The following is a 57671-nucleotide window of genomic DNA, read 5'->3' as shown; positions in this document are numbered from 1 at the left end:
AACATGAAGAGCGCGCTCGACCCCGCCTTCATCCGCAGGCTCCGCTGTGTGGTCGACTTCCCGTCGCCGGGGCCCCGGGAGCGCACGCAGATCTGGCGCAGGGCCTTCCCGGCCGAGGCCGAAACCGATGGCATCGACGCCGAACGGCTCGGACGGCTCAACTTCACCGGCGGCAACATCGTCACGATCGCCGTGAACGCCGCGTTCCTCGCCGCCGCGCAGGGCGTCCCGATCGGGATGCCGCACGTGCTCGACGCGGCCCGCACCGAGGCGCACAAGCTGGAGCGGCCGTTCAGCGAGCGGGACTTCGAGCTGCTCGCGGTGGGCGGATGAACCTGCACATCGAGCGGATCGTCGTTTACGGCGCCCGATTGGGGCCCGAGGACGAGCGCGCGCTCGGCGCGGCCGTCGCCGCCGAACTCACCCGGCTCCTCACGGTGGGCGGGCCGCCGCCCGCCCGCCCCGCCTCCGTACTCGCCGCGCCGCCGGTGAGCACGGCGACCAGCGGCGCGGCCTTGGGCGTCGGCATCGCCGGCGCGGTGTATCGAGGGCTGGGCGGAGATGGGTAAGGCCGCCGCCGTTGAAGCCGCACCGGCCCGCTCGGCCCCGGTGCGGCGCTCTCGCGGGTGCGCGCACGGCGCGAGGGAGTGCTCGTGCCACGCCGAGCCGCCCGCCCCCGGCGCCGTGCTGCGGACGCTGGACGTCGGCCGTGTCGGGGCGGACACCACCGTGCGCATCTTCCCGCAGCTGGAGGTCTCCACCCCCGGCGATCCGGCGGAGATTGAAGCCGACCGGGCGGCCGACGAGGTCCTGCACATGCCGGACCCCCGTCGTCGCCGACGGACCGGCCGCCCCCCGCTCTCCGCGACCAAATCCGGCGGGCCGAACCGGCCGCCGACCCCGCATCCGACCCCATCTCCGACCCCACCTCCTCGGGCCGCCGATCCGGCGGCATCGAGCACCGGCTCGACCTCGCCCGTGGCGGTGGCGTGCCCGCTCGCCCCTTCGGAGCGCGCGTACTTCGAGCCGCGCTTCGGCGCGGACCTGGCGAACGTTCGTGTGCACACGGATCCGGCAGCGGGCACGCTGGCCCACGACCTGGGCGCCGCGGCGTTCGCCCGCGGTCCGGACGTGTTCTTCGCCCCCGGCCGCTACGCCCCGCAATCCGCCGGGGGCCGACGGCTCCTGGCCCACGAGCTCGCCCGCGACCCCGAGGAGCACCCATGACCGTTGCGGAGCCGGGTGAGCCACGCGCCGGCGCGCGCAAGATGGTGGCTACGCCAGGCCGACCGCTCGAAGAGTCGGTCCGGCGCGTGGCCGAAGCGCATTTCGGAGCCGACTTCGACGCCGTCCGGGTCCACACCGACGCTCTCGCGGCGAAGTCCGCCGACGCACTGGGCGCCGACGCCTACACGGTCGGCCACCACATCGCGTTCGGCGACGGCAAGTACACGCCCGTGTCGCCGGGCGGTCGGCGGCTGCTCATGCACGAGCTGGCGCACGTCGCGCAGCAGCCCGCGGTCGACCCGACCGCCGTCGAGCGGATGCCGGTGGCCATGCCGCACGCCGCTGCCGAGCGGGCGGCCGACCACGCCGTCGCCGTTCCCGGTGCCCCGACGGTCGTCTCCCCGCCTGCCATCCATCGCCAACCCAAGGAGCGTCCGAAGCTGACGTTCGAGCTGAACGTCTTCGGCATCGAGGGCACTCCGCAGACCAACGCCAATCTGGTGGCGTTCGCCCGCTTCGTCGCCGGGACCCTTGAGTCGGACCTGGACGACGTCGAATCCGTCGAGCTGCGGGCTCGAGCGCGCAACTGGCTGGACACGACCGCCAAGGCTCTCCCGTACTTCGAGCAGCACGCGGCGGAGCCCATCGACGACGCCATGGTGCCGCTGATCAATCATCAGGCCGAGCAGCTCGTCGCGATCCGGGAGGCGATTCGCGAGGAGCAGGTCGAGCGTCTGCGGGCCGCACTGGTAGCGGAGCAGCGCGCTGCGGAGAAGGCGGCCGCGGCGGCCGAGGCGCTGCAACCGAGGCTGGACGACGCGCTCCGGGTGGCGTACCGCATGGGCGACTCGAGCGCAGTCAAGACCGCCGTCAGTACGGTGAAGACCGGGTTGAGCGCCGCGCGCAACCTCAACACGCTCGCCCGGGACATCACGACCGACATCTTTAAGCTGCCGTTGCCGAAGGGCACCACGATGTCCATCGACAGGTGGTCGTCGCAGATTGGTCGGGTCAAAGTCACGATCGTCAACGTCGGCAAGTACACCGACATGCTCACCAAGCTGAACCGCGGCCTGGCTGTGATCAACATCGCACTCACGATCGCCGACCGGCGCAAGCGCGCAACCGACGTCGAGCAGGGCATGAAAGACCTGGAAGACGTCGTGGGCATTGCGACCGACCTGGCGACGCTGTCGCCCGTTTCGCTGCCGCCGCACATGTCGCTGATGTCCACGCTGTGGATCAAGCCGGCATTGAAGGTGATCTCCAAGCAGATCGGTGTGCTGGTCGAGCAGCTCGGCGAGGTCAACCGGATCAGCGTCGAGGTCACCGGCAACCTGATGTACCCCGGCGCCGAGCCGGGCGGGCAGGAGATGTTTGATGTGATGGTCGCGGTCATGCGTGCGAGCACGGCGTCTGAGGTGCCCCCTATTCGGGACCGGGTGGCGGAATACCTCTACGACCACCGAGACAAGCTCGAGGCCGGAGCCGAGGAGGCCGTGCCCACCAGCGGTTGGTGGTTCTGGGAGGCGCTGGACAGCGACCGCAGCCGAGCCTGGCTCTTCACCCACCGGAGACGGATCTGGGCGATGTTCTACGGCTCGATGGCCGTCCCGGAGCGCCGCAGCCGGTGACGGGATCTCGCGCGTGACGACGTGGTGACGGGCTCCCCGCACGCTCTAACGGTCACCGATCCGTAGTGGCCAGAGGAGGTCCGGCGCGATGAGCACCCCCTTCTCACCGCGCGTGGTCAAGGGTGCGCTCGTCGGGCTGGATCTGTTCAGCCCCCTCACCTCGGTGATCGTCTTCCAGTACAACCCGGAGACGGTCACCCGGACGCTGCAGGGGCAGGCGTCGGGTGATGGCGGGGCTCGGTCGGAGGCCACGCGGCTCAAAGGGCCGCCGATCGAGACGATCAAAATCGACGTCGAGATCGACCGGCTGGCCGAGGAGTCGGGGGTGGGCGATCCCGACCTGGGCATCTACCCGCAGCTCGCCGCCCTGGAGATGCTTCTCTACCCGGCCAGCGCGCTGGCGGTGGCGAACACCAAAGCGCTGGCCACGGGCACGATCGAGGTGATGCCGCCGGTCGGGCCGTTCACGCTGCTGGTGTGGGGGCCCAAGCGGGTGCTGCCGGTGCGGCTCACCGAGTTCAGCATCACCGAGGAGTTGCACGACGCGGACCTGAATCCATTGCGCGCCAAGGTGTCGCTCGGCCTGCGGGTGCTCAGCTACACCGACCTGTCGATCACCCACCCCGGTTACTACGTCTTCCTTTCCCACCAGATCGTCAAAGAGGCGCTGGCCAAGGTCGGCAGCGGGATCAACCTGGCCGCCGTCATCGGCGCCGACGTCAAGGTCATCTGAGGAGCCCGGGTGTTCGACTTCACCAGCCGCTACGCGAGCCTGCCGACGACCGTCTTCGTCGGCGCCGACGGACGCGAGCTCGCTTACGTGCGCCGCCGCTTCGTCCCCGACGGGTCGACGCTGCCGGTGCTCGCCGAGGTGCGGGTGAACCAGGGGGACCGGATCGACCTCATCGCCGCGCGGACGCTGGGGGTGCCGGAGGTGTTCTGGCGCATCGCCGACGCCAACGACGCCCTCGATCCCGCCGCGCTCGCCGCCGAGCCGGGCAGGCGCCTGCGGGTGCCCGCCCCGCAGCCGTAGCGGGCCCGCCATGCTGCTCGGGATCAAGCTGCGACTGCTGATCGGCCAGGTGAAGCCCGTACCGGTGCCGGGGACGCTCGCCGAGGCGCTGGTCGGTGTTGAGGTGACGCTCGCCGACACCGGACGCAGCGGCTTCCAACTATCGTTCCAGACGGGCCGCAGCGGCGCCGCCGACCTCACGGACTACACGCTGTTGGCCAACCCGCTGTTGCGCCCGTTCAACCGGGTCATCCTCGTGGTCACGTTCAACGGGGCCGAGAGCGTGCTCATGGACGGCTTCATCACCACCACGCAGCTCGCGCCGAGCGAGCAGCCGGGCGCCTCGACGTTCACCGTCACCGGTGAGGACGTCAGTGTGATCATGGACCTGGAGGAGCGGAACGCGACGTACCAAGGCTCCGAGGACAAGATCGCCGAGGCCATCCTCACCCCCACGTACCAGCGCTACCTGGCGTCCAAACCGGACGTCAAGCCGCCGCGCAACCCGCGAAGCCCGTCGCTGAACGACCCGACCCCCGCCCAGGGATCACAGACCGACCTAGCCTACCTCAACGAGCTGGCCCAGCAGGTCGGGCACGTCTTCTACGTGACGCCCGGACCCGAGATCGGGCAGAACAGAGCGTACTGGGGTCCTCCGGAGCGCACCAGCGGCCAGTCCGCCCTGACCGTCAACATGGGACCTGAGAGCAACGTCGACTCCATCAACTTCACGTTCAACGCGCTGGCCGCCACTGTGGTGACGGGCACGATCCGCGACGCCGACTCGGACAAGACCCAGACGATCACGGCGGAGCGCACCTCCCGCACGCCTGCGCTAGCCGTGCAGCAGGCACCCACCGCGCTGGCCCGCCGCCGCACCGCCCTCCTCTACCAGAGGCCCGACGCCTCCGACCACGGTCCTGCACGCCGTGGCAGCATGACCGTCCCGGAGGCTCAGCAGTTCGCCCAGGCCAAGGTGGACGCCGCGGCAGAGCAGACGGTGTCGGTGTCCGGCGAGCTGGACGCGTTGCGCTACGGCGGTCTGCTGCGCCCCCACGCACTGGTCGGACTGCGCGGCGCGGGTTTCACCTTCGACGGCAAGTACCTCGTCAACAGCGTCACCCACACGATCCGCGCGGGCTCCTACAAGCAGCGGTTCACCCTCAGCCGGGAGGGCGTCGGCTCGACCGTCGCCCGCGTGGGGGTGTTCGGATGACGTGCTACTTCGGCAAGTACCGCGCGACGGTGGTCGACAACAAGGATCCCGACAAGATCGGACGCGTCCGGGTCACCCTCGACAACCCGCTGTTCGACAAGCCGCAATGGGCGATGCCGTCGGTGCCGTTCACCGGCCCGCAGGCGGGCGTGTACGTGGTGCCACCGGAGAAGGCGCGGGTCTGGGTCGAGTTCGAGGAAGGCGATCGGGCCAAGCCGATCTGGTGCGGCGGCTTCTGGGAGAAGAAGACCGTGCCGTCCGAGGCGTTGGACCCGGCGCCTCCGACCCCGCACATCCTCCTGACCACCGGAAAGAACAGCATCCACCTCTGTGACGGCGCGGCCAAGCCGCTCACCGGTTCGGGCGGGATCGTGCTCAAGAGCGGGTCGTCAACGGTCGTCATCCGCCCGGACGGAATCACGATCAGTGCCGAGAAGATCAACATCAAGGGTCTGACGACCATCAACGACGGCGCGCTGACGGTGCAGAAGTAGGAGCGTGACATGCCCGGCTCGGTGGTCCCGCTGAACGCGGGTGTGCTGTGCTTTCACGCCGCGACGGCCGCGATCGGCGCGGGCCAGACCAAGGTGCTGCTCGGTGGGCAGCCCGCGGCGACGACGGAAAACGCGATCAACGTGACCGGCCCCTGCCCGTTCACTGTCCCCGCGACCCCAGCCAAGCCGCAGCCGTGCGTGACGATCACCTGGGGCTCGACGAGCACGAAGGTCACCGCGGGCGGCAAGGCCCTCTTGCTCGGAGCGCCGGGGACGGTGCCGGGCGTCTGCCAGAGCGCCGAGAAAATCCCGCAGGGCGCACCGAGTCTGACCGCCGTGCAGAACAAGGTGAGTGCGCTGTGAACATCGATTTCCCCTTCACGGTCGACGTCCGCGGCCGGACTGCCACGGTTGCGGACGACGGCCACGTCCGGGACATGATTGAGCAGGTGCTGTTCACCGCGCCGGGTGAGCGGGTGAACCGCCCCGACTTCGGCTGCGGGCTGATCCAGCTCGTCCATGCCCCGAACAGCCCCGAGCTCGCCACGGCGCTCCAGTTCACCATCCAGGCCGCACTGCAGCGCTGGCTCGGCGACGTGATCGAGCTGCAGGACGTCGACGTCGAGAGCGACGAGTCGATCATCCAGATCACGGTGCGTCATGTCGTAAAGGCCACCGGGGCGCCGCGCGAAGACACGTTCGTCGGGACGGTGTGATGTCCGAGCTGATCTGTCGAGACAACCGCCGCCGTGCCGCGCTCCGGGCGTCCGGCCACAACGGGCTCGACTACCTCGAGGTCGGCGACGACCAGCGCACCCTCACCGCGTTCTTCCTGGTCAAGGGGCCCGCGCGGATCACGGCAGCGGACGTGGCCGTCGTCGGCGGCAGGCGGGTGCGCGACATCTGCGTCGTCGACGTCCGGATGGGCCGCGCCGAGGACCCCGATCGCGACGACTGCATGGTCGTCACCCTCGATAAGGCGGGCGACTTCTCGACCTACGAGCTGCGCGTGAACTCGGCCGACCTCGACCCCCGCTACTCGGTGCTGCCCTTCTCCTTCAAGGTCAACTGCCCGGCCGAGCTGGATTGCGTGGCGGAGCCGCCCCCGCCGCCGCCCCCGACGTACGGCCCGGAGATCAGCTACCTGGCCAAGGACTACGCGAGCTTCCGACAGATGCTGCTCGACCGGCTGGCGGTGGTGATGCCGCAGTGGCACGAGGACCACGTCCCCGATCTCGGGATCACGCTCGTCGAGCTGCTGGCCTTCGTCGGCGACCAGCTCAGCTACCACCAGGACGCCGTCGCCACCGAGGCCTACCTCGGCACCGCCCGGCAGCGGATCTCGGTGCGCCGACACGCCCGCCTGGTCGACTACCGGATGCACGAGGGCGCCAACGCCCGCGCGTTCGTCTGCCTCGCCACCGACACCGACGTCACCCTGCCCGAGGACGCCTTCTTCGCCACACGCGGCGACCGCGAGGTGTTCGAGCCGATGTGGCCGCGCGCTCGGACGATCCGTGCGGCGCACAGTCGCATCTGCTTCTACACCTGGGGCGACGGCGAGTGCGTGCTCCCAAAGGGCGCTACGAGCGCCACCCTGCTCGACGAGCACGACGCGTTGCACCTGCGCGCAGGCCAAGTGTTGATCTTCGAAGAGGTGCTGAGCCCGAAGACGGGCGCGGCGGCCGATCGGGATCCGCGGCGGCGGCACGCGGTGATGCTCATCGCGGTCGACCGGGCTCGCGATCCGCTCAACGGCGCTCTGCTCGTCGAGATCTGCTGGGCGCCCGAGGACGCGTTGCCGTTCCCGCTGTACCTGTCGGCGGTCGGGCCGCCGCCCGCGTGCGCCGAGCTCACCGACGTCAGCGTCGCGCGCGGCAACGTCGTGCTGGTCGACCACGGCCGCCTGGTGAGCGACGAGGACCTCGGTGCGGTGCCGCAGCTGTCGGCCGTGATGCCGTGCGCCGAGGCCGCCTGCGGGCGGTCGGCCACGTTCACGCCGGGCCGGTTCGCGCCGGTGCTCGCCCAGTCGCCCGTCACGTTCCGAGCGCCGCCGCCCGCGACCACGTCCGCCGCCGCGCTCATGGCGCCGCCGGACCCGCGGGCGGCGTTGCCCGCGCTGGACCTGACCAGCCTGCCGTCCGCACCGGGCCAGGTCGACGACCTGTTCGACCGGGCCGACCTGCTGGACGTCGTCGCCGTGGCCGCCCGATTGCAAGATCCGGCCACGCCCGCCGACCACGCGCTCTTCGCGATGGTGTCCGCGGCCGCGCGGGACGAGGCCGAGGCGCTGCGCTCGGAGTTGCGGGCGCTGCTGCAGCGGTGGGCGCCGGTGTACGACCTGCTCACCAGCGCGCCGACCGACCGGCACGTCGTCGTCGAGGTCGACAACAACGGCCGCGCCCACCTGCGCCTCGGGGACGGGCGCTTGGGCCGCCGTCCCGAAGCCCACGAGCGGTTCTCCGCCGACTACCGCGTGGGCGGCGGCAGCGCGGGCAACGTCGGGGCGGACACGATCGTGTGCGTCGGCCGCCGCACACCGGGCTCGGACATGGCGGTGCTGACCGCGCGCAACCCACTGCCCGCCTGGGGCGGCACCGACCGCGAGCCGGTCCAGAGCGTCAAGCTGCGCGCTCCCTCGGCGTTCCGGCGCGAGATGGTGCGCGCCGTCGTGGCCGAGGACTACGCGCGCCTCGCCGAGCGCGACCCGCACGTCCAGCGGGCCGCGGGCGTGCGGCGGTTCACCGGAAGCCGCATCGAGGTGCACGTCGCGATCGACGCCTATGGCGGAGTGGCGGACCCGGCGCTGGTCGCTCGGGTGGCGGCGGCGCTGGAGCCGTTCCGCCGCATCGGCCACGAGATCGTGGTCTTGCCCGCGACCACCGTGCCGCTGGACGTCGCGATCACCGTCTGCGTGCGGCCGGACCGGATCGCCGGACACGTGCGCGCCGCGGTGCTCGACGTCCTCGCCGCCTTCTTCGACCCCGACCGGCTCACGTTCGGCGACGACGTGCGAGTCAGCAGGCTCGTCGTGGCCGTGCTCGCGGTGGCCGGGGTGGATAACGCCCAGGTCACCTGCCTGCGGCGGCTTGAAGGCGGGGACAACGTCGTCGACGACGGCGTGCTGCGGATCGGGCCGCTCGAGGTGGCCCGCCTCGACCGCGACCCGGACGCCCCGGAGAACGGTCGGCTCACGGTGAAGGTGGAGGGGGGCCGATGAGCTGCGACTGCGGATGCACTAGCGGAGCCACGCCCGCGGCGGTGCAGAATCGGCCGGGCCTCGACGCGATCGCGTACCGCGTCGGCACACACCGGCAGTTCCTGGACGCGATGACGGCTCGGCTCTCGGCGACCGATGGCCTGCCCGCGCTCACCACGCGGCAGCCCGACGACCCCGCGCTCGCGCTGCTGGACGCGGCCGCGAGCCTCGCCGACGTCCTCACGTTCTACCAGGAGCGTATCGCCAACGAGGGCTACCTGCGCACAGCCACGGAGGACGGCTCGATCCGGGAGCTGGGCAGGCTGGTGGGCTACGCGCCCCGCCCCGGCGTCGCCGCGACGACGTTTCTTTCCTACACCCTGGATGACGACGTTCGGGCTCTGTTGCCCCGTGGCAGCCGGGTGCAGAGCGTGCCCGGTCCGGGGGAACAGGCGCAGACGTTCGAGACGGTGGAGGAGCTGGACGCGCGCGGTGAGTGGAACACGCTGCCCGTCCGCACGACGCGCGACCGCAACGCCGCGATCCTCGACGACGCGGCGAAGCTCTCGACCCCGACTGGGCCGCCGCCGTCGATCGCGCTGGCGGGCACCTCGACCGGGCTGAACCCAGGCGACCCGCTGCTGGCCGACTTCGGTGAGACCCAGGTGCTCTTCCGCGTGATCGAGGTCGAGTCGGACGCGGCCGCCGACCGCACCCGGGTCGCGGTGCTGCCCTGGACACCCCCCGGGCCGAACGGCCTGAGCCCGGCCATCGTGCTGGCGGCGGTCGAACGGTTCAGCGACCTCGTCGCGGCCGGTGTGGACCCCACCCGGATCACCGCGAAGAACGTGCTCGCCGTGTTGGCGACACTGCGGGGGACGGCAACGGGCGGAGCGACACCGGAAGCGCTCACCACGGTGATCGCCGACGAGGTGCTGCCGTCGCTGCGGGCCGAGCTCGCGGCGCTGCGCGCGCCGACCGGACCGCTGCGGGCGTGGCTCACCACGATGATCGCCCGGATGCGGGAGCTGACCGACCCGGTGGTGGCGGCACGCGAAGCCACCAGCCTGCTCCAGCAGGGCGGCGAATCGCCCGGCACCACGACGATCGGGGCGGCCCTCGGCGGCTTGGCCAAGCCCGCCTCGGTGCCGCCCAGCAGCGCCCAGAACCGGCCGCCGGATCTAGCCACCGACCTCGCTCCCACCTCCGACGCGCTGCCCGACCTGCTCCTGTCCCTCCGCCCCGACCTGGCGTCGACGCTCTACTCGGCGTGGCAGGGCGTTCCCGCCACGCCGGCCGGGACGCTGCGCTGCTACGCGCTGCGCAAGCGAGCCTCGGCGTTCGGGCACGCCGCGCGCCCCGAGGTGATCACGGACGACGAGAACGGCAAGATCGTCGAGGAGCGCGAGTGGGCGCTGTTCCGCGCATCGGGTGGGCCGCCGGAACTGTTCACCGTGACCGTCGCCCTCCCGCTCACCGGGACGCTGGTGGGCGGCGGCGGCATACCCGAAGGCGAAGTCCCGCCTCAGGACCCCGCACAGATCGAGATCACGATCGGGGAGGTCACGGCCGATCCGCGTTCGGTCACCCCGGCGGAGCTGCTCGCGGGCGTGCCGGTCGCCGTGCCGGCCGCGAAGGAGACGGTGCTCGTCCAGCTGTTGCGGCCACCGGACGGGCCCACCGCCCGGCTCACCATCGAGTTCGCCAATCGTCGGATCACCGTCGAGACCACACTGGACTTCGGCGTCGATCCACCGGAGGTGGCGGTCACCGCGTCGAGCCTCGGCAGCGACCCGGTCGACCTCACCTATGCGCTGGGGTTCGGCGAAGGTGGCTTGGAATTCTTCGGCAGTCGGGCCTCCGAGCTGCGGTTCACCGTCGCAGGCAGGCACACCGGGGCGGGGCGGACCGCCTCCGAGGAGCCCTCTGTCGTGTCGCTCGACACCACCTACCCGACCCTCACCCCCGGCGGCTGGATCGTGCTCGACCGGCCCGACGCCGTACTTCTCCGGCGCATCAGGGCCGTCCGGGAGGCGAGCCGGTCCGACTACGGCATCACCGGCAAGAGCACCTTCGTCGGCATCGACGCGCCCTGGCTGGACCTGGAGGACGACACGTTCGCGGTGATCCGCGGCACGGCCGTGTACGCCGACAGTGAGCTGCTGACGTTGGCCGAGACGCCGCTCGACCCGGTGACCGAGGCCGTCTGCGGCGCTGAGATCGAGCTGGACGACCTCTACGACGGCCTTCGCCCCGGCCGCTGGCTCGTGGTGAGCGGCGAGCGCACCGACATTACCGGTGACGCAGGCGTTGCCGTTCCCGGCGTGCCCGCCACGGAGCTGGTGATGCTCGGCGGGGTCCGACAGGAGTTCCACCAGGAAGAGCCGGGTGCGCGCACCCGCACGACGCTGCTGCTCGCTGAAGAGTTGGCCTACTGCTACCGCCGCGACACGATCACGCTGCTCGGCAACGTCGTCAAGGCGACACAGGGGGAGAGCACCACGGAGATGCTGGGCAGCGGCGACGGCACCGCGTCCCACCAGGTCTTCACGTTGGTGCACCACCCGCTGACGTTCGTCTCGGCGCCCACCGACAGCGGCGTGGAGAGCACGCTTTCGGTGCGGGTCGACGGCGTGCGGTGGCGTGAGCTCCCCGACTTCATCGACGCAGGGCCGACCGCGCGCGCCTTCGTCACGGCGACCGGCGAGCAGACCGACGTCGTCTTCGGGGACGGCCGCGAGGGTGCCCGGCTGCCGACGGGGAGCGAGAACGTCGCGGCCGACTACCGCTTCGGCATGGGCGCAGCGGGCAACGTGGCCGCAGGCACGATCACGGTGGCGAGCACCCGTCCGCAGGGGGTGCTGGAGGTGGTCAATCCGCTGCGGGCCACCGGCGGCGCCGATCCCGAGCCCGGTGCGGAGACTCGCAGGCGGATCCCCCTCGGGGTGACCGCGCTCGACCGCGTGGTGTCGGTGGACGACTACCGCGACTTCGCCGTCACGTTCGCGGGGATCGGGAAGGCCGCCGTCGCGGAGCTTGCGCAAGGCCGCAGCCGGATCGTGCACCTCACCGTGGCGGGGGTGGACGACGCGCCCCTGGAGGGCTCCGACGTCGTGGCCAATCTGCGGGCCGCGCTGATCCGCTTCGGCGACCCCGACCAGCCGTTCCTGATCGAGGTGCGGCAGCTGCTCGCGCTGGTCGTCGCGGCGAAGGTCGCGGTACTCCCGGACCGGCGCTGGGACGACGTGCAGCCCGCGATCCGCACCGCGCTAATAGATTGCTTCGGCTTCGCCCGCCGCGACCTCGCCCAGGACGTGACTGCGGGTGAGGTGACCGCGGCGATCCAGGCGGTACCCGGCGTCGACTTCGTCGACCTCGACAAGCTGGACACGATCAGCGAGGCGACGGTGGCCGCGTTGTTGACCGATCCGAAGGCCGGGGGACTCGATCCCGGACTGCGGAAGCGGGTGTTCGTCCGCCCCGCGCGGCGCGTGGGCGCCGAGATCGTCCCGGCCGAGCTCGCGTTGCTGCGGCCCGGCGTGCCCGCCCTCCTCTCGCTCACGGAGATGCCCCCATGACCACGGACCGGCTCTACGACCTGCTGCCCGCCGTGCACCGGCGCCGCGACGCCGACGTCAAGCAGCCACTGCGAGCGTTGTTGGCCATCGTGGCCGAGCAGTTGGACGTCGTCGAACAGGACATCGAGCGCCTCTACGACGACTGGTTCGTCGAGACCTGCAGCGAATGGGTGCTGCCCTACATCGGTGAGCTGGTCGGGTTCACGCCCGATTCCGACGTACCCGTCGCCACCTCGGGGGAGCTGGCCCGCGTGCTGTTCCCGCGCGCGCAGGTCGCGAACACGATCGGGGACCGCCGCCGTCGCGGCACGCTGGCGGTGCTGGAGAAGCTCGCCCGCAACGCGGGCGGCTGGCCCGCCACAGCGGTGGAGTTCTCCCGGCTGACCGCGGGCCTGCAGTCGCTCGTGCACCCGAACGTCGAGCGTGGGCGGATCGTCGACCTGCGCGACGCCGACGCGCTCGACCGCCTCGACGGGCCGTTCGAGTCGACGGCGCCCGTGGTCGACACGCGGCAGCTCAGCGCCCGCAGCGCGTTGGGTAGGCACGCGCCCAGCGCGGTGGGCCTGTTCGCGTGGCGGCTCGCGGCCGTGCCGGTGACCCTGCGCCAGCCCTACGCCCAGGAGTCCGTCGGGCCGCAGGCGTACACCTTCAGTGTGCTGGGGGTGGACACGACGCTTTTCGGCCGGGGTGGTGGCGCGGGCGAGCTGGCCGTCCCGGCTCCGCTGCGGAGGCACACGTTCGTCCGCAGGCTCGACGAGCTTTACGGCGCCGATCGCGACGTCCAGATCTGGTGGGTGCCGCCCGGCGGCACCCCGGCCGACCCGCCGCCGCGGGAGCTGATCTCGCGCGAGCGGATCGTCGTCGCCGACCTCACCGACTGGACCTATCGCACGCCGCGCGGCAAGGTCGCCGTCGACCCCGTGCTCGGCCGGATCGCGTTCCCCAGCGCGACCACCGAGCAGCCCCGACGCGGCATCTGGGTGAGCTACCGGTACGGGTTCCCGGCCCAGCTCGGTGGCGGCGAGTACGAGCGGGCGCTCCCAACGCCTGCCGCGCACAGCCGCCTGTACAGGGTCGGTGCGGGTGCCCCGTTTGCACGGCTGGGTCAAGCGCTGCGGCACTGGTACCTCGATCGGCCCGACGCGGCGGTGATCGAAGTGGTGGACTCCAGCACGTACACGGAACCGATCTCGGTGGAGCTGGGGGAGGGCCAGTCGCTGGAGCTGCGCGCCGCATCCGGCACAGCGCCCGTGCTGCGGCTGTTGGACTGGCAGACCGACCAGCCTGACGCGCTCACGGTCACCGGCGAGGAAGGCAGCTGCTTCACCATCGACGGGTTCCTGGTCACCGGCCGCGGCATGCGTGTCGCGGGGGAGCTGGCCCACCTGGAGATCGGTCACTGCACGCTGGTGCCCGGATGGGGGCTCCGGCCGGACTGCAGGCCGCGACGGCCGGGTGAGGCCAGCCTCGAGCTGGACGACGTCGACGCCGTCGTCACCATCGCGCACAGCATCCTCGGACCGATCCGGGTCGTGCACGACGAGGTGCGGAGCGAGCCGGAGCGCCTCACCGTCACTGACAGCGTGCTCGACGCCTCCGACCCCCACGCGCTGGCCGTCTCCGCCGCCAACGGCGACACCGCCCACGCCGAGCTGCTGCTGCGCCGGGTCACCGTGTTCGGGTCGATCCGCACGCACGCGGTGGAGCTGGCCGAGAACTGCATCTTCACCGGTCCGCTGCGGGTGGCGCGCCGCCAGCTCGGTTGCGTCCGGTTCTCGTCGGTGCCCGAGGGATCGCGCACGCCGCGGCGCTTCCGCTGCCAACCGGACACGGCTCTAGCGACCGCGGCGGCCGATCTCGCGCGCAGCGAACGCCTGCGGCTGTCCCCGGATTTCGTGAGCACCCGCTACGGCACGCCGAACTACGCCCAGCTCGACCTGACGTGTGCCGACGAGATCCGCACCGGTGCCGAAGACGGCGCCGAGATGGGTGTCTACCACGACCTCTTCCAGCCGCAACGGCTGGCGAACGTCCGCAACCGACTGCGGGACCAGACTCCGGCCGGGGTCTATTCCGCGGTCATCCTGGTGAACTAGGGAGAGCCATGAAGGCCGACATCGGGCGCCTGACCTTCGACCCGGCGAAGCGGTTCGCCCAGGTGGTGCTGCAGCAGGGCCGGGTGCAGGTCGAGTCCGACTGGAACGAGCAGGTCGCGATCCTGCTGCACGCGGTGCGCACGCTTGCGGCCGACCTGATCGGCCCCTGGGGTGGCACCCAGGGCGCGTTCGCGCTCGCCGTCAGCACCGACGCGTCCGCTGACCTCGAGCTCGGCGCAGGCGTCTACTACGTCGACGGCATCCGCGTGGAGAACGACCCCGGGGTGCGCTACCTGAACCAGCCCTACTATCGGGTGCCCGATCGCGACAAGCTGACCGCCCCCACGAGCGGCACCGACAACCACCTGCTCTACCTCGACGTGTTCGAGAGGCTGGTCACGGCGGACGAGGACGCGTCCCTGCTCGACGTCGCGCTCGGCGGACTCGACACCGCCGCCCGCACCCAGCCGGTGTGGCAGGTGCGCACCGCCCGCCTCACCGAGACGGCGCTCTCCGGGGCGACCTGCGAGAAGATGCCGGACCTGTGGGCGACCACGCTGCAGGACCTCATCGCGAAGCCGCAGCGCGGCGAGCTGCGAGCCCGCGCACGGGTGCGGGACGAGTACATCGACCAACCGTGCGCCATCGACCCGCGAGCGTCGTACCGATTCGACGAGAACGCGCTCATCCGCGTCGAGGTGCACCAGGGCGGACCCGCCGGGACGGCGACGTTCAAGTGGTCGCTGGACAACGGCTCCGTCGCCCTAGCGGTCACCGAGTTCCGCGGCGAGACCCTGCACCTGGCCACGCTGGGTCGAGACCCGCGCCTCACCCTCGACGTCGGCGACTTCGTCGAGTTGGAGTCCGACGACTACGTCCTGCAGCACGAGCCCGCCGAGTGCCTGTACAGGGTCACCGAGGTCGACCGTCCGGCGCTGACCGTGAAGGTGACGCCCGCGCCCCCGGTGATCCCACCCGACCAGCACCCGCGGCTGCGGCGCTGGGACCAGAAGAACAGCACCTTGACCCCGCTCACCGACAAGGGCACGGTCGCCATCGCCGAGTCCGCCAACGCCGACGGCCCCTACATCGACCTGGCCCATGGCGTCCAGGTGCAGTTCCAGCAGGTCGCGGGCACCGAGTACCGCAGCGGGGACTTCTGGTTGATCGAGGCCCGCACGGCCATCGGCGACGTGATCTGGCCCCAGACCCAGGACACGGCGGGGCACGTCGTGCCCGCCGCGCTCCCCCCGCGCGGGATCGAGCACCACTACGCGCCGCTCGCCTGGGCGACGGTCGCCGCCAACGGCGCGGTGAAGGTCGAGCAGTCGTTCGTGCGGCACGTCAACCCTCCCGTCGCCTGCGGCTGAGCCTCGATGGCGCCTCCCCAACGCGACGTGGCCGAACCGACGCCACGGCGGTTCCGCAACTTTTCGCTGGGAGCGCCGCCGCTGGCGGCGCCGAAGATCGACTCTGAGGCAGCGCCACCGGTGCCGGTCCTGGACACCGACCTGGACCTCAGCCGAGTGCCTGCGGGCGACGCGCCGTTCGGGCTGCGGCTGCTGGATCCGCCGGATGTCGTGGAGACGGCGATCCGTGTCGTGGAGCGGGCTCTGAGCAGCTATCGCGGCACGCCTGCGGCGGACGGGGCGTGGCTGCACCTCCTCAGGCAGGTCGACGAACCGAGGTCCACGAGGCGCAAGGGAGCCACCCCCGAGCTCTACGAGCCTGACGTGGTGGCCGCCCTCCTCGCGCTGACCCCGGTGCGGACCACCCCCGCCGACCGCAAGCAGCAGGCGAAGGAGGACCACGACCTGACGCTCTGGCGGCGCCGTCAGGTCGTCGACCACGTCTTCGCGGAACTGCTTTCCGGCGTGCAGCAGACGACGCCGGGAGGCGGTCCCGCGGACGCCTTGCAGGAGTGGGAGACGCTCTCAGGAACGACGCAGCGCTACGTCCTCGATGGCCGCGCGGGCTACCAGGTGATCCGGGCCGACCTGCTCGCCCACTTCGGTGCCCTCGCCGACGGCAGCGCCAAGGCCATCGAACGGATCAACGCCTACTACGGCACGACGATCAAGAAACGCACGGTGCTCGGCTACCCGGACGTCCCGGTGCACCCCGACCTGGGTGCGGCGATCGACAGGGCCCTGCGAACGCTGGCCCCCGCGCGACGTGCGGCACTGGCCGCTGCGGGGATCGTGGTCAACGGCGCGAAGATCCGGCCCAACGCGAACAACAAGATGCGCCTGTCCGAGCACTCGTTCGGGTTCGCCGTGGACATCGACGCCAACACGAACCCCAACATCACGGGGTTCCCCGTCGAGTTCATCGAACAGATCACCGGCATCACCCTGCTCACGAAGGCGCGTGGCGGAACGGACGTGCAGGTCTTCGACGCGCGCGGCGTGGCGGACTGGTTCACGCAGAAGGCCCCGGCGGAGCGCGAGATCGACCGTCTGATCGCCGCCGACGCCGCGCTGGTGGAGGCGTTCTCCTCGGAGGAGCGGCTCGGAGCGGGGATGGCTGCGGTCGTCGTACGGCAGACCGGGTCGCAACCGGACCCGGCCAGGCTGCTCGCTGCGGCGCAGGACGCGGAAGAGGAGCGGCGGAGCCTCGGCCAACCCCTGCGGTGGCGCTTCGCCGATCCGACCGTCTGGCGGCGGCGGGCGGCCAAGGACGGGCCTGCCCAGGACACGCTCGCGGCCCTGGTGTTCCCGCTGCCCACGCACGGTGCCCCGCTGCCGGAGGACCCTCGGCTCGCCGTCGTGCGTAGGCCCGTCGTCGAACTGCTCGTGCAGATGGCCGGGGTCTACCGCCGGTCCTTCCTTCCGCAGCCGAAGTTGGCGAAGGCGGGCCCCGTGCCGGCCCCGCTGCGGGTCAAGCCCTCGGCCAACCCGGGTGCGGACGCGCTGCAGCAGATCGCAGGCTCCGGCTTCCTGAACCTGCCGCGGGACCTGGTGCTCGCTTTGCGCGACCCGGCAGGCGGAGACCTGAAGTGGCTCGGCAGCGCGGACCACATGGGCGATACGCGGGACTTCATGCACTTCGAGCTGAAGAAGCCACCGAGCCTGTACAGCCGGTGAGCGTGGGCCCGGCAGCGTGCGCCGCCCGCGACATCACAGCGTGCCTCCGCAGGAGGCTGCCTGGCTGAGCGCCGGTGTATCGATGACGCAAGTGGCGAGTGGCGCGGCACTCGGTCGAGCGCCGTGGCGGTGTCGTGATGCTCGCCGTCATCTCGTAGTACATCTGTAGGCCCGTTGACGGGCGAGACCGGTACAAGGCATGCCCGACACTCTGCGAACTCGAGTCTCGGAGCGGGCGGGACGGGCTCCGATGCAGTCGCGAGCGTGAGGAGATCGCGCTGCTGCGGGCCCAGCAGCTCGGGGGCCCGGTAGTTCAGCTGGCCGCCGCGGGTGGCCGCGTTGCGGCCGAGACACCGCGGTCAAGGCCCGCACCAGCGCCATGATCACCCTCAAGGCCACCCTGGTTACCGCGCTCGACGAGCTGCGCCGAGTACGAGCAGGCGTTCTACGCTGCCCAGTGGGCCGACCACGACCCGGTCAATCCCGACGCGGCGATGCGCCACGTGCTGCGGTCGCTGGCTCGGCGATGGCTCGCCGAGAATGGACAGCTCGAAGGATTTGGCGCTGGGGTGCGCAGGACTGTAGCTTACTTGAACCTTCTCCAGCCGCGCATAACGAGCTATCTCGTCAACACTTCGGCAACCGCTCCAGGGGAGCCGATTGCCCCTTCAAAGATTTGGTCCAAATCGAAGGTTCGAATAGGAGTTGACCCATACACTCCATCGAATCTTTCCTCACGATACTCGCCGCGCTTAGACTGTGTGGGCGGGTCGTCTTGTTCCTCTTTTTCCGTCGACGTCGCAGGCGGGCTCGGTTCCGAGAGCGAAAGCAGAGCATCAACCTCTGCTGTGGCCTTCTCTAACTCACGCTTCTCGCCAGGAAGAGGCACCGGCGACCACCCCGCCGTCTCGCAGAAAGTTCACGCGGCCCATCGCGGCTCACCTTCCTCGCTGCGGTTCGCCATCTACGAAGCGCTAAGTAGTGATAAGGACGCCATGATACCTGATGCACCGACAAGAAGAAACTGAATGGGCGCCGCGGTGATGACGCGCGCGACTTTCGGTTCGTTCAACCTCGGCAGGACGAAGGTCGCTACAGCAAGGACCTTAAGGACCTCCGGTCGCGGTACCGGCGGGCCTCGTTCGAAGAGGGGCGGGGCCGGCACCCATATCTCTACCGGCTGCTCATCGCGCCAATTCCACAGTATTTTACGAACTGGTTCCCCGACTCGGGGCAACCGCAACCAATCCTCCTCTCTCGCCACGCTCTTGCCCACGGTCCCGGGCCTAACCAGTTCAGCGAATCAAACTTCGCTCGAGCCCTCCTGCTCGTCACGTCGTTGCTCAGAGAGCAGCAGGAGTGGTCCGACGAGGTGCGTTCCATGCACTGGCCTGTCACCTGAGAGGGCGCGGGCCCGGGCGCAGATCAGAGCTGCGCACCGACCTGACGGGATGGGGTTGCGGCCTCCGCTCACATGCGAACTTCGGTGCCGGCAGGGAGGTGAAGAGCCTGCCTTGGTACCGCATTCGATTGTCTTCGTAGTTCAGCGCACGGGGCCCTGGATTTGCCGCAGCGGGAGTCGCTGTCTACCTGGGGTGATTCCCCTCGGCAGAGCACTTCGCATCGTTACCGAACGTGGCCCACCCCGGCTATAGAGAGCGTGCGGCGCACCCCGAGGGCCGGAAAGGGGCTGTGTCGGCGGACATAGACTCCTACCGCGGCGCGCGACAGGCTCTCGGCGTCCGCCTGAGCGCCTCCTCGCCGCAAGCAGAATCGAAGGTGATCGTTCAGCGCCTGGAGAACAAGGGGCACAGCGCTCTCGCTTTACCTGCGTAGAGGCTGGCGAGCACAGTCTGGAGGCGAATTGTGCTGACAAGCCGTCGGTCGGAGGGCGCTCTTGCCGGATCTGTTGCCTTGCGCGACGTTAAGCGGCGATGGCCGCATCTAGGAGGACGGCTGCGCCGACATGAAGTTCGCCGCGACTCACGTAGGTGTCCTTGAGGAACTGAGCCTGGCCCATGAGGTCTGCCTTCATGCGGTCGGTGAAGGTGATCTCATCGTCGAGGATGGCGGCGTAGGTGCGGCGCCAGGTGTGCGGGGTCATCCACTCGAGGCCGACTTCCTGGCGAACGGACCGCAGGGTCCGCCTGACATTCGACGGCCAGCGATAGGTGATGCGGCCGTCTCGGCCAGCAGCAGGAAACAGCGGCCAGCTGTCCTCGCCAGGCAGCGCGAGTCGCTCACGGAGGAGTTCGGCGGTGAACCGAGGGAGCGGGATGACGCGGAGGGCTGCTTCGCTCTTCCCGTCGTGGCGTACGAGGCCCTTGCCCCTCACCCATGTGACGTTGCCGGCGATGGTGACCACCGGGACCCGCAGCAGCCCGTTCTTGTTGCGGACCGGTACTCCGTCCAGGTTCACATCGAGTCGGCGGACCGCCAGTGCCTCGCCGATGCGGAGGCCTGTGCCGAGGGAGAAGCGCACCAGGTCCGGCAGCTCCGCCGCCCGAGCAACCCGCTGCAGACGCCGGACTCGATCGTCGTCCGAGCCCTGGTCGAACCAGTCAAGTAGGGCCTGGCGCTCGTCGACGGTCAAGCCCCGCGGCTTCTTCTTGGCCTGGCCCCTGGGCTGCTCGATGCGGTCGAGCTCGCGGACCGGGTTGGCCGGCAGCGCCTCGTGGAGCACCCCAATCTGGAGGACGCCGCTCACGATCGATCGCAGCGTGCGGCGGGTCGACGGCGCATAGCGCGGCTCGAGGGCCTCGAGGAAGGCATCGAGGCGCGCGACGGTGCACTCACGCAGCTGGAGCGCGCCGAGGGCGGGGAGAACTGTGCGTTCGAGGTGGTAGGTGTACAGCGCGTGCGTCGAGTCCTCGCGCTTGCGGTCCACCTTCGCGAGGTAGAGCACGGTCGCCTCGCGGAAGCGCGACGCCGGCGTCAGCACAGCGCTGTGCCCCGTCTTCCCTCGCTGTCGCTGCTGGATGAGCTCGTGCAGGGCCGCCTTCGCGGCCGTCTTCGACGCACCGTGCTTGCGGAGCCGACGGGTGACACCGTCGTGGTCGCGGAAGCGGCAGCGAGCGACCCAGGAGCCGGGCTCTTCCTCGGCGACGGAGATGGTCCCGGGGGTGCCGAGCGGGAGGGGTGGACGGGCCATGTGGAGCGCCTCCGGAGGAGTTTCCGGCCCGTAAACGGACCGTCGATCTACCGGAGGAAAGCACCGCAGGCCCGACACCTGCAACGATGGGTGCGCCGTCAGGGACTCGAACCCCGAACCCAGTGATTCCCGACGGCGAATTTTTCGGAGTCATCGACGATTCGTGTCTACCCCGGATGACCTGCGAAGACGGCTCACCGGGTCTGGCTTTAGTTGCGATCGTCAGAGGACCGTTGCCCGATGAATCTCATGGGTACCTCATGGGACGATCTTGCGCAGCCGCCAACAGCCCGCTCGGGCTGCCGTCCGACGGCCCCGTGCGGTCAGACCTCAAACGGCGCGGTCTCGTGCGCGCCGTCCAGGTGCTCGTGCCACAGGAAACGGCGGCCCGACCGCCATCGGACCCTCTCATCACCAGGGTCGTCAGTGCTCTCGATCGAGACCTCGGCGATGATTGCGGTAGAGCTAAGGGGCCAGCCGTCCGGCTGGAAGATCGGAAACGTCTCGCCGAGCTGGATCAGTCGCCAGTCGTTCCGCTGCTCGTCGTAGCGCTCCCTCTTCTTCCCGTTGTCACCAGGAGAAGCGATCGAGAAGAACTTCGGACGCACATAGAGCATCGAAGGGCCGGCCAGGTATTCAACCCTGATCTGCCAGTCTCGGCGACAGCGACCATCCCTGGTGGCGAACGTGAAGTCGAATTTTGGTGCGTGTTCAGCCGCGAACGAGCGAACGGTGATGTTTGCCTGAGTCTCAGTCGCTTGGGCGCTTGCTTCCGAGGCAGAGGCCGACGATTCAGCCGCGCGTGCGGACCGGAGACTCAGCCACGCTGCCCAGCTGGCGACTACGAGAGCGCCGCCGGCAAAGATCGCGCTCAACAGCGAGGCGATGTCTCCACCGTCCACCTGGGTCCTTTCAACTGTGGCACTCGGTTCGTTGCGGAGAAGGGGGGCCTCGATGATCCCCCGACGGACCGTACTTCATACTGCGGCCTGCTCACGGTCACGCGTCTCAGCTCGCGGCCGGCCCTCGGGGTCTCTCCCTCGGCGGCGCGGGCTCTGTCCTGCCTGGCCGCTCGCGCAGGTGCAAGCGCCCCTGTCGTCGATGACCGGCGCATGTGCTGCCGGATGGCGCTTGCGGCTGTGCGGGCGGCCTGGCAGCCCTCGGGCGCGTCGTCGTGGGTGAGGCCCCGCCTCGACCACCACCTCTGTCCCGAGCTCGTCGCATGGGTGGGCTCTCCTGAGGTCGGTGCCCTGGTCCAGGGCGGAGCGCCTGGCCGCCGGAGGCCGAGTCTCGTCTTGCTCCTGGTCGCCGCCGTGGTCCAGGTCGTCGTTGTCGCTGCCCGGTGGATGGCCGGCCCGGGGGCCGGCCGCGCGGCACGGGACGAAGTCAGGAGTGAGAGCGTGGCCGGCCCGGAAGGGCCGGCCACCGCCGGCGCGCCAGCGCCGGCCCTGACCGCTGGTGGTGCCCAGTGAGCGGGCCGGCTCTCGGTAATGGGCGAACAGGTCTTCACCGGACCAGGCAGCGCCGGGGAGCCAACGAGCGACTGACCCCGGATGAGCGGGTGGCCAAGGCCCAGCACCGACGCGAGACCCGCTGGGCGCGCCGGTCGCAGCTACGTCTGATCACCAGCTTGCGCCGGGTTCGGAACTGCGGTGCGCCACTCGACCCCGACGCCGGGGTCACGCTCGCGCTCACGACCGGGGTGGATGGCTCCCGCTCGGCGGGCTACTCAGGTCTGGCGTCGTGCGGGTCGGTGTGGGCGTGCCCGCAATGCGCGGCCAAGATCGCCACACGGCGAGCGGACGAGCTGTCGACGGTGATGCGTGCGGTTGAGGAGGCCGGCGGGTCGGCGTTCCTGCTGACTCTGACGATGCGCCACGGTCGCGGTGACCGGCTCGGGTTGACCAAGGACGAGCGCGCCCGGTTGCGGCGCCTCGAGGAGAACCGGTCGCGCTACGAGGCGGCGAACTCGAACTTGTGGGAGTTCGACGAGCGCGAGGCCGAGGCCGACGCCATCGAGGAACACACGCTTCGGCAGGCCCGCGGCTGCTGGGACGTGCTATCCGACGCGTGGGCCCGCGTCACCTCCGGCGGGGCATGGCAGGCCGATCAAGAACTGTTCGGCGGGCTGCTCGGGTGGGCACGCGTCGTGGAGGTCACCGACGGCGAGAACGGCTGGCACGTCCACATCCACGCCCTGCTCTGCTTCGGCCAGCAGGTCTCCGCCGAGCTGGTCGCCGGCTCGGTCGGTGCCCGCATGTTCTTTCGGTGGCGCGCCGCGTTGAAGCGCAAGGGCTTCCACGCCAGCGAGGAACACGGATGCGACCTGCGCCGGGTGCAGCTCGGTGACGGGGACTTGGCCGACTACTTCACCAAGATCGCCCACGAGGTCACCGGCTCGCACCGCAAAGAGGGCCGTCGCCGCGGGGGCCGCACTTCGATGCAGCTCCTCGCCGACGCCGTCGACACCTACGAGGAGTCAGCCGTGGCCCGTTGGTGGGAGTGGGAGCAGGCCAGCGAGGGCCGCCGTCAGCTCACCTGGTCCACCGGTCGGCGGGACCTCCGCAAGCTCGCCGGTCTCGGAGCCGAGGCCACAGACGAGGACATCGCGGCCGACGACCTGGACGCCGACGTCCGGCTCGGACTCAGCGTGGACGCATGGGACTACGTCGAACGCGCCCAGCTCGGGCCGGAGTTGCTGGCCGTGGCCGAGAACGGCGGCCTCGATGCCGCACGGGCCTGGCTCACGATCCGGGACCTGCGATGGCACTACACCCCAGACGAGCACCCCGCCAGGCCACGAGACCCAGTCGGCTGAACCGCGCGTGCGCGGGGCGCGCTGCCGCGAGGTGAAGGCGCGCCCAACGCGTCCGATCACAACGTCGGGCTTCTCCAGCGAAGTCGCAGTGATCGACCCGAGCAATTCAGGGCGCGCGCACGCGCTTGTAGGGAGAGTTTCGGGGATACGTAGAGCGCCCGGACTGTCACATCCCGTATGCATCGCGACCCGTGCTGACCAACAGGGGAATCAGTCGTGCCCGCGAGTCGCCCGCTTCGCCTATATCCAACACAAGCCGCCGCTTCTACGCTGTGGCACATGGGGGAACGGGGCGTGCGCGACAGCTCTCATAAGGAGGCAGGCCGAGGGGGATAACGATCTTGGGCTCGGCTCGCGCTGTCCAGCAACAATAGCGGGCCGCCACCGATGTGATCGTGACGATAAATGCGGCGATGCATGCCTAGGGATAGATAGTACCCCTACCGAAAATGAGAGCCGGAAAAGGGGAAGGACCTCACGATGACGGGACCAGATGACCAGGCCGGACCCGCCGACCAGAGTGAGCCCGAGGGCCAGGCCGCACCCGACGATCAAGGTCGTGATTTTGCGGTCCCAATGCGCCGCAGTCGTACGGCGGACCTTTACGAGCTATGGACTTTAGATATCGTGCCGTCAGTCGGCGGACGAGCGGCCAGGGCCTTCGAGACCCGGCCCAAGCAGTTCAAGAGGACACCGATCGATGTCGCAGAGACTTTGGCTAGACTCCGCTACCAGACAGGGCACAACGAAATCTATTTGAGCGAAACGCAGCGTAGGGAGCTAGTCGAGCCCCTCCTTGGCGAGTCGGACGGAACCGACCATAGCGACGAGACTTCTAAATTCCATCAGGCAGCAGCGGGGCTTCGTAGCGCTGCTGTGGATTATGTGCAGCGGAGCTTTGACACCGGAGAGCGTCAATTGAGGAACGCATTCCGGGATGCCGCAAAGACCATGTACGCATATCTGACAGTCATCGAGGGAAGCGTGACAGCCCATGCGATGGCCCGCTTGACTACTCACTTCGTTGACGTGGTGAAGGTAGCGCGGAGCGCCTCTAAGAGATCGATCTCCATCTGGCGCTCGTGACGGGCCTGTTCGATCCGTCTGTCGAATCGGTACTTGACTAGAATTGCAATCAGGGTTACAACTCCTGTTACTAACACGCCGAGAAGTGTAAACACGGCATTTGAGGAGCCTGCGTTGCTAGGCAATCTACTTTGCCCCCGTCGCGCTGTCGGCTCGGTCATGCATGAGGGGTTGGCGAGGTCTCGGCGTCAAGTTCGCCGGCCCTGACCACTGGGCAACGCGCACGAGAGGGAGACCGGGATCGTCGAAATTCTCTGCTGCTGCTGCTGCTGCGATTCTCTTACGCCTAACCGTGAGCAGCCGAAATAAGGAGAAAGAGGGGCCTCTTGAAGTTGCTGCGCCACCAATCGTCGGTCTTTAGACACTCCGGAGATGGGTGCGGTTCGCTAAGCATGGTTATCGCGAATCCTGCACTAGCTAGTGCGGACGCGTAGAACTCAAGCGGCCGGAAATTCATATGTACCTGATCCGGAGATTCGATCCCCGCCACGTTGAACGGCTGCGAGATCGTTCTCTCCGTGAAGTACGTAGTTACGGGGATTGATCCCGAGGCGTCTCGTTCCGCGTGTGCTGTGTAGAAGCACGGGTGAAGCATCAGCGCCACGAGCCTCCCGCCGGGCCGGAGAACCCGGCCCAGTTCGGCCAGTGCTCGTCCGGGGTCTGCCACATCGCTCAGGACGTGGTTGCAGACGACGAGGTCGAAACTGTCGTCTGGCTCCGTGAGGTCTTCGAGACTCGCGACCTCGTATCGGAGGCCCAGGCGTTCGGCGTCTTCGTGCGCCCTGGCGGCATCGACGAGCGAGTCGGAGATGTCCGCGCCGACGACTCGCGCGCCGCGCTCCGCGAGCAGCCGTCCCATGTAGCCCTCGCCGCAGCCAGCGTCGAGCACGTCCAAGCCGTCGCACGGACCGACGGCATCCAGTACTGCATCGTCTGTCAGCTCGGTGCGGTAGCGGTCTAGCCCCTCGCGGATGATCTTGATCCAGAAGTCGGCATTCCGCGCGTAGGTGTCGGACTCGCTACCACTGCTGGTCAAAGCCACTGCCTCCGACTGCGCTCGCCGTCCCGTCTAGCTGTCCGAGGATAGCGTCGCAGGCGGTGGCAGCCTGCGGCAGCAACACCCGCTCTCGACGGGCTCGCAGCCTCGACCGCAGGTCGTCGCGGCGGAGGCCGAACGTCTCGTCGGTAGCGATGATGGTCGGGATCGACGTCTCGGCGAGGTAGATCAGGTAAGCGTCGTTGTACTCGTCGACTTCGCGGATCACCTCGTCCGCGGTGTGCCGGAGGAGTAGCGAGCGCGGCAAAGAGAAGTCGGGCGTGGGCTTGGCGTCGTGCGTGTAGGTCGGGAACGCCCAGTCCTCCACCATCGCCAGTAGCGGGGAGGACTTCACCGATCGGCTGTAGCCGTTGGCCAGGTCGGCATCGTTGGTCGCCATGATCTGTCCGATGACCGAGCTGCGAAACGCGAGTGCGGTGTTCCGGTTCACCTCGTCCGCGTCGACACTCGCCGGCTGACCCGTGCTGCGCGAGATGTGGTGCAGGAGGTTCGCCTGCGCCACGATCGCGTGGAAGGAGTTCGAGCGGCTGCTCAGCTGATCGACCATGGCGGAGGCAGCGGCCACGAGCGGGACGGCGTCTACTAGTAGGGCGTCGCTGTCGTTCGTCCCGAACACGAACCCGAGCGCGTAGTCCTGCTCTCGGCCCCAGAAGCGGGCCAGGTGCGCGGCGGCCTGGCGGACGTCTCCATCGAGCACGCACGCTGCGGTGTCGAGGGCATTGCTGAGGTACTGCTCGGGGATACGGCGCTCCTGGACCAGCCGGCGGAACGCGGCGGTGTCGACTTCGACGTTCTGATCGCTCAGGCGGTCCGCGAGCCGGTTGCGCCGATCAGCCAACGAGTAGCCGAGGACGTACTCACCAACGCCCGGCACCACCGCCACGATCGCCTGGAGGGAGCTGCCCTTCACGCGGTCGAGCCAGTCGGGGTTGTCCCACAGCCGGCACACGGTGCTCTCGTCGAGACCCGTCAGGAATGCGACATCGGCCATTCCGAAGCCCGAGGACTCGGCGATTCGTGCGAGAGATTTCGGAGCGACAGCCATAGCCGTGACCTCGGAATTCGACGGCGAGCAACTGTCGACCACTCTAGACAAGTCAACTGTGTAGGGCAAGGGCATTTGCGTGCGCGCAAGTGGCTCCCGTCGAATCGAGTGGCGGGCGTGCAGGGAAGCGTAGATGACGGATTAAGGGCCCGCATCCCAAGCTGTTTCCGTGCCGCAATTGGCGGTGACGAGCAGAAGGGACGCGAGAGACATGTTCGAATTCAATGCCCCGATCGACACCGGGCAGATGGCGGCCATAGCTACAGGTCACGCGCAGACGATGGAGCGCTGGGAGGACGGTCCGAACGGCCGACGCTCGTCCGGTCAGCCGCTGATCGACGAGGAGACCAACGCGCCGGTCCGCATCTACGACGTGATGCTGCCGACCGGTCGGGACGGTCGCCACGAGCTCCACGGCATCCGGGTTGCCTCCCACGAGGTCCCGGCGCTGGCGCCGTACTCGGCGGTGGAGCTGCCGGGCCTGCGGGCGAAGGTCCGGCAGGCCCGCAACGGCGGCAAGGGCGTGGACGTGTCGTTCACCGCCGACGGCATCGCTCCCGCGGCCGGCTCGGCTCCGCGTCCGGCCCGCCGCTCGGCCGAGGGCGAGGCGGCGTGATGCGCTGGCAGACCCGCGGCGCGTGCCGCGACACCGACCCGGAGCTGTTCTTCCCGCCCGACGACGGCCAGGGCCTCGCCGACACCGAGGGTGTGCAGGTCCAGGTGGCCGCCGCCCGGCAGGTGTGCCGGTTCTGCCCGGTGCAGCGCGAGTGCCTGGCGTGGGCGCTGGACTCCGGGCAGGACCACGGCATCTGGGCGGCCACTACGCCCGGTGAGCGCCGGGTGATGCGCTACCTGCGCGCCCACGGCGTGCCGGACCCGGTCGCGGACGCCGAGCCGATGTGCCCGGCGTGCTCGCTGCTGTTCCCGATGCCCGCGGTCGACGGGTCGCTGTGCCCGGCCTGCACTGAGCGGGGGGCCGCGTGATGCCCGCCGTCGAGCACACCCGCCACCTCGAGCACCGGTCCGGGCGCAGCCATGGTCCCGGCGCTCACCGGCCGGGTCTTTTCGCCCGGCTGCGTGAGAAGCGGGCCCGCCGCGAGTACGAGGCCTCGGTGGTCATGTTCGCCAACTCCCTGCGCGGGGTGTTCCGCGAGGCCTGCGCCGGGATCGGGCTGTGCCAGTACGTGTCGGTGGCCTCCGGGATCACGGTGCGCACCCCGCGGGTCGGGGAGGTCCGCCTCGGGCCGCCGACCTCGCTGACCGTGGAGCTGATGGCCGGCCAGGAGCCAGGCGACTTCACCGCCAAGGACCGCGGGCCGCGACTGGCCCACACCCTGGGCGCCCACGGGCTGCGCGTCGAGCCGATCGCCGGGCGGTGGGTGCGTCTGCACCTGCTCGACCACGACCCCCTGCGCGACGGCTACGGGCTGCCCTCGCTCACCCTCGCCTCGGTCCACGACCCGGTGATCATCGGCCGGACCGAGAACGGGCTGACCCTCGGGCACGCCCTGTCCGAGGCCGGGCACCTCGGGGTGCAGGGCCAGAACGCATCCGCCACTGCGCGGTGCGCACGCCCGCCGACCTCGAGCGCGAGACCCTCTCGCCCGGCGGCTCGATCTACGGCACCTCGTCCGACGGCGCCCTCGCGGCGTTCCTGCGCCCGGCCAACCGCTCACCCGTCGACGGGCTCTACCTCGTCGGCGGCTCCGCCCACCCCGGCGGCGGCCTCCCCCTCGTCACCCTGTCCGCCGAGATCACCGCCGGGCTGATCACCTCACGTGCGTGGTCTTCTGAGCCACAGCTCAGAGGATCACGCACGTAGGCGGCGGCGGACCGTCACGACCACCTGGGCGAAGCCGACGACGGCGAGGACGGCCGCGATCGCCAGCGCGATCGTCGCCACCGGCAGGGCCGGGCTGACGAACGCCCCCACCAGCCCGAGCGCCGTGACGATCACGCGCGACGGGCGCTCCCACACGCTCACGACGCCGACGTCGGGCAGCCGCGCCGAGGCCCGCACCGACTCCTGGAGCAGCGTCAGCACCCCCACCCCGGCCGCGAGCCACCCCGGCCCACCCGCCAGCACCAGCGCCACGAGGAACGCGACGTCCCCGATCCGGTCGACCAGCGGGTCGAGCACGCGCCCCCACGCCGTCGCGGTGTCGGTGAGCACGGCCACGGCGCCGTCCAGTCCGTCGAGCAGCGCGCACACCACCGCCAGCACCGCCCCGGCCAGCAGGCCCCACCGGCCGGTGAGGACCGCGAGGGGCACCGCCACCCCGCACAGCGCCGACGCCCCCGTCAGCACCCACGGCGGCACGCGCCGGCGCGCCAGCGGCCGCACGACGACGAACACGACCCGCAGCCACGCGAGGACCAGCCCACGCGGCTCGATCCCCCCGTGCGCCGCCGACCACCGTGCAAGGAAGTCGTTCACTGCTCCCGCACGACCTCCGCCGGGTCCTTGTCGAGGCGCAGGCCCTGGTAGCGCGGGTGGCGCAGCCGACCGTCGGTGGTCCACTCGCCGAACCCGACCGCGCAGACCATCTCCGGCCGTACCCAGTGCTGCCCCTTCTCCCGCGGGGCGTCGACGAAGGGGCACTCGTCGGTCGCCAGCGGGTCGAGGCGGTCGCGCAGCATCGTCAGCGTCGCGGCGTCATAGCCGGTGCCGACCTTGCCCGCGTAGCGCAACCCGTCCACCCCGGAAGCGTGGTAGCCCACCAGCAGCGCCCCCAGCCCGCGCCGCGATCCCGAGGGATCGGTCCAGCCGCCGATGACGAACTCCTGGTCGCGGACGCACTTGAGCTTGAGCCAGTCGCGGCTGCGCCCCCCGACCACGTACGGCGCCTCGCTGCGCTTGGCGATCAGTCCCTCCCAGCCCCCGGCGCACGCCTCGGCGAGCAGGGCGGACGGGTCGCCCTCGAGGGCGGGCGAGCGGAACAGCGGCGCCGCCGCGTCGACGATCGCGTCCAGGATCCGGTGCCGCGTCGACTGCGGGAGCCGCGTGACGTCGACGTCGTCGAGCACCAGCAGGTCGAACAGGTGCGCCTGCACCTCCACCCCGGTGCGCCGCGCCCGGTTCGGGTCCTGGAGGTGCATGCGCGCCTGCAGGCTCGAGAACGTCCCGTCGGCCGCCGTGATCTCCCCGTCGAGCACGAAGCGCGCCGGCCCGTGCTCGTCGAGGGCCTCGACGATCTCGGGATAGCTCGCGTCCATCGGCTTCTGGTTGCGCGACCACAGCCGCGTCGACTGCCCGCGCTCCCGCGTCGCGATCATCCGGACACCGTCGAGCTTGCGCTCGAACACCCAGCCCGCGCCCGGCGGATGGTCCTTCGACAGCGTCGCGAGCATCGGTGCCCGGAACCCCGCGTCGTCGGCCCGACGTAGCGCACGCTGCTGCTCGGGCAGGAGATCCCACACGTCGTCCGGCACCCCGCCTTCCTACCGCCTACGGTCGCGCCATGAGCGAGCAGCGCAACGAGGCCGCGAACATCGAGCAGCGCTACGTCGCCGAGCAGAACGACGAGGAGGCGCTGGTCGAGGGTCTCGACCCCGCGAAGCCCCGCGAGCAGAAGACCACCGACGCGGTCGCCGCATCGGGCGACGACGTCGAGGAGCACGTCGACGAGATGACCGACCCCGAGCGGTGACGCCGCCGGTGTGACCCGTCGGTAACCGGCACGTGCGGAGCGTCGTGGGCTGTGCCACGATCCTCCGCCATGCGGTATCTGGTGACCGGCGGTACCGGGTTCCTGGGCCGAGCGGTCCTCACCCGTCTGCTCCAGCGCGACGACTGCGATGCGGTGTACGCGCTCGTCCGTGAGGGCTCACGTGACCGGCTGCTGCGCCGGCTCACCCACGTGGAGGGGCACGAGAAGGTCGTCCCGGTCGTCGGCGACCTGACGCGGCCGCGGCTCGGCCTGCACGACGCCGAGATCGACGGCCTGTCCGGGCGGGTCGACCACGTCCTGCACCTCGGCGCGATCTACGACATCACCGCCGACGACGACACCAACCGCGCGGCCAACGTCGACGGCACGCGCGGGGTGGTCGAGCTGGCCTCGCGCCTCGGCGTCTCCTGCCTGCACCACGTGTCCTCGGTGGCCGTCGCCGGCGAGTACGAGGGCACCTTCACCGAGGACGACCTCGACGTCGGCCAGGAGTTCGGCAACCCGTACCACGAGACGAAGTACCGGGCCGAGCGCATCGTCCGCGAGGAGTCGACGGTGCCGTGGCGCGTCTACCGACCCGCGGTGGTCGTGGGCGACTCGCAGACCGGCGATATGGACAAGATCGACGGGCCGTACTACCTGCTCACCGCGATCTCGCTGTTGGGTCGGCTACCGAGCGCCCTGCGCTTCGCCGTGCCCGAGCTCGGCGCCACCAACGTCGTCCCGGTCGACTTCGTCGCCGACGCGATGGTCCACCTCGTCCACGAGCCGGGCATGGACCACCGCGCGTTCCACCTCGTCCACCCGCGTCCGCAGCCGCTCTCCGAGGTCTACAACGCCCTCGCCGACGCGCTCGGCGCCCCGAAGCTGCAGGCCACGATGCCGACGGCCGTGGGCTCCCTCGTGAAGCGCGGGGCCGAGCAGGCCGCGCGGGTCCCCGCGCTCGCCGCCGCCCGCGACATCGCCCTCGCCGAGCTCGACATCCCGCCCGAGGTGCTCCCCCACCTGACGTTCGGCGCCACCTTCAGCAGCGACGAGACCCGCCGCGCCCTCGCGGGCACCGGCATCGCGAGCCCGGAGATCGGCGAGTACGCCCGGGTGCTCGTCGACTGGTGGCGCGAGCACCTCGACCCCAACCGCCACCGCAGGCCCCGCCCCGGCGGGCCGCTGCAGGGCCGGCGCGTGGTCATCACCGGCGCCTCCTCGGGCATCGGGCGCGAGACCGCGTTCAAGGTCGCGCGCGCCGGCGGCGTGCCGCTGCTCGTGGCGCGCCGTACCGAGGAGCTCGAGGAGGTCCGCACCGAGATCGAGCGCGACGGCGGTCAGGCCTGGGTGTACTCGTGCGACATCACCGACGGCGAGTCGGTCGACGCCCTGGTCAAGGCGATGATCAACGATCACAGCGGGCCCGACACGGGCATCGACATGCTGGTCAACAACGCCGGCCGCTCGATCCGCCGCGGCGTGCGCCTCGAGGTCGACCGCTTCCACGACTTCGAGCGCACGATGGCGATCAACTACTTCGGCGCCGTCCGGCTGACGCTCGCGCTGCTGCCGCACATGCTCGAGCGGCGGTTCGGGCACGTCGTCGACATCTCGTCGATCGGGGTGCAGACGGGCCCGCCGCGGTTCTCCGCGTACGTCGCGAGCAAGGCCGCGATGGACGCCTGGGCCGACATCGTCGCCACCGAGGTGCTCGGCGAGGGCGTCACGTTCACGACCGTGCACATGCCGCTGGTGCGCACGCCGATGATCGCCCCGACCCGCATCTACGACGCCTTCCCCACCGACTCCCCCGAGGAGGCGGCGGACAAGGTGCTGCACGCGCTCATCGACCGTCCCAAGCACGTCGGCACGCTGCTGGGGACGCTCGGCGCGGTGTCCGGAGCACTGACACCACGGTTGAAGGACGCCGTCATGCACGTCGCATATCGGGTGTTCCCCGAATCCGCCGCGGCCCGTGAGGGTAGTGAGCAGGAACGGCGTGACGACGACCGGACGCTCGACACGGGCCCGCTCTCGCGCGGCGCCCAGGCCATGGCCCGACTTCTCCCTGGAGTGCACTGGTGAAGACCCCGTTCGGCACCCCCTCCGAGCTCGCGACCGGGCTGCGGCTGCTGACGGACGCGGGCGTCATCGCCCCGGTGGCACCGCACCGGGCCGCGTTGTTCCCGACCGCGCTGTACCGCTACGGCTTCACGCCCACCACGGCGTTCGTCGTCGGCCGCTGGCGCCACCCCGACCGCGTCGCGATCGTCGACGACCGCGGGACGGTGACGTTCAAGGAGATCCACGAGCGCACCGACCGGCTCGCCCGCGCCCTCGCGGACCGCCGCGTCGGCCCCGGCAGCCGCGTCGCCGTGCTGTGCCGCAACCACCGCGGCCCCATCGAGACGATCCTCGCCGTCTCCAAGCTCGGCGCCGACGTCGTCCTGCTCAACACCGGGCTCTCGCCGTCGCAGATGAAGGCCGTCGCCGAGGAGCAGGAGATCGGCACGATCGTCGTCGACTCCGACCTCACCGACCGCCTCGACGAGGTGCCCGACACCGTGAAGCGCGTCTTCGCCTGGACCGAGGCCGCCGGGTGCTGGGGCGACGACACCCTCGAGGGCCTCATCGGCGCCGACGGCTCCAAGCCGCTGGCCACCAAGCCGCCGGTCGGCAAGACGATCGTGCTGACCTCGGGCACCACGGGCACGCCCAAGGGCGCCGAGCGGCCGTCGCCGAACGGCATCGGCGTCGTCAACGCGATCCTCTCCCGCATCCCGCTCACGGCCCGCGAGCACGCCCTGGTCTCGGCGCCGCTGTTCCACACATGGGGGTTCGCGGCGTTCCAGATCGGGTCGCTGATGGGCTCGACGCTGGTGCTGCGGCGCAAGTTCGACCCCGAGGACGCGCTGGCCCAGCTCGCCCAGCACCGCTGCACGTCGATGTTCGCGGTGCCGGTGATGCTCCAGCGCATCCTCGAGCTCGACGACGAGGTCAAGGCCCGCTACGACGTGTCGGCGCTCAAGACCGTCACCGCCACCGGCTCGGCGATGCCGCCGGCGAAGGTCACCGAGTTCCTCGAGACCTTCGGCGACAAGCTCTACATGCTCTACGGCTCCACCGAGGTGTCGTGGGCGTCGATCGCCCGCCCCGAGGAGCTGCGCTCCGAGCCCGGTACCGCCGGCCGCCCGCCCGTCGGCACCACGGTGAAGATCCTGGGTGACGACGACCAGGAGCTCCCCGCCGGCGAGACCGGCCGCATCTTCGTCGGCAACGACATGCTGTTCACCGGCTACACCGGCGGGCGCGGCGAGACCGAGGTCGTCGACGACATGCTCGGCACCGGCGACCTCGGGCACTACGACCGCCACGGCCTGCTGTTCATCTCCGGCCGCGCCGACGACATGATCGTCTCCGGGGGCGAGAACATCCACGCCGGGGAGGTCGAGGGCCTGCTGTCCGACATGGAGGGCGTCAAGGAGGCCGCGGTCGTCGGCGTCGACGACGACGAGTACGGCCAGCGCCTGGCGGCCTACCTCGTGCTCGAGTCCGGGGCGAAGGTCGACGCGGACGCCGTGCGTGACCACGTCAAGAACAACCTCGCCCGCTTCGCGACCCCCCGCGACGTCGAGTTCCTCGACGAGCTCCCGCGCAACAACACCGGCAAGGTGCTCAAGTCGGAGCTCGGGTCCTCGGACTCGTGAGGGCCTCGTGAGTGTCAGCGAAGTGCCGTCGCAGACGTTCAGTGTCCGTCACGGTACTTCGATCACTGGCCGGGGCGGCTCGCGAGCGAGCAGACGGATGCCGGGATTGGGCAGACTGGCCCGGTGACCACGCCGGAGCCGGGCGCCTCGCGGTTGCGCGCGCCCGCGCACCGCGTGAGCCCCCGCGCCCGGTCGTGGTGGGCGCTGCGGTCGGCGATCACGACCGTCGGCCTGCTCGTCCCCCAGGTCGCCGTCGCCGTCGTCCTCCCGACCTACACCTCGCTGATGATCGTCACGGGGGTGGCGACGGCCGTCGTCGGCGTCGCACACATGCTCGTCGTCCCCCGCTGGCGCTACGCCCTGCACCGCTGGGAGATCACCGACGACGCCGTCCACACCCTCTCGGGCTGGCTGCGCCTCGAGTGGCGCATCGCCCCGATCTCGCGGGTCCAGACCGTCGACACCGACCGCGGGCCGCTGCAGCGCGCCTTCGGTCTGTCCTCGGTGACGGTCACGACGGCCTCCGCCAGCGGCGCACTGACGATCGACGGGCTCGACGCCGACGCCGCGGTCGACCTCGCCGACCGGCTGACGAGGGTCACCGAGACCCTCGGGGGCGACGCGACGTGACCTCCTCCCCGTCCGACGGCCTCGGCTGGCAGCGCCTCGACCGCCGGATGCTCGTGGTCCACCCCGCCGTCGACCTGATCAAGCTCGTCCCGGTCCTGCTCGTCATCGCGATCACCGGCGGCACCAGCGACGATCGATGGCGTCTCGGCGGGGGCATCGCGCTCGCCGTCGCGGTGCTCGCGTTCGGGATCTCGCGCTGGTTCACGACGTCCTACCGGATCGGCACCGACCGCGTGGAGCTGCGCACGGGCCTGCTGCGCCGCCACCACCGCAGCGTGCACCGCGACCGCATCCGCACCGCCGACCTCACGGCCAACCCGGCGCACCGCCTGTTCGGGCTCGCCGTGGTACGCGTGGGCACGGGACGGCGTGAGGGTGGCGACGACGCCGAGCTGACCCTCGACGCCGTCCGCCGCGTCGAGGCCGAGCGGCTCCGCGCCCTGCTGCTCGGCGAGGCCCCGGTCGACGCCGACGCACCGGTGCCCGAGCTCGCCCGCCTGCGCTGGACCTGGGTGCGGTTCGCCCCGCTGACGTTCTCGGCGATCGCCGTCGTGGGTGTGGTGTGGCTCGGGCTCTTCCGCCTCGCCGAGGAGTTCTCGCTGCGGGCGCCGGTCACCGAGACCCTGCGCGAGGGCGCCGGGCGCGCGCCGGTGTGGCTCGGCGCGGTGGCCCTGCTCGCCACGGCGGTCTTCGGGGCCGCCGTCGTGTTCGTCGAGGGCTGGTGGGGCTACCGGCTCACGCGCGCCGACGACGGCGGGCTCGTGCTGCGGCGCGGCCTGCTGACCCGCCGGACCCTGTCCCTCGAGGGCCGGCGCCTGCGCGGCGTCGAGCTCGACGAACCGCTGCTGGTGCGCCTCGGCCGTGGGGCGCGCCCGCTGGCCCTGACCACCGGCCTGCGGGCCGACGGCCAGGGCGAGCACGTCGGCGCCGTCGGCCCGGCGATGCCGCGGCGCAGGGCCCACCAGGTGGCCGCCGGCGTGCTCGGCGTCGGGGAGGAGGAGGGCACGCGCGCCCCGCTCGTCCGCCACCCCCGCGCGGCCGTCGTCCGTCGGCTGACCCGCGGCGTCGGCCCGGTGCTGGTCGTGTGCGCCGTGCTGCTCGCCCGGCCCGAGGCCCCGGCCGACCCCGTTGTCGTGCCGATCCTGCTCGGCGCCTCCGTGCTGCTCGCCGTCGACCGGATCAGGTCGCTGGGGCACGCGCTCACGGGCACGCACCTCGTCAGCCGCCACGGGGCCTGGGTGCGGCGCACCGTCGTCCTGCGCCGCGGCGGGGTGATCGGCTGGCGGCTCACCCAGTCGCTGACCCAGCGCCGCGCCGGGCTGGTCACCCTGCATGCGGTGACCGCCGCCGGACGCGGTCGCTACGAGGTGCTCGACGTCGGCGTCGACCGCGCCCTCGAGCTGGTCGAGGACGTCACCCCCGGCCTGCTGGCACCTTTCGTGATCGACGGTCGGGGAGCCGGGCGGCTCGTGCGCCGTTAAGGTCGTCCGGGTGAGTGCCCGGCTGGTGTGGATCGACTGCGAGATGACCGGACTCGACCTGGGCCACGACGCGCTCATCGAGATCGCGGCCCTGGTGACCGACGCGGACCTCGTCCCGTTCGGTGAGGGTGTCGACGTCGTCATCCACGCGTCCGACGAGGCCCTCGAGGCCATGCCGGACGTCGTCCGCGACATGCACGCCAAGTCGGGCCTGACCGACGAGGTGCGGCAGTCGACGGTGACGATGGCCGAGGCCGAGAAGCTCGTCCTCGACTACATCCGCGAGCACGTGCCCGAGGGCCGCTCGGCGCCCCTGTGCGGCAACTCGATCGCCACCGACCGCGGCTTCCTCGCCCGCGACATGCCCGAGCTCGACGGCTACCTGCACTACCGGATGGTCGACGTCAGCTCGATCAAGGAGTTGTGCCGGCGCTGGTACCCGCGCATCTACTACGCGCAGCCGGAGAAGGGGCTCGCCCACCGCGCGCTCGCCGACATCCGCGAGTCGATCCGCGAGCTCGAGTACTACCGCCGCACGGCCTTCGTACCCCTGCCCGGGCCGACCACCGACGAGGCCCAGGCTGCGGCCGCCTCAGTGGTGGCCGACGACCGTTCCGGCGTCCTTTCCGCCGAGGCCACCGAGCCGGGTCCGGCGGGTGGCCAGGCGCCCCCGCCGGGGGCCTGAGGGCGGTCGCAAGCCGCTCGCACCCGGCTTGTAGGCTCGTACACGACTCACCGGGGCCTCCCCGGAGAGGCCAATGGTGGGTGTAGCTCAGTTGGCAGAGCACTGGGTTGTGATCCCAGGTGTCGCGGGTTCAAGTCCCGTCACTCACCCGGACGGCAGTGGTCCACCCGCTGTCGGATCGGAACGCTGGCTTTGCTAGGGTTTCGATCACGCGCCGTTAGCTCAATGGGCAGAGCAAGTGACTCTTAATCACTGGGTTCGGGGTTCGAGTCCCTGACGGCGCACAGTCTTTCCAGCTCAGAGGCCGGACCACCCTCCGTGCCCGGGCCGGGGTCCATGATTTACCCACGATTTGCGTCCTCCTGATCGTGCTGGTCGTGCCACGCGTCGAGCGCCGCGGCCGCAGCCGGGTTGGCGATGCGCCGCCCGAAATAGTGGTTCTGGGTCATCGACACCTGGGCGTGCCCGAGCTGGTCGGCGATCGAGCGCGACGACTGGCCGGACTGGTCGAGGATCGTGGCGCAGGTCCGGCGGAACACGTGGCTGGTGACCCACGCGAAGCCCTCGCTACCGCGGGCATCGCGCAGCGCCCGGCGGGTGTTCGACGGGTCGCGCCAGCCGCCGAGGGTGTCGGGAAACACCGGCCCAAGGGCGTCGCCGTCGGGATTGCGCCGACGCAACATCGTGACCACGAACCGCGGCAGGGTCAGGATGCGCTCACCGGTCTCGGTCTTGGTCGACTTCCGGATCAGGCCGACGCCCCTGAGCCGGATCAGCGTGCGGGACACGTCCACGGTGGCCTCGTCGAGGTCGACCTCCGGCCACGCCACGGCCAGCGCCTCCCCGATGCGCACCCCGGTGCCGATCATGAACCGGCAGAGGTCGGGCAGGTCCTTGTCGCGAGCGTCCTCGTCGGCGTCGAGCTGGGCCAGCCACGCGCGGCACTCGGGCGGGGTCAGTGAGCGGGTGGCCTTGCGCCGGCCGGTGTGGATGCGCGAGAGGTCGCGGACCGGGTTGGTCGGGATCGCACCGTGGCGCACCGCGACCCCGAGCAGGCCCGAGAGCACCGAGCGGGCGAGCTTCGCCGACGCGGTGCCGCGGTGGACCTGCACCGTCTGGATGAAGCTGTCGAGCAGCGGCACCGTCGCCTCCCGGACCCGCAGCTCCCCCACGCCGGGCAGGACCACCCCGTCGAGCTGACGGCGGTACTGCTCGGCGGTACTCGGTGACCGCTCCCCCGCGTTCACCGCGGCGTCGATCCCGGCCAGCCACTCCGGGGCGATCTCGCGGATGCGGGTGTCGCCGCCGATGCCGGTGGCGGTGCGGGCCCGGTCGCGCAGGGCGAGCTTCAGCGCGTCGCGGGCCTTGGCCTTGGTCGGGCCGCTGCGCTCGACCTGGCGGGCCTTGCCGTCGAGGTCGCGGAACCAGGCCCGCGCGACGTAGTGGCCGGGCTCGCCGTTGACCCTGATCGTTCCGTAGGTGCCGACCGCGGTGGGTGGACGAGGCATCGCCGGTCAGCCGGCCTGCGGGTCGGCGAGGCCGTCGAACCAGGCCCGGACCTCGTCGGGGTCGTAGCGCAGGTAACGCCCGACACGGCGGCCGCGGGGCCCGTAGCCCGAGCAGCGCCACTGGTAGACGGTGCTCAGCGCGATCCCGAGGTAGTCGGCAACGTCCTGGGCGCTCCAACGTCGTTCCGGGCGGGCGGCCGGCGGGGTGGGCGTGGGGCGCTGGCCGACGGGCCGGACGACGTCGTAAGTGCTCACAGGTCAGTCCTCCAGGGCAATCCGGCCGAGGTGGCCGAGGTGGTTGTGGGCGCGGTCGAGGAAGGCGCCGACATCGGCGACCAGGCCGCGGGCATCGGTGAGGGCGCCGTGGGCGTCACGCAGCGCCGTCGACGGGTCGTGGCCGCGGTCGTCGACGTAGCCGGCGGGATCGGCCCGGCGGAGCTGATCGGTCAGGAAGTCGAGGAGCTGGCCGTGACGGTGGACCAGGACGCTGACGTGTCCGACAACGTCGTAGGCGTCGGTGGCCGCGAAGAGGGCTGTCGTGACGGCGTGGTTGGCCTCGCGGACGGTCTCAGCGGCTTCGGCGACGCAGCCGGCGAGGCTGAGGGGCTGATCGTTCATCGGGTGTCCTCCGGGACGTCGGCGGCGCGGTCGGTGGCGGCGCCGAGCTGGTGGGCGAACTCGCCAGCCGAGGACGTGACGGCCGGGCCGAGCGTCGGGAAGGCGGCGAACAGCAGCACGAGGGTCACGACGCCGGAGACGAGCGCGGGCGCGGCACGGCGGCTCTTGATCAGCAGCGCGGTGACCAGGCCGGCGATGATGACGATGGCGACGAGGTTCATCACGCGGCCCGCCGTCCGTGGGCCTGGATGCGGTCGACGTAGGTGCCGTAGTCGCCGAGGTACGGGACGCGGATGCGTTCGCAGTCGCGGCCGAGCCCCGAGAGGTAGGCCACGCCGGGAGCGGCGTTGGCGTGCTCCTGGCCCAGGGGTCGGGCGTCGGTGCCGTGGAGCATCTCAAGGGAATCCGCCGGCACCCGGAACGACAGACGCAGCGCGAACTGGTCGCGGGCGTAGCCGCCAGCCACAGCGGTGGCCTCGAAACGCTGGGCCAGCATCAGCACCCGGAACGCCGCCTTGCGGCCCTCGGAGAGGAGACGGAGCACCGCGGTGCGGATGCGGTCGCCGACCGGGACACCCTCACCGCGCTTGGGCTTGGGCAGTGAGTCGGCGGCGCGCAGCAGACCGGGGAACTCCTCCAGGACGACGAGCACCGTCGGTGTGGCCGGGGTGGGCTCGATGCGGTCCTCCCGTGGCGGGATCGCCGCGAGCCGGCGGTCCATCTCGGCGACCAGGCCCTCCAGCAGCACCGCGTGGGCCCCGATGTCGCCGGTGCCCACGACCTGATGCGGGCGGTGGACCGTGCCTTCGAACGGGCGCCCGAGCAGCAGCCCGGTGATGTCCGAGCCGGTGATCAGCACGTCGGAGGCGGCGGCGATCTGGGTGAGCAGCCCGTTCGCGAACTGCGTCTTGCCCGAACCGGTGCCGGACGTCGACGCCCCGCTCGGCCATCAGCGCCAGGATGCGCTCGGCGTACCGCTCCGCAAGCCCCGGCGCGTCCCAGTCCACGCCGCCGCCCGGGTCGTGACGTGGGGCGGTGACCAGCACGAACCACGCCTCGGAGCCGTCGTGGGGGCGCAGCGCGGGGTCGTCGGGGGCGTGCACGTACACCGCCGGGGCGGCCGGCGGGTCGGCGCCGCGGTACGCGTCGAACTCCGCGTCGTAGGCCGCGCGCGATGGCGGGAAGAGCACCCGGTGGTGCGGGGTCGCCGGGTCCCGGCCGTCGAGCCCGAGCAGCAGCACGAACCCCGACGACGACGGCGTGGTGCTGCCAGCCGGCGGGCCGACGGCGCGTGGGGGAGGAGCCCGCCGGGCCCGTACACGGTCGCCGCGTCGGAGTTCGCGACGACGACGTCGGCCGGGACACCCTCCCCGGACCCGAGCCGCACCCCGCGCACGTGCCCATCGGAGGTGTCGATCGACGTCACCCGCTCCCCGGTCCGCAGCGTCACCCCCAGCGCCCGGCACCGGTCCGCGACCACCTCCGCGAGACGGCGCAGCCCGCCGGGCACGTACCAGGACCCGAACTGCTGCTCCACGTACGGCACGACGGCCAGCGCGGCGGGGGCGCGACGCGGGTCGGAGCCGGAGTAGGTGGCGTAACGGTCGAGCAGCAGGCCCAGGCGCGGGTCGTGGAGGTGGCGCGCGCCCACCCCGCGCAGGCTGCGCCAGGGGGCGACGGCGATCAGGTCGCGGACCCGCAGCGACAGGCGCGCGAGCCCGCCGGGGGAGACCGGCGACTCCAGGAAGTGCTCGTGGGTCGCGTCCCACACGCGCTCGGCGTGGCGCAGGAACGCCTCCCACTGCGCGCCGGCGCCGTCGCCGAGCGCGGCGTCCATCGCCGGTCCGATCGCCGGGCGCTCGCCGGGCAGGTCGAGCTCCACGCCGTCGCCGAACCGGTAGCGGGCGGCGACGTCGAGGCGCCGGAGGTCGAGGACGTCGTGCAGGGGCGCCCCGGTGTCGGCGAAGAGCCGCTCGAACACCGCGGGCATGGTCACCAACGACGGGCCGGTGTCGAAGCGGAAGCCGCCGAGCTCGACGGTGCCGAGCTTCCCGCCGACCCGGTCGGCCTGCTCGAGCACCGTCACCGGGGAGCCCGCGGCGGCCAGTCGCGCCGCCGTCGCCAGCCCGCCGAGCCCGCCGCCGACGACCACGACGCGCGGGTCGGTCACGCCGCGGGCCGCTGCTCGGACCGCTGCTCGGATCGCCGCTCGGCTGGCGGCCCCGGCGCGGCCTCGACGGGGCGGCCCCGCCAGCGCAGCGTGCCTGCGCGACGGCGCCGCAGGGAGTCGACGGTCAGCGCCCCGACCGCGAGCACGGACACCGGGTGGGCGACCGCGTCGCGGACGCGGGCGCCCGTCCGCCGGGCGGCGAGCGCCCGGCTCGCGACCCCTGCGAGGTAGCCCACCAGGCCGACCCGCGAGCCGCCCAGGGCCGCCAGCGCGGGCAGGACGTAGGTCAGACCGAGGAGGGCGAGCACTCCGGCGGCGCCCACCGGTGACCCGAACGCGGCCCACAACGACTTCGCGTAGCCCTCGCGCAGCTCGGCGGCGCCCCGGTACATGCGGCACGTCGCGACGTCCGTGCCGTCGGCGACGATCCCGTGTCCCCCGACCCGCTTGAGCGCCCGGAGCAGGGCGAGGTCGTCGAGGACCTCGCCACGGGCGTGGCCGCCGGCCGCCCGGTACGCCTGCGCGTCGACGGCGAGCAGCTGCCCGTTGGCCGCGGTCAGCGTCGGACGGGACGAGAGCTCGGCGACCCGCAGCGGCAGCATCGCGAGCCACGACCACGCCAGCAGCGGCTGGACCAGGCGCTCGGCGCCCCCCTCGGCGAGCTGGCGCGGGTGCGGCGAGACGAGGTCGAGCCCGCGGCGGCGCAGCAGGTCGACGGTGGCGGCGAGGCCGTGCGGCGCGACGCGGACGTCGGCGTCGACGAAGACGAACACCCCGGTGCGCGTGTGCGCCGCGCCCACGAGCTGGTGGCAGGCCCAGGGCTTCGCCAGCCAGCCGGGCGGCGGTGGCACGCCGTCGAGCACGCGCACCCGCGGGTCGCCGAGCTCCCGCACCCGCGCGCCGGTGCCGTCGGTGGACCCGTCGTCGAGCACCACGATCTCCACCGGGGCCGACCAGCCCTCGACGGCCGCGAGCAGGGCCCGCACGGCCTCACCGATGCCCGCGGCCTCGTCGCGGGCCGGCACGAGGACCGCGACGCGCTCGCCCGGGGGCCGCGCGGCCGGGTCGGGGACGGGCAGGCGCCGCAGGTTGTCGACGGTGAGGCCGAGCGAGGCGAGGGCGAGGGCGGTGCCGATCCCGACGAGCCTCACGCGTCGCTCCCGCGGCGGGAGAGCACCACCAGCAGCGGCACCCCGACGACACCCATGAGCAGCCCGCCGACGAGCGCGACCGAGGGCCGTCCGAAGAACACCGCGGCGGCCATCGTCGAGGAAAGGAACGTCCAGCACCACAGCGCCAGCGGCAGTCGGTCGTCGCCGTCGTGGCGGTCGGGCAGCACGCGGTCCAGGGCGGCGATCATCAGCAGGGCGACGAGCAGCCAGCCCGCGAAGTTGGACACCGGGATGCCCGGGACCCCGGGCAGCGTCGGCCACGGCTCGAGCCAGTACCAGTGGCCGGCCTCGACCATCTGCGGGTCGAGGAAGACGTCCCAGGTGGCGAGCGCCCAGGCCCCGAGCACGGTGGTGACGCCCCGCCCCCGGCCGAGCGCCGCGGTCAGACGTCGCCCGACGATCAGCGACGGGTACGCCATCATGATCCACGCCGCCGGGACGACCAGCGGCACGCCGAGCACAGCGGCTCCGAGCGAGCCGGTGTAGGCGTACTGCCCGAACGGCAGGCCGGTCGCGAGGCCGATCGCCTCGGCGGCCAGGCCACCCCCGCCCGCGACGACGACGAGGCCGACGGCGGCGGCGGGGCCGCGGGTGAGCAGCGCGTGCGTCACCGAGGCGCACGCGAAGAGGACCACCGCGAGCACGGTGAGCGTCGGCGTCCCGCCGCCGGTGAGCGGGAAGGCGATCTGCACGCCGACGACGCCCGCACCGAGCGCCCAGGGCACGGCGTGCCGGGTCGGGTGGATGCCCGGCTGGCCGGCGACGGCGGGCCGGACGCGGGTCGCGTGGCTCATCGGCCTGCCCCGACCGCGACGGCCGCGGTCTCCGGGACGGGCGGCTCCGCGACCCGGACCGACCGCAGACGCCGGTCCAGCGCGTCGGTGGCCGCCCAGCCCGTCAGCAGCAGCACGTGCAGCACGAACATCCAGAGGGCGATCGCGACCGCCGCGCCGACGACGTCGAGCCCGCCGAACGGGATTCCCAGGTCGATCGGCAGGGCGAGGAACAGCAGGAAACCCTGCAGGAACCCGGCGAGCACCGCCCCGGTCCCGAAGGCCCCGAGCAGGGTGGCCCGCCATCCCGGGCCGCCGGGCGCGACGACCCGGAACCCCCAGGCCAGCACCACGCCGAGAGCGACGAAGGAGAGGTGGAACGCGACGACGACCCAGCCGGCGGTGGCCAGGAACCCGCCGGTGCGGGCGAGGTCGGCGAGCAGCGGCGCCCCGGCGAACACCCCGAGGGCGAGGACGGGCACCACGAGCACGAGGGGCAGGAGGCTCAGCCGGGCCCGCCAGCCCGTGAAGCGGTCGCGCCGCGGGGACAGGCGCAGGCACGCCCGTCGCAGGCCCTCGCCGTAGAACGTCGCGGGCAGGACGGTGACGAGCGCACCCCACGCACCGAGGTCGAGCCCGGCGCGCACGAGGGCGTCGTAGACCGGCCGCGCGCCCATCTCGGGCGGCACGAGCAGGCGCAGGTCGGCGAGGTACGCGCCGACCGTCTCCGGCGACGTGAGCAGCGCCGCGCCCCACACCGCGAGCAGCAGCCACGGCACGACGCCGAGGGCGGCGAAGTAGGTCAAGCCTGCGGCGACGGCAGCCAGGTCGCGCCCGCGCAACGTCGTCCCGACGTCCCGGACGAGCGCCATGGAGGTGGCGATCGGCGCGGGTCGACGGGGCACCGGCCGGGCGTACCCGAGGTGGAGGCGGCACAACCGGTCGCGGCGCGGGTCACAGCCGAGCGGCGATCGCCAGGGCCGGCGCGGCCGGCGTGGATCTCGTCGGGGCATGCGTCCGATACCTCGGACGGCCGATCGGCGCCGTCACGTGACGAGTCGTCAGCGCGACGTCAGCCGATCGACGCCGGGACCGGTCCGTTCCACCGCGGGCCACCCGGTGTCGTGGGCGCGCTCGGCCTCCTCGGCGCGGCCGCCGCCCCGCACCCCGAACAGGCGCTTGGCGACGAGGAGATAGACGATCACGGCGATGTTGACCACCAGCGCGGCGATCTTCGTCGGCGTCGGTCCGTGGCTCAGCTCCCAGAGCTCGGGCGCGAGCAGGACGGTGGTGGCGACGAACGTCAGGTACTCCGCCCAGCGCCGCGCGTACCAGAGCCCGACCGCTTCGACGGCCTCGAGCGCCGCGTAGGCCAGCAGCGCGAGCGCGAGCCAGTAGAGCGTGGCGCTGGGAACGGCGAAGGCGCGCTCCACCTCGGTGAGCAGCGTCGGGCCGCCGTGACCGACCGGTCCGCCGAGGCTCGCCTGCAGGATGCCGACGATCTGGCCCGCGGTCGGGCCCCAGCTCTCGCGGTAGGCGGCGAACAGCAGCACCGCGGTGCCGAGCAGCCCGAGGCCGACGACGTGCAGGGTGCGGTCGAGGGCGATGAGGCGCAGCACGTAGCGGTCGCGCAGCGGGCGGCCGCGCAGCGGGACCTCGATCTCGTCGGGGCCCGGCGGGGTGTCGCGGGTGGGTGTCGTGGGCGCCGCGCGGGGCTCCCAGGCGTCGCAGCGCAGGCAGCGGTGCCAGCGCAGGCCGTCGGCGTCCTCCCGCACGAGCTGGGCGTCCTGAGCACGGACCGTGGCCGCGTCGGTGCCGACGAGCGCGTGCCCGTGCAGCGCACAGCCCAGGAGCTCGTAGCGCAGCCTCACGGTTCGTGATGCTAGGCGGACACGGCTGGCCCGACACGGGTGCGGAAGAAGCTTCGAAAACCGAAGCGTCGTGGACGAGGTGGACGCCGGCGCCGCGTCGCACCGTCCGTGAGAGCGGCCCACCGACGGGGAGCCGAAGATGCTTCGGAAACCGAAGCGTCGCGGACGAGGCAGACGCCGGGCCGCCGCCGCGTCCTCATGAGCGCCGGCGACCGACAGGGGTTCCCACGATGCTCGAGACCGCGGGGTAGGGGACCGCGGGGTAGGGGACCGCGGGGTAGGGGAGCGCGGCCAGGACGTCGTCGGGGGTGACGGCGAGCAGCGCGGGGTCGGGGTCGTCGGCGAAGCGCTCGCCGCGCCGGACGGTGTCGTCGCCGAGCACGACGTGGGGGCCGCCGGGGGGCGGACCCCACTGCGTCGGGGGCACGGGGCCGAACAGGGTCACCGAGGGCGTGCCGAAGGCCGTCGCGACGTGGCTGATGCCCGTGTCACCCGCGAGGACGAGCGCGGAGGCGGCGACGAGGTCGAGCAGGCCGGCGAGGTCGGTGCGCCCGCCGAGGTCGGCGTCGACGGGCAGTCCCGCCCGGGCCACGACCTCGGCGGTCAGTCGGTGCTCACCCGGGCCGCCGGTGACGACCACCGGGTGACCCCGCGCCTGCAGGGCGGCGGCGCACGCGGCGAACCGCGGCGCCGGCCAGCGTTTGGCGCCGTAGGCGGCGCCGGGGTGCACGACGACGGGCCCGGAGGCGACGGCCCGGCGCCCGGGCAGCGTGAGGTCGTCGGCGTCGTTCACCTCATCGACCAGTCCGGTCTCGACGAGCAGGTCGCACCAGCGCTGTCGTTCGGGGCGCGCGGGGTCGTCGACCCACGCCGGCCCGTCCCAGCCCGGTGCCGCGTGCCCGATCCGCCGGCGCGGGGCGAGCGCGTCGAGGCGCGCGTGGCTCTCGGGCCCACGCCCGTGGAGGTTCACGGCGACGTCGGGTCGTGCGTGATCTTCTGAGCGATAGCCCAGAAGATCACGCACATGGGAGTCCACCGCCTCGATGCGCGCCACGAGGGGCGCGAGGGCGTCCGGGGCGACGAGGACGATCTCGTGGTCGGGCAGGGCCCGGCGCAGCAGCCGCAGGGCGGGGACGGCGACGAGCAGGTCGCCCAGGCCGAGGTCGCGCAGGACGACGGCCGTCGGGCGGGGGCTCACCGAGCGTCGCCGACGTCCCCGCGCAGCTGGACCAGCGTCTTCGCGAGCAGCCGGGAGACGTGCATCTGGGAGATGCCGACGTGCTCGGCGATCTGCGACTGCGTCAGGTTGCCGAAGAAGCGCAGCTTGATGATCGTCCGCTCGCGCTGGGGCAGCTTCTCCAGCAGCGGGGCCAGCGTCTGCTGGTACTCGACCTGCTCGAGCGCCGCGTCGGCCTCGCCGAGCAGGTCGGAGACCTTCCCGGAGTCGGGGTCGTCGACGAGCATCTCGTCGAGCGAGCCGCTGCGGTAGGCGTTCGACGCCTCGAGCGCCTCGAGCACCTCCTCCTTGGAGATGCCCAGGTGCTCGGCCAGCTCGGGGGCGTTCGGGGCGCGGCCCAGGGTCTGCGACATCTGCGACATCGCCGCCGACAGCGTGACGTTGAGGTCCTTGAGCCGGCGCGGGACACGCATCGACCACGCCTGGTCACGGAAGTGGCGACGGACCTCGCCGGTGATCGTCGGTACCGCGTAGGACAGGAAGTCGGTGCCGCGGTCCGGGTCGTACCGGTCGACGGCGTTGATCAGTCCGAGGGTCGCGACCTGCTCGAGGTCCTCCTCCGGCTCGCCGCGCCGCGAGAACCGCCGCGCGATGTGCTGGGCGACCGGCAGGTGCCCGCGCACGAGCTCGTCGCGCAGCCGCAGCCGCTCCGGGGAGCCCATCTCGAGCTTGGCGTGCTCGGCGAGCTTCGGCATGAGGTGGTCGTACTCGCCCCGCGAGGAGCTGCGCCGCCCGTTCGACCGGCCGCCGTTGTCCTTCGTCGCGGTGTCCGCGGCCGGGCGCGGGGCGGTGTCGGTGGTGGAGTAGGTGGAGTCGGCGGTGTCGTCGGACTCGGCGGTGGCGACGGCGTCGGCCGTGTCGCTCGTCGTGGTGGTCGCAGCCATGGCGTCGATGGAGGTCACATCCGTCGTCTCTGGAGTGGAAGGGGGCGCCGGGTCGGGGGACGGCGTCACGGCCCCGGGCTCCCGGGACGCTCGGGCATGAAGGAGACGGCGGCGTCCCGGGGCGCCGCGGCGTCGGCGTCGCAGGCCCCGAACGCCCCGAGCGAGGCCCCGAGCGCGGGACGGACCAACGTCATCCGCAGGGCCAGGCGGTGCGCCTCACCGGGAGCGGTGGGCGCCTCGGAGAGCACCCGCACGTCGTCGGCCAGGACCGTCAGCACCCGCCACGCGAACGTCGTGGTGGGCAGGCCGGTCGGTCCCGTCGTCGAGACGGACGCGGTGACCGTGATCCGGTCGTCGTCCACCGTGAAGGTGACCGTCAGCTTGGTGCCCGGGCGGGCCAGCCCGGCCAGGCACGTGCACGCCTCGTCCACGGCGAGCCGGAGATCATCGACGGCGTCGAGGGGGAACTCGGCACGGGCCGCGAGATCGCCGGCCACGGTGCGCACGGTGACAAGCGCCTCCGGCTGGGCCAGGACACGCAGTTCCACGTCACGCGGCGCACCCGGTCCCCGGTCCTCAGGGGGCTGGGTACGGATCAACGCGGTTCCCTCCAGGCGGTCGCGTCCGGTTCGGGCGGACAGGACCGGCGCGAATCCCGGTCTCCGGGCGTGTACCCGGGGCCCCCACCCACAAACCGATGCGGCTCGCGGGCCACACGCTTCCCACACCGCGGGGGCGGGCGGTGCGGGGCCACCTGGTCCGTGGTGTGCTCCCGGACCGTGAGCACCCGACCCCGTGCGGTGCTGTTCGACCGCGACGGCACCCTCGTCGTCGACGTCCCCTACAACGGCGACCCGGACGCCGTGCGCGCCATGCCCGGCGCGGCGGCGGCGCTGGGGCGTGTCCGCGCGGCGGGCGTCCCGGTCGGCGTCGTCAGCAACCAGTCCGGGATCGCGCGGGGCCTGCTCGACGCCGGGCAGGTCGAGGCAGTCAACGCCCGGGTCGCCGAGCTCCTCGGTCCGTTCGCGGTGTGGCGGTGGTGCCCGCACGGCAGCGACGACGGGTGCGCCTGCCGCAAGCCGGCGCCCGGCATGGTGCTCGACGCGGCCGCTGCCCTGGGTGTCGCGCCCGCCGACGTGGCCGTGATCGGTGACATCGCCGCGGACGTCGGGGCCGCCGACGCCGCCGGGGCGCGGGCGGTCCTCGTGCCGACCGCCGCGACCCGCCGCGAGGAGATCGAGGACGCGGCAGCGCGCGGGATCCTCGCCGACGACCTGGCGGGTGCCGTCGCGCTGCTGGGGTTCCGACCCTCCGGATCCGCACCGTGAGCCGGGTGCTCGTCGTCCGCCTCGACAGCGACGGCGACGTCCTGCTCGCCGGGCCGGCGGTGCGCGCCGTGGCGGCGGGCGCCGACGAGGTCGTCATGGTCGTCGGGCCGCGCGGCCGGCAGGCGGCCGGGCTGCTGCCGGGGGTGGATGCCGTCGTGATGTGGCGCTGTCCCTGGGTGGACGGCGAGCCGCCGCCCATGACGCGCGAGGGCACCGAGGAGGTCGTCGACACACTCGCCGCCCTGGGGGCCGACGAGGCGGTGGTGCTCACCTCGTTCCACCAGTCGCCGCTGCCGACCGCGCTGGTGCTGCGCATGGCGGGCGTCGGTCGGATCACCGCGGCCTCGGTCGACTACCCCGGCAGCCTGCTCGACGTCCGCCTGCGTCCCGGCGACCCGGCGCTCGACCCCACCGTCGACCTGCCCGACGACCTCCCCGAGGCCGAGCGCGCGCTCGCGATCGCCGCCCGCGCCGGCCACGCGCTCCCCGAGGGCGACGACGGGCGGCTCGCCGTCACGGTCGGCGACGACGCCCGCCGCGAGGCCGCCGACGCGCTCGCCGCGCACGGCGTCGACGGCCCCTACGTTGTGCTGCACCCCGGGGCCTCGGTGCCGGCACGGGCGTGGTCGCCGCACCGCGCGACCGAGGGCGTCGCGGCCCTCGCGGCCGCCGGCCACCGGGTGGTCGTGACGGGTGCGCCGGACGAGGCCGCGCTCACCGCACGGGTGGCCGGACGCGAAGGCGTGGATCTCGGCGGGCGGACGTCGTTCGGTGCCCTGGCGGCCGTGCTGGCCGGCGCGCGCGCGGTCGTGGTGGGCAACACAGGACCCGCCCATCTGGCGGCCGCGGTGGGTGTGCCGGTCGTCTCGTTGTTCGCCCCCGTGGTGCCCCCGGAACGGTGGGCTCCTTACGGAGTGCGACGAATTCTGCTCGGTGATCAGGGGGCGCCGTGCCGGGGGACACGCGCGAGGGACTGTCCCGTGCCTGGTCATCCGTGTCTCGACAGCGTGCGAGCGAATCAGGTGGTCGCCGCGGTCGGCGCCCTGATCTACGGAGAGTAGTAGTTCCCGGGGAGAAGTTTATGGGTCCCGGGCGGGAACCAATACCTCGCCGGTGACCTTCCCGCCCGCCGCGACGTCCGTTCCGAGGACCGTCCTGCACTGGCACGTGCACGGCTCCTGGAGCACGGCCTTCGTGCAGGGGCGGCACACGTGTCTGCTCCCGGTGCTGCCCGAGGGCGGCCCCTGGGGCGGCGGGCGTCCGGCGGCCTGGGACTGGCCGGCACGGGCGCTGGAGGCCACCCCGGAGCAGCTGCGCGAGCGCGCCGACGAGATCGACGCGGTGGTGCTCCAGCGGCCCGAGGAGATCGAGCTGACCGAACGCTGGACCGGTCGTCGCCCCGGCGTCGACCTGCCCGCGGTGTTCGTCGAGCACAACACCCCCAAGGGCGACGTGCCGACGACGCGGCACCCGCTCGCCGATCGCGACGACATCCCCGTCGTCCACGTCACCCACTTCAACGCCCTGGCGTGGGACACCGGCCGGGCGCCGACCCGGGTGATCGAGCACGGCGTGCTCGATCCCGGCGACCGCTACACCGGGGAGATCGGCCGGGCGGCGGTCGTCGTCAACGAGCCGGTGCGCCGCGGACGTGTCACCGGCACGGACCTGCTGGCCGGGTTCGCCGACACCGTCGGTCTCGACGTCTTCGGGATCGGCAGCGAGCGCCTGGGCGAGGCCGTGACCCACCCGGACGTCGCGATCGGCGGCGACCTGCCGCAGGACCGCCTGCACACCGAGATGGCGCGCCGACGGGTCTACCTGCACCCGGTGCGCTGGACGTCCCTGGGCCTGTCGCTGATCGAGGCGATGATGCTCGGGATGCCGGTGGTCGCCCTGGCCACCACCGAGGTGGCGGTCGACGTGCCGGCCGACGCCGGCGTCGTCGCCACCGACCTGCGGGTCCTGCACGAGGGTCTGCGGACCTTCCGCGACGACCCCGACCTCGCCCGCGCCGCGGGTGCCGCGGGACGGGCCTCCGCCCTGGCCCGCCACGGGGTTGACCGCTTCCTGCACGACTGGGGCCGGCTGCTCACCGAGGTCGTCGAGGGCGGACCCGGCGGCGTCGACGAGGACGCCGCCCTCGCCCGTGGACCGGGTCGGCTCCAGCCAGCGGGCTGACCCCTTCCCCCCCTGGACCGGCACCCGCCGGTCGTGACCTCTCCGGCGCCCGTGGCGCCACCCGAGCGACGACGCGACCACCCAGCGCGGGGGTCGTGGGAGGAGTGCGCGCATGCGGATCGCGATGGTCTCCGAGCACGCCAGCCCGCTGGTGGCGTCCAACGGGCTCGGCGGCGTCGACGCCGGCGGGCAGAACGTCGCGGTGCGCGCGCTCGCGCTGGCGCTCGCCGACGCCGGGCACGAGGTGGTCGTCCACACCCGCCGCACCGACCCGCGCACGCCGCGACGGGTGCCGATGGCCCCCGGTGTCGTGGTCGACCACGTCGACGCCGGACCGGCGGCCGAGCTGCCGAAGGACGAGCTCGTCGACCTCATGGATGCGTTCTCGGCCGACCTCGCCTCCTGCTGGCGTGCGGAACGACCCGACGTCGTCCACGCCCACTTCTGGATGTCGGGGCTGGCGGCGCTGCCCTCGGCCCGGGCCCTCGGCGTGCCGGTCGTGCAGACCTTCCACGCGCTGGGGTCGGTGAAGCGCCGCCACCAAGGCGCCGACGACACGAGCCCGGCCCGCCGGGTCGCGGCGGAGAGCGATCTCGGTGCCTCGGTCGACCGGGTTCTCGCGACGTGCCGCGACGAGGCCGACGAGCTCGCCGCGCTGGGCGTGCCCGCCGAGCAGGTGACGGTCGTGCCCTGCGGGGTCGACGTCGGGCACTTCACGCCGGCGGGCGACGCCGCGTCGACGTCCGGCCGCGGCGGGTTCCGCGTGCTCACCGTGAGCCGGCTGGTGCCGCGCAAGGGTGTCGACACCGTGATCGCCGCGCTCGGGCGCCTGCCCCGCGACGTCGAGCTGACCGTGGCGGGCGGCCCGAGCGCCGGGCGTCTCGACGACGATCCCGAGGTCCGCCGCCTGCGGGCGCTCGCCGCGCGGACCGGCGTCGCCGACCGCGTCACGTTCCTCGGGGCCGTCGCCCACGACGCGCTGCCCGCGCTCTACCGCGGTGCCGATGCCGTCGCCTGCGTCCCGGTCTACGAGCCGTTCGGGCTCGTCCCGCTCGAGGCGATGGCCTGCGGGCGCCCCGTCGTCGCGGCCGCCGTGGGCGGGCTCGCCGACACCGTCGTCGACGACGTCACCGGCCACCACGTCCCGGCGGGCGACCCGGCCGCGGTGGCCGCGGCGCTCGACGCGCTGCGGGCGCATCCCCGCCGTGCCCGTGCCCTGGGGCGGGCCGGGCGGCGTCGCGCGGTCGCCGAGTACGGCTGGGACCGCGTCGCCGCCGCCCACGAGCAGGCCTACGCGGGCGTCGTGGCATCGACCACGGTGTCCCCGGGCGTGCTGACCACGGGGAGCCCGGCATGAGCGCCGACAGGATCGTGCACCGGCACCTCGGCGGGCTGCGGGCCACGCTCGACGGCCTGGCCGGGGAGTCGGGACGCATCGAGCGCTGGGGTGTCGACCTCGCCACCCGCCTGAGCCGTGGCTCGCGCCTGCTCGCGGCCGGCAACGGCGGGAGCGCGGCGGAGGCCCAGCACCTGACCGCCGAGCTCGTCGGGCGCTACCGCGGCGAGCGCGAGCCGCTGTCGGCGATCGCGCTGCACGCGGACACGTCGGCGATCACCGCGCTCGGCAACGACTACGGCTACGACGAGGTCTTCGCGCGCCAGGTGCGTGCTCACGGCCGTCCCGGCGACGTCCTGATGCTGCTCTCGACCAGCGGCCGCAGCCCCAACCTCGTCGCCGCGGCCGAAGCGGGGCGCTCGCTCGGGCTCACCGTCTGGGCCTTGACCGGACCGGGACCGAACCCGCTCGCCGACGCCGCGAGCGAGGCACTGTGCCTGCCGGGGGAGACCCCGTCGGTGCAGGAGGCGCACCTGGTGACCGTGCACCTGCTGTGCGAGATGGTCGACCGGTCCCTGGCGTCGCGGGTCTCGGCCTCCGCCCGCGCGACCCAGGAGCTGGTCCCGTGAGCGCGCCCCTGGTGATCGTCGGCGACTGCCTGCGCGACGTCGACGTCCACGGCGCCGTCGACCGGCTGTGCCCGGACGCGCCGGCGCCGGTGCTGGCGGCCGAGAGCAGGCGCGAGCGCCCGGGCGGCGCCGGCCTGACCGCGCTGCTCGCGGCGCGCTCCTCGTCGCGACCCGTGCGGCTCGTGACCGCGCTCGGCGAGGACGCCGAGTCGCTGCGCGCCTTGCTGGTCGGCGTCGACGTCGTCGCCGCGACCGCCGTCGGGACCACGCCGACCAAGACCCGGATGCTCGCCGGTGACCGCGTGCTGCTGCGGGTGGACGCGGGCGGGCTCGGGGACGTCGCCGTCGATCGCCCTGTGCTCGACGCCATCGCCGGGGCCGGCGCGGTGCTGGTCTCCGACTACGGGCGTGGACTGACCGCCGACCCGGCCGTCCGCGAGGCCCTCACCGCCGCCGCGACCCGGGTGCCGCTGGTCTGGGACCCGCACCCGAACGGCGCCCCGCCCGTCCCCGGCGCCACGCTCGTGACCCCGAACATGTCGGAGGCGCGCGGCTACGTGAGCGAAGTCCGGGGCTATAGCACCGAAGTTCGCTCACGGGGGTTCCCGCACGAACCCGCCGCGCTGGGCGAGGCGCTGCGCGAGCACTGGGGCGTCGACGCCGTCGCCGTCACCGCGGGCAGCCGCGGCGCCGTGCTGCGCGGGGCCACCGGCACCTCGGTGACGCCCGCCGAGCCCGCCCGCGGCGGCGACCCGTGCGGGGCCGGCGACCGGTTCGCCGCCACCGCCGCGGTCGCCCTCGCCGACGGCGCCGCGCTCGACGACGCCGTGCGCGCCGCCGTCGCCGCGGCCGCCGACTTCGTGGCTGCGGGCGGGGCGGGCGCGCTCGACGACATGCCCGACCCGACGTCCACGGACACCCCCGTCGACGTCGTCGCCGCCGCCCGCGAGCGGGGCGCGACCGTGGTCGCCACCGGTGGCTGCTTCGACCTCCTGCACGCCGGGCATGCCCGCACCCTCGCGGCGGCGCGACGTCTGGCCGGCCAGGACGGCGTGCTGGTGGTCTGCCTGAACTCCGACGCCTCCGTGCGCCGGCTCAAGGGCCCCGACCGTCCCGTCGTCGCCGAGGCCGACCGCGCCGAGATGCTCCGCGCGCTCGTCGCCGTCGACGCCGTGGAGGTGTTCGACGAGGACGACCCGCGCACGGTGCTCGAGCGCCTGCGCCCCGACGTCTGGGTCAAGGGCGGCGACTACGCGACCGACGAGCTGCCCGAGACCCCGCTGGTACGGGGCTGGGGCGGCGAGGTCGTCGCCGTGCCGTACCACGCGGGCCGCTCGTCCACGCGGCTGCTGGCCCGCCTCGAACCCGAACCCGTCCCCACTGGAGGAACATCGTGACCAGCCCTGGCACCGTCCTGATCACCGGCGGCTCGTCCGGCCTCGGCGCCGCCGTCGCCGAGTCCGTCGCCGCCGCCGGTGGCACTCCCGTCGTCCTCGACCTCAAGGCCCCCGACGCCGGGCACGCCTTCGTCGAGGTCGACCTCGCCGACCCCCGTGCCGCCGAGGACGCCGTGGCGCGGGCGAGCGACCGGGTCGGCGGCCTGGACGCCGTCGTCACCGCCGCCGGCATCGACCGCTGCGGGCGTCTCGTCGACGTCGACGCCGCCGAGTGGGACCGCGTCGTCATGGTCAACCTGCTGGGCACCGCCGCCGTCGTGCGCGCCGCCCTCCCGCAGCTCGAGCAGCGCCGGGGCAAGGTCGTCACCGTCTCCTCGACCCTCGGGGTCAAGGCCGTGTCGGACGCGACCGCCTACTGCGCCTCGAAGTTCGGCGTCGTCGGCTTCACCCGCGCGCTCGCCGCGGAGACCGCCGGCACGGTCGGGGTGACGCTGCTGGTCCCCGGCGGCATGTGGACGCACTTCTTCGACGACCGCCCCGACCAGTACAAGCCGGGTGCCGACGCGAAGCTCAACGACCCGGCGCAGACCGCCGACGCCGTGCTCTACGCGCTGACGCGACCCGCCGGCAGCGAGGTGCGCGAGCTCGTCGTCACGTCGTCGGAGGAGGGCTCGTACCCGTGAGGTCAGCGCACGTCGCCCCAGTGCACGTCGCCTCAGCCCAGGTGGCCTCAGCTCAGGTCGGCGGCCGCGGCCTCGGCGTCGGGGTAGGTGTCGAAGAGCTCGGTGAGGCCGGTCAGGCTCAGCGCCCGGCCCGCCGTGCGCGGCACACCCGCGAGCCGCAGCTCGCCCTCGCGGGCGATCGCCGCCTCGCGCTCGGCGATGAGCAGCGCCAGGCCGGCCGACCCCATGAACTCCACGCCGGAGAGGTCGAGCACGACGTGCACCGCGCCGGCGTCGACCTGCTCGCCGATCGCCGCGCGCAGCGGTCCGGCCGTGGCGGTGTCGACGTCGCCGGCCGGTGCCACGACCGCCACCCTCGGTGTGAGGAGGCGGGCGTCGATCGTCGTCTGGTCGTCGGGGCCCACGGTGTCGGGGCCCGTCGAGGGCTGGGGCGCGTCGCTGGCCATCGGCACTCCCGTGACGGATGGGTCACCCCGCCGGAGACGGAGCGGAGAGCGACAGTACCCAGACCGCCCGCCGGGCGCCGGTCGGCAGGTACCCCTACCCCCGTCCGCACCCGGCCGTGTTCCCCCGGACGGACGGTCCGCTGATGGCTGCTCCCGAGATGTCGCGCCTTGAGGCATGGTCGCGACCCGAGTCGCCCGACCTGGCCCTCGCCCCGCTGGCCGCCGACCTGCCCGCGCGTCTCGCCGCGGTCGCCCCGCGTGTGGTCGTCGTGGGCGATGCGGTGCTCGACCAGTGGCTCACCGGTCCGTCGCGCCGCCTCTCGCGCGAGGCGCCGGTCCCGGTCGTCGAGGTCGACCACACGCACGGCTCGCCCGGCGCCGCGGCGAACACGGCCGCCAACCTCGCGGCGCTCGGCGCCCGCACCGAGTTCGTCTCGGTGCTCGGCGACGACGCGGACGGGGCGACGGTGCGCGAGGTGCTCGCCGGCTTCGGCGTCGGCACCGCCGGCGTCGTCACCGACCCCTCGCGCCCCACCGCGGCCAAGCGGCGGGTGCTCGCCGACGAGGCACTGGTCGCGCGGTTCGACACGTCGTCGCGGGAACCGCTGGACGCCGACCGGCGCGCGGCCGTGCACGACGCCCTGCGCGCGGCGGTCGAGGGCGCCGACGCCGTGGTCGTCTGCGACTACGGCGGCGGGATCGTCGACGACGAGACGGTGGCGTTGGTCGGCTCCCTGCTCGACGCCCCGGGGGAGCGCAGCTGCCGGCTGGTCGTCGACGCCCACGACCCGGCGCGCTGGGCTCCGGCACGCCCGGAGGTCGTCACCCCCAACGCCGGGGAGGCGAAGCTCCTACTGGGCCGCGAGCTCGGCGGGCCCGACCGCGTCGCGGCGGCGGAGGCCGCGGGCCCCGAGCTGCGGGAACGGTCCGGGGCGGCGTCGGTCGTCGTCACCCTCGACCGCGACGGGGCCCTGCTGCTGCCCGACGACGGCTCCCCGACGCACCGCACGTTCGCGCGCCCCGCGCCGGAGGCGAACACCTGCGGGGCGGGCGACACGTTCACCGCTGCGCTGGCGCTCGCGCTGGCCGCGGGCACGCCGGCGGCCACCGCCGTCGAGCTCGCCCAGGCCGCGGCCGACGTCGTCGTGGGCCGGCCGGGGACCTCGGTGTGCGGCACCGGCGAGCTCGCCGAGCGCGTCGCCGCCGCGGAGGGCCCGTTGTTGGACGCGGCCTCGCTCGCCACGATCGTGCACGACCAGCGGGTGGCCGGGCGGCGCGTGGTGTTCACCAACGGCTGCTTCGACGTCGTGCACCGCGGCCACGTCGCGTCGCTCAACCAGGCCAAGCGCCTCGGCGACGTGCTGGTGGTGGCACTGAACTCCGACGAGTCGGTGTCGCGTCTCAAGGGCCCGGAACGCCCGTTGAACCCGCTGGCCGACCGCGCCGCGGTGATCGGCGCCCTGAGCTGCGTCGACCACGTCACCGCGTTCGACGCCGACACCCCCGCCGAGCTGCTCGACCTGCTGCGCCCGGACGTCTACGCCAAGGGCGGCGACTACACCCCCGAGATGCTGCGCGAGACCGCGACCGTCACCGCCTACGGCGGGCGCGTCGTCATCCTCGACTACCTGCCCGACCGGTCGACGACGTCGCTGGTCGACCGCATCCGGAGCGGGTCGTGATCGACGTCCTCATCCCGACGCGGGGGCGTCCGGTGGAGCTCGCGACGACGCTCGCGGGCCTCGCCGCGCAGACGGGCGTGGCGTACCGGGTGACGATCTCCGACCAGTCCGACGGCGACCCCTCGTGGGAGACGCCGTCGGCGTGGACGGTGATCCGCTGGCTGCGTCGGCGCGGGGTCTCGGTGGACCTCCACCGCCACCTGCCGCCGCGCGGGATGGCCGAGCAGCGCGCCTTCCTGCTGTCGTGCGCCACGTCGCCGGCGGTGCTCTACCTCGACGACGACGTGTGGCTCGAGCCGGGTGTGCTGGCGCGGCTGCACCGGGCGCTCGGCGAACTGGGCTGCGGGGTGGTGGGCGCGGCGATGCAGGCGCTCGGGCACGCCGAGGACCGCCGGCCGCACGAGGTGACGTCGTTCGCGGCGTGGGACGGGCCGGTGTCGCCGGAGGCGCTGGTCAAGGACGGGCCGGGCTGGGACCGGTGGCGCCTGCACAACGCCGCGAACGGGCTGCACCTGGCCGAGTCGCTGGACCTCGACGGGCCGGGGCGCCCGACGCCGTCGCCGGAGTCCTACGTGGCGTACAAGGTCGCGTGGCTGGCGGGCTGCGTCCTGTTCGACCGCGCCGCGCTGGTCGAGGCGGGCGGCTTCGAGTTCTGGCGCGACCTCCCGCCCGATGCCCACGGCGAGGACGTGCACTCCCAGCAGCAGGTCATGGCCCGCCGCGGCGCCGCCGGCATCCTGCCCTCGGGCGCGTACCACCAGGAGTCCCCCACGGCCCTCCCCGACCGCGGCGTCTCGGCCGTGGACGCCCTGCCCACGTGAGCGATGTTGGGGCCTATAGGCCCCTGCTCGTGCTCAGGACATCGGAGACAGTTGATGTCTCAGCACATCGCGGACAC

The 57671-nt window shown here is 72.5% G+C and carries 54 protein-coding genes, 2 tRNA genes and 1 pseudogene (1 of these 57 running past the window's edge); 37 read left to right on the top strand and 20 right to left on the bottom strand.

Going from position 1 to position 57671, the window contains the following annotated elements; translation table 11 throughout:
* The 15 genes from PH189_RS25620 to PH189_RS25550 all read left to right on the top strand — a co-directional run.
* Positions 1 to 333: the final stretch of an ATP-binding protein gene (locus tag PH189_RS25620; RefSeq protein ID WP_274191681.1), read on the top strand. 1677 nt of this gene lie to the left of the window's left edge; only the last 333 of its 2010 coding nucleotides appear in the window; its start codon lies beyond the left edge, outside the window; it ends in the stop codon at positions 331 to 333.
* Positions 330 to 569: a hypothetical protein gene (locus PH189_RS25615; RefSeq protein ID WP_274191680.1), complete on the top strand. Its 240-nt coding sequence runs from the start codon at positions 330 to 332 to the stop codon at positions 567 to 569. Before PH189_RS25620 ends, PH189_RS25615 begins: the two co-directional genes overlap by 4 nt.
* Before the next feature lie 115 nt (positions 570 to 684).
* A complete protein-coding gene (locus PH189_RS25610; RefSeq protein ID WP_274191679.1) occupies positions 685 to 1227 on the top strand; it encodes an eCIS core domain-containing protein in 543 nt (180 codons plus the stop codon).
* Positions 1224 to 2861, top strand: coding sequence for an eCIS core domain-containing protein (locus PH189_RS25605; protein ID WP_274191678.1), 1638 nt, complete (start codon positions 1224 to 1226; stop codon positions 2859 to 2861). The genes PH189_RS25610 and PH189_RS25605 overlap by 4 nt, the downstream gene beginning before the upstream one ends.
* An 88-nt stretch (positions 2862 to 2949) precedes the next feature.
* Positions 2950 to 3594 carry a hypothetical protein gene (locus PH189_RS25600; RefSeq protein WP_274191677.1) on the top strand — a complete coding sequence of 215 codons (645 nt, stop codon included), beginning with the start codon at positions 2950 to 2952 and terminating at the stop codon, positions 3592 to 3594.
* A 9-nt stretch (positions 3595 to 3603) separates the two neighbouring features.
* On the top strand, positions 3604 to 3894 hold the full coding sequence (locus PH189_RS25595) for a LysM domain-containing protein (RefSeq protein ID WP_274191676.1): 291 nt from the start codon (positions 3604 to 3606) through the stop codon (positions 3892 to 3894).
* A 10-nt stretch (positions 3895 to 3904) separates the two neighbouring features.
* Complete coding sequence (locus PH189_RS25590; protein ID WP_274191675.1) at positions 3905 to 5089, top strand: phage late control D family protein; 1185 nt, start codon at positions 3905 to 3907, stop codon at positions 5087 to 5089.
* A gap of 29 nt (positions 5090 to 5118) precedes the next feature.
* Positions 5119 to 5583: a phage baseplate assembly protein V gene (locus PH189_RS25585; protein WP_274191674.1), complete on the top strand. Its 465-nt coding sequence runs from the start codon at positions 5119 to 5121 to the stop codon at positions 5581 to 5583.
* 9 nt (positions 5584 to 5592) lie between these two features.
* On the top strand, positions 5593 to 5946 hold the full coding sequence (locus PH189_RS25580; RefSeq protein ID WP_274191673.1) for a hypothetical protein: 354 nt from the start codon (positions 5593 to 5595) through the stop codon (positions 5944 to 5946).
* Positions 5943 to 6299, top strand: coding sequence for a GPW/gp25 family protein (locus tag PH189_RS25575; RefSeq protein ID WP_274191672.1), 357 nt, complete (start codon positions 5943 to 5945; stop codon positions 6297 to 6299). The genes PH189_RS25580 and PH189_RS25575 overlap by 4 nt, the downstream gene beginning before the upstream one ends.
* The gene (locus PH189_RS25570) at positions 6299 to 8803 is read left to right on the top strand and encodes a putative baseplate assembly protein (RefSeq protein ID WP_274191671.1); all 2505 of its coding nucleotides are present in this window, start codon (positions 6299 to 6301) and stop codon (positions 8801 to 8803) included. Before PH189_RS25575 ends, PH189_RS25570 begins: the two co-directional genes overlap by 1 nt.
* A 41-nt stretch (positions 8804 to 8844) precedes the next feature.
* The gene (locus PH189_RS25565; protein ID WP_274191670.1) at positions 8845 to 12360 is read left to right on the top strand and encodes a putative baseplate assembly protein; all 3516 of its coding nucleotides are present in this window, start codon (positions 8845 to 8847) and stop codon (positions 12358 to 12360) included.
* Positions 12357 to 14456, top strand: coding sequence for a hypothetical protein (locus PH189_RS25560; RefSeq protein ID WP_274191669.1), 2100 nt, complete (start codon positions 12357 to 12359; stop codon positions 14454 to 14456). The genes PH189_RS25565 and PH189_RS25560 overlap by 4 nt, the downstream gene beginning before the upstream one ends.
* Positions 14457 to 14464: 8 nt before the next feature.
* Positions 14465 to 15826 (top strand): DUF6519 domain-containing protein, encoded by a 1362-nt coding sequence (locus tag PH189_RS25555; protein ID WP_274191668.1) that lies wholly within the window; start codon positions 14465 to 14467, stop codon positions 15824 to 15826.
* Between the two features lie 120 nt (positions 15827 to 15946).
* Entirely contained in the window at positions 15947 to 17542 is a 1596-nt protein-coding gene (locus PH189_RS25550; protein ID WP_274191667.1) for a hypothetical protein, read from the top strand.
* 1924 nt (positions 17543 to 19466) lie between these two features.
* Here the strand turns inward: PH189_RS25550 and PH189_RS25545 are convergent.
* Positions 19467 to 20693, bottom strand: coding sequence for a tyrosine-type recombinase/integrase (locus PH189_RS25545; protein WP_274191666.1), 1227 nt, complete (start codon positions 20691 to 20693; stop codon positions 19467 to 19469).
* 323 nt (positions 20694 to 21016) lie between these two features.
* Positions 21017 to 21595 (bottom strand): hypothetical protein, encoded by a 579-nt coding sequence (locus tag PH189_RS25540; protein WP_274191665.1) that lies wholly within the window; start codon positions 21593 to 21595, stop codon positions 21017 to 21019.
* Positions 21596 to 22509: 914 nt separating this feature from the next.
* Between PH189_RS25540 and PH189_RS25535 the strand changes: the two genes are divergently transcribed.
* Positions 22510 to 23511 (top strand): hypothetical protein, encoded by a 1002-nt coding sequence (locus tag PH189_RS25535; protein WP_274191664.1) that lies wholly within the window; start codon positions 22510 to 22512, stop codon positions 23509 to 23511.
* Positions 23512 to 23991: 480 nt separating this feature from the next.
* A complete protein-coding gene (locus PH189_RS25530) occupies positions 23992 to 24597 on the top strand; it encodes a hypothetical protein (protein WP_274191663.1) in 606 nt (201 codons plus the stop codon).
* 286 nt (positions 24598 to 24883) lie between these two features.
* On the opposite strand, the gene PH189_RS25525 is transcribed toward PH189_RS25530, so the two are convergent.
* Positions 24884 to 25639, bottom strand: a complete 756-nt coding sequence (locus PH189_RS25525) for a class I SAM-dependent methyltransferase (protein WP_274191662.1) — start codon at positions 25637 to 25639, stop codon at positions 24884 to 24886.
* A complete protein-coding gene (locus PH189_RS25520; RefSeq protein ID WP_274191661.1) occupies positions 25617 to 26699 on the bottom strand; it encodes a hypothetical protein in 1083 nt (360 codons plus the stop codon). Before PH189_RS25520 ends, PH189_RS25525 begins: the two co-directional genes overlap by 23 nt.
* Positions 26700 to 26910: 211 nt before the next feature.
* On the opposite strand from PH189_RS25520, the gene PH189_RS25515 reads away from it, so the two are divergent.
* The 3 genes and pseudogenes from PH189_RS25515 (at position 26911) to PH189_RS25505 (ending at position 28468) form a co-directional block, all read left to right on the top strand.
* Entirely contained in the window at positions 26911 to 27315 is a 405-nt protein-coding gene (locus tag PH189_RS25515; protein ID WP_274191660.1) for a hypothetical protein, read from the top strand.
* A pseudogene (locus PH189_RS25510) lies at positions 27315 to 27560 on the top strand (WhiB family transcriptional regulator); the annotation flags it as partial. The gene PH189_RS25515 and the pseudogene PH189_RS25510, both read left to right, overlap by 1 nt.
* Before the next feature lie 122 nt (positions 27561 to 27682).
* Entirely contained in the window at positions 27683 to 28468 is a 786-nt protein-coding gene (locus tag PH189_RS25505) for a hypothetical protein (protein ID WP_274191659.1), read from the top strand.
* A 41-nt stretch (positions 28469 to 28509) separates the two neighbouring features.
* Here the strand turns inward: PH189_RS25505 and PH189_RS25500 are convergent, their stop codons facing one another.
* Positions 28510 to 29136, bottom strand: coding sequence for a CDP-alcohol phosphatidyltransferase family protein (locus tag PH189_RS25500; protein WP_274191658.1), 627 nt, complete (start codon positions 29134 to 29136; stop codon positions 28510 to 28512).
* Positions 29133 to 30131: a non-homologous end-joining DNA ligase gene (gene ligD / locus PH189_RS25495; RefSeq protein ID WP_274191657.1), complete on the bottom strand. Its 999-nt coding sequence runs from the start codon at positions 30129 to 30131 to the stop codon at positions 29133 to 29135. Before ligD ends, PH189_RS25500 begins: the two co-directional genes overlap by 4 nt.
* Before the next feature lie 29 nt (positions 30132 to 30160).
* On the opposite strand from ligD, the gene PH189_RS25490 reads away from it, so the two are divergent.
* The 8 genes from PH189_RS25490 (at position 30161) to PH189_RS25455 (ending at position 37142) form a co-directional block, all read left to right on the top strand.
* Positions 30161 to 30349: a hypothetical protein gene (locus PH189_RS25490; RefSeq protein WP_274191656.1), complete on the top strand. Its 189-nt coding sequence runs from the start codon at positions 30161 to 30163 to the stop codon at positions 30347 to 30349.
* 69 nt (positions 30350 to 30418) lie between these two features.
* Entirely contained in the window at positions 30419 to 32440 is a 2022-nt protein-coding gene (locus tag PH189_RS25485; protein ID WP_274191655.1) for an SDR family oxidoreductase, read from the top strand.
* A complete protein-coding gene (locus PH189_RS25480) occupies positions 32437 to 34062 on the top strand; it encodes an AMP-binding protein (RefSeq protein ID WP_274191654.1) in 1626 nt (541 codons plus the stop codon). Before PH189_RS25485 ends, PH189_RS25480 begins: the two co-directional genes overlap by 4 nt.
* Positions 34063 to 34185: 123 nt before the next feature.
* On the top strand, positions 34186 to 34692 hold the full coding sequence (locus PH189_RS25475) for a PH domain-containing protein (protein WP_274191653.1): 507 nt from the start codon (positions 34186 to 34188) through the stop codon (positions 34690 to 34692).
* Positions 34689 to 36173 (top strand): PH domain-containing protein, encoded by a 1485-nt coding sequence (locus tag PH189_RS25470; protein ID WP_274191652.1) that lies wholly within the window; start codon positions 34689 to 34691, stop codon positions 36171 to 36173. Before PH189_RS25475 ends, PH189_RS25470 begins: the two co-directional genes overlap by 4 nt.
* Before the next feature lie 10 nt (positions 36174 to 36183).
* Positions 36184 to 36858, top strand: coding sequence for an oligoribonuclease (orn, locus tag PH189_RS25465; RefSeq protein WP_274191651.1), 675 nt, complete (start codon positions 36184 to 36186; stop codon positions 36856 to 36858).
* Positions 36859 to 36934: 76 nt separating this feature from the next.
* A tRNA-His gene (locus PH189_RS25460) sits at positions 36935 to 37007 on the top strand.
* 62 nt (positions 37008 to 37069) lie between these two features.
* Positions 37070 to 37142, top strand: a tRNA-Lys gene (locus tag PH189_RS25455).
* A 57-nt stretch (positions 37143 to 37199) separates the two neighbouring features.
* Here the strand turns inward: PH189_RS25455 and PH189_RS25450 are convergent.
* From PH189_RS25450 to PH189_RS25390, 13 genes are all read right to left on the bottom strand, one after another.
* Entirely contained in the window at positions 37200 to 38366 is a 1167-nt protein-coding gene (locus tag PH189_RS25450) for a tyrosine-type recombinase/integrase (RefSeq protein WP_274191650.1), read from the bottom strand.
* 6 nt (positions 38367 to 38372) lie between these two features.
* On the bottom strand, positions 38373 to 38621 hold the full coding sequence (locus tag PH189_RS25445) for a helix-turn-helix transcriptional regulator (protein WP_337994194.1): 249 nt from the start codon (positions 38619 to 38621) through the stop codon (positions 38373 to 38375).
* Between the two features lie 3 nt (positions 38622 to 38624).
* Entirely contained in the window at positions 38625 to 38984 is a 360-nt protein-coding gene (locus tag PH189_RS25440) for a hypothetical protein (protein WP_274191649.1), read from the bottom strand.
* Positions 38981 to 39208, bottom strand: a complete 228-nt coding sequence (locus PH189_RS25435) for a hypothetical protein (RefSeq protein ID WP_274191648.1) — start codon at positions 39206 to 39208, stop codon at positions 38981 to 38983. Before PH189_RS25435 ends, PH189_RS25440 begins: the two co-directional genes overlap by 4 nt.
* On the bottom strand, positions 39205 to 39843 hold the full coding sequence (locus PH189_RS25430) for a hypothetical protein (RefSeq protein ID WP_274191647.1): 639 nt from the start codon (positions 39841 to 39843) through the stop codon (positions 39205 to 39207). Before PH189_RS25430 ends, PH189_RS25435 begins: the two co-directional genes overlap by 4 nt.
* Before the next feature lie 90 nt (positions 39844 to 39933).
* The gene (locus PH189_RS25425) at positions 39934 to 41154 is read right to left on the bottom strand and encodes a phytoene desaturase family protein (protein ID WP_274191646.1); all 1221 of its coding nucleotides are present in this window, start codon (positions 41152 to 41154) and stop codon (positions 39934 to 39936) included.
* Entirely contained in the window at positions 41151 to 42305 is a 1155-nt protein-coding gene (locus PH189_RS25420; protein WP_274191645.1) for a glycosyltransferase family 2 protein, read from the bottom strand. The genes PH189_RS25425 and PH189_RS25420 overlap by 4 nt, the downstream gene beginning before the upstream one ends.
* Positions 42302 to 43120 (bottom strand): carotenoid biosynthesis protein, encoded by an 819-nt coding sequence (locus PH189_RS25415; RefSeq protein WP_274191644.1) that lies wholly within the window; start codon positions 43118 to 43120, stop codon positions 42302 to 42304. Before PH189_RS25415 ends, PH189_RS25420 begins: the two co-directional genes overlap by 4 nt.
* Complete coding sequence (locus PH189_RS25410) at positions 43117 to 44004, bottom strand: YhjD/YihY/BrkB family envelope integrity protein (protein ID WP_274191643.1); 888 nt, start codon at positions 44002 to 44004, stop codon at positions 43117 to 43119. Before PH189_RS25410 ends, PH189_RS25415 begins: the two co-directional genes overlap by 4 nt.
* 156 nt (positions 44005 to 44160) lie before the next feature.
* Entirely contained in the window at positions 44161 to 44970 is an 810-nt protein-coding gene (locus tag PH189_RS25405) for a DUF2127 domain-containing protein (RefSeq protein ID WP_274191642.1), read from the bottom strand.
* 196 nt (positions 44971 to 45166) lie between these two features.
* Positions 45167 to 46168 (bottom strand): glycosyltransferase family 9 protein, encoded by a 1002-nt coding sequence (locus tag PH189_RS25400; RefSeq protein ID WP_274191641.1) that lies wholly within the window; start codon positions 46166 to 46168, stop codon positions 45167 to 45169.
* On the bottom strand, positions 46165 to 46902 hold the full coding sequence (locus PH189_RS25395) for a SigB/SigF/SigG family RNA polymerase sigma factor (protein ID WP_274191699.1): 738 nt from the start codon (positions 46900 to 46902) through the stop codon (positions 46165 to 46167). Before PH189_RS25395 ends, PH189_RS25400 begins: the two co-directional genes overlap by 4 nt.
* A 254-nt stretch (positions 46903 to 47156) precedes the next feature.
* Positions 47157 to 47639, bottom strand: a complete 483-nt coding sequence (locus tag PH189_RS25390) for an ATP-binding protein (protein WP_274191640.1) — start codon at positions 47637 to 47639, stop codon at positions 47157 to 47159.
* 231 nt (positions 47640 to 47870) lie between these two features.
* Between PH189_RS25390 and PH189_RS25385 the strand changes: the two genes are divergently transcribed.
* The 7 genes from PH189_RS25385 to PH189_RS25355 all read left to right on the top strand — a co-directional run bounded on the left by PH189_RS25385 (position 47871) and on the right by PH189_RS25355 (position 54645).
* The gene (locus tag PH189_RS25385; RefSeq protein ID WP_337994193.1) at positions 47871 to 48419 is read left to right on the top strand and encodes a D-glycero-alpha-D-manno-heptose-1,7-bisphosphate 7-phosphatase; all 549 of its coding nucleotides are present in this window, start codon (positions 47871 to 47873) and stop codon (positions 48417 to 48419) included.
* The gene (locus PH189_RS25380) at positions 48416 to 49480 is read left to right on the top strand and encodes a glycosyltransferase family 9 protein (RefSeq protein ID WP_274191639.1); all 1065 of its coding nucleotides are present in this window, start codon (positions 48416 to 48418) and stop codon (positions 49478 to 49480) included. The genes PH189_RS25385 and PH189_RS25380 overlap by 4 nt, the downstream gene beginning before the upstream one ends.
* 52 nt (positions 49481 to 49532) lie before the next feature.
* A complete protein-coding gene (locus PH189_RS25375; RefSeq protein WP_274191638.1) occupies positions 49533 to 50600 on the top strand; it encodes a glycosyltransferase in 1068 nt (355 codons plus the stop codon).
* Positions 50601 to 50712: 112 nt separating this feature from the next.
* Positions 50713 to 51957 (top strand): glycosyltransferase, encoded by a 1245-nt coding sequence (locus PH189_RS25370; protein ID WP_274191637.1) that lies wholly within the window; start codon positions 50713 to 50715, stop codon positions 51955 to 51957.
* Positions 51954 to 52565 carry a D-sedoheptulose-7-phosphate isomerase gene (locus tag PH189_RS25365; RefSeq protein ID WP_274191636.1) on the top strand — a complete coding sequence of 204 codons (612 nt, stop codon included), beginning with the start codon at positions 51954 to 51956 and terminating at the stop codon, positions 52563 to 52565. The genes PH189_RS25370 and PH189_RS25365 overlap by 4 nt, the downstream gene beginning before the upstream one ends.
* Positions 52562 to 53962 carry a PfkB family carbohydrate kinase gene (locus tag PH189_RS25360; RefSeq protein WP_274191635.1) on the top strand — a complete coding sequence of 467 codons (1401 nt, stop codon included), beginning with the start codon at positions 52562 to 52564 and terminating at the stop codon, positions 53960 to 53962. Before PH189_RS25365 ends, PH189_RS25360 begins: the two co-directional genes overlap by 4 nt.
* Positions 53956 to 54645, top strand: a complete 690-nt coding sequence (locus PH189_RS25355) for an SDR family oxidoreductase (RefSeq protein ID WP_378015041.1) — start codon at positions 53956 to 53958, stop codon at positions 54643 to 54645. Before PH189_RS25360 ends, PH189_RS25355 begins: the two co-directional genes overlap by 7 nt.
* A 47-nt stretch (positions 54646 to 54692) precedes the next feature.
* On the opposite strand, the gene PH189_RS25350 is transcribed toward PH189_RS25355, so the two are convergent.
* Positions 54693 to 55091, bottom strand: a complete 399-nt coding sequence (locus PH189_RS25350) for an STAS domain-containing protein (RefSeq protein WP_274191633.1) — start codon at positions 55089 to 55091, stop codon at positions 54693 to 54695.
* Between the two features lie 143 nt (positions 55092 to 55234).
* On the opposite strand from PH189_RS25350, the gene rfaE2 reads away from it, so the two are divergent.
* A complete protein-coding gene (gene rfaE2 / locus PH189_RS25345) occupies positions 55235 to 56773 on the top strand; it encodes a D-glycero-beta-D-manno-heptose 1-phosphate adenylyltransferase (RefSeq protein ID WP_274191632.1) in 1539 nt (512 codons plus the stop codon).
* Entirely contained in the window at positions 56770 to 57594 is an 825-nt protein-coding gene (locus PH189_RS25340) for a glycosyltransferase family 2 protein (RefSeq protein WP_274191631.1), read from the top strand. The genes rfaE2 and PH189_RS25340 overlap by 4 nt, the downstream gene beginning before the upstream one ends.
* Positions 57595 to 57671 lie beyond the last annotated feature (77 nt).

Origin of the sequence: Actinomycetospora chibensis, assembly GCF_028737215.1 — a bacterium.
Taxonomy (GTDB): Bacteria; Actinomycetota; Actinomycetes; order Mycobacteriales; family Pseudonocardiaceae; genus Actinomycetospora; species Actinomycetospora chibensis.
This window is presented reverse-complemented; position numbering and strand designations above follow the sequence as displayed.

Excerpts from the sequence above, each read along its gene's own strand:
- PH189_RS25615 (WP_274191680.1), top strand. The coding sequence starts at position 330 with ATGAACCTGCACATCGAGCGGATCGTCGTTTACGGCGCCCGATTGGGG.
- PH189_RS25605 (WP_274191678.1), top strand. The coding sequence starts at position 1,224 with ATGACCGTTGCGGAGCCGGGTGAGCCACGCGCCGGCGCGCGCAAGATG.
- PH189_RS25600 (WP_274191677.1), top strand. The coding sequence starts at position 2,950 with ATGAGCACCCCCTTCTCACCGCGCGTGGTCAAGGGTGCGCTCGTCGGG.
- PH189_RS25590 (WP_274191675.1), top strand. The coding sequence starts at position 3,905 with ATGCTGCTCGGGATCAAGCTGCGACTGCTGATCGGCCAGGTGAAGCCC.
- PH189_RS25580 (WP_274191673.1), top strand. The coding sequence starts at position 5,593 with ATGCCCGGCTCGGTGGTCCCGCTGAACGCGGGTGTGCTGTGCTTTCAC.
- PH189_RS25570 (WP_274191671.1), top strand. The coding sequence starts at position 6,299 with ATGTCCGAGCTGATCTGTCGAGACAACCGCCGCCGTGCCGCGCTCCGG.
- PH189_RS25560 (WP_274191669.1), top strand. The coding sequence starts at position 12,357 with ATGACCACGGACCGGCTCTACGACCTGCTGCCCGCCGTGCACCGGCGC.
- PH189_RS25555 (WP_274191668.1), top strand. The coding sequence starts at position 14,465 with ATGAAGGCCGACATCGGGCGCCTGACCTTCGACCCGGCGAAGCGGTTC.
- PH189_RS25545 (WP_274191666.1), bottom strand. The coding sequence starts at position 20,693 with ATGGCCCGTCCACCCCTCCCGCTCGGCACCCCCGGGACCATCTCCGTC.
- PH189_RS25530 (WP_274191663.1), top strand. The coding sequence starts at position 23,992 with ATGACGGGACCAGATGACCAGGCCGGACCCGCCGACCAGAGTGAGCCC.
- PH189_RS25520 (WP_274191661.1), bottom strand. The coding sequence starts at position 26,699 with ATGGCTGTCGCTCCGAAATCTCTCGCACGAATCGCCGAGTCCTCGGGC.
- PH189_RS25515 (WP_274191660.1), top strand. The coding sequence starts at position 26,911 with ATGTTCGAATTCAATGCCCCGATCGACACCGGGCAGATGGCGGCCATA.
- PH189_RS25505 (WP_274191659.1), top strand. The coding sequence starts at position 27,683 with ATGCCCGCCGTCGAGCACACCCGCCACCTCGAGCACCGGTCCGGGCGC.
- PH189_RS25490 (WP_274191656.1), top strand. The coding sequence starts at position 30,161 with ATGAGCGAGCAGCGCAACGAGGCCGCGAACATCGAGCAGCGCTACGTC.
- PH189_RS25485 (WP_274191655.1), top strand. The coding sequence starts at position 30,419 with ATGCGGTATCTGGTGACCGGCGGTACCGGGTTCCTGGGCCGAGCGGTC.
- PH189_RS25450 (WP_274191650.1), bottom strand. The coding sequence starts at position 38,366 with ATGCCTCGTCCACCCACCGCGGTCGGCACCTACGGAACGATCAGGGTC.
- PH189_RS25440 (WP_274191649.1), bottom strand. The coding sequence starts at position 38,984 with ATGAACGATCAGCCCCTCAGCCTCGCCGGCTGCGTCGCCGAAGCCGCT.
- PH189_RS25415 (WP_274191644.1), bottom strand. The coding sequence starts at position 43,120 with ATGAGCCACGCGACCCGCGTCCGGCCCGCCGTCGCCGGCCAGCCGGGC.
- PH189_RS25395 (WP_274191699.1), bottom strand. The coding sequence starts at position 46,902 with ATGCCGAAGCTCGCCGAGCACGCCAAGCTCGAGATGGGCTCCCCGGAG.
- PH189_RS25370 (WP_274191637.1), top strand. The coding sequence starts at position 50,713 with ATGCGGATCGCGATGGTCTCCGAGCACGCCAGCCCGCTGGTGGCGTCC.
- PH189_RS25365 (WP_274191636.1), top strand. The coding sequence starts at position 51,954 with ATGAGCGCCGACAGGATCGTGCACCGGCACCTCGGCGGGCTGCGGGCC.
- PH189_RS25350 (WP_274191633.1), bottom strand. The coding sequence starts at position 55,091 with ATGGCCAGCGACGCGCCCCAGCCCTCGACGGGCCCCGACACCGTGGGC.
- rfaE2 (WP_274191632.1), top strand. The coding sequence starts at position 55,235 with ATGGCTGCTCCCGAGATGTCGCGCCTTGAGGCATGGTCGCGACCCGAG.